The sequence below is a fragment of the Aeromonas sp. s12 genome, from assembly GCF_040907925.1.
GTDB lineage: Bacteria > Pseudomonadota > Gammaproteobacteria > Enterobacterales > Aeromonadaceae > Aeromonas > Aeromonas veronii.
Genome location: NZ_JBFOCT010000014.1, coordinates 115,344 through 170,990 on the forward strand (window position 1 = coordinate 115,344; position 55,647 = coordinate 170,990).

Here is a 55,647-nt window from a genome sequence, read left to right on the forward strand (position 1 = left end):
GGGTCATTCATATTAACCAAGAAATCATAAACAACCTTAGTTCGTTCAGTCTCAACATGAATATCTGGTTTAATACCTACTTTATGCAATGCAGAAATAGCACTACCACATGAAATTAAAATTGCTTTTTCTTTATTCCTTTCAATAACAGGAAGAGATGCATCCAAAGATGGACCATTCGCAATCACAAAAACTGGGGTTCTATTATATTCCGATGGAATTTTCTTCCCCTGCACCAGGAACGGAACAGTTCGTTCAAGATTATCAACCGTATGAGAAAGAGCTATCAGATTATCATCAAAAAAACCCCACCCCATCACCAGAAGATAATACTCCCGCTGGATTCTCTCAATTAAATATTTAATTTTATCATTTTGGTAACCCCACATGATAAAGGCATTAGCGATAAGAAAAGAACCACGGCTATGAATAGCAGATGCAAAATCATTAAAAATAGTATCTTCATCCTGGCCTAACAGGATATGGAGACCAAGGTTCTCTTTATATAAATAATCAAGCAGAGGTGCCCAATCAAAACAAAAAAGAGATGCATAAAAAAGATCTAGATCTGGTTCAAAAAGAAATAAGGTGCCAATTTTGCATTGTTCATAAAGATAACCAAGGTGGTAACCCAACCCAACCCCAAACACCAGTGCGGTCGGAACTTCAGTTGGTACTTTTTTTAATGGTTCTTCTCGAGCAGCAAGATCATCAAGATAAGCATTGAGTTTATTAAGATACTCAACGTGCATAAATCCGAGTGGGTTGGCTTCTTGACTAAATGAGAACTTGGATAATCCCCCTTTATCCATGAACTCTTTAACTAATGTCTCACAGATAAGATACGGCTCATCACCATATACCGCGACATCATCATCGATCCAAGCCATATTTGGCTGGCCATTTTCATTACAAAAAAAACGAAATGGTCGGCTTGGTTGATATGACTCATACATATCTGCAATATGGGGGATATATTTACGAAATGCAGCAATATTCTGTGAGAATCGAAGCGGCAAGGCCACCGACATGGCAGCCTCTTGCTCTGCACGTTCTTTTAGTCGTAAAGCAACACCTTCAGCTTTTTCCAAAATATCATCAATATTTTCCGACATCAGAACTCCTTGCTATTCACACTATAAATTTGCTTTGCTTTACTCGCCAACCCAATCACAGACAACTCATTGAAAATGATTTTACGGTGATCAGATGCCACTTTTTTCATGCTTTCTTCTTGTTGAAAAAGTAATGTAGCCAATAAAGTGGCATCTTGTTTTAGTGAAGGCTCACTTTCAACGAGATACAACAAACGGTCAATCAAAGAAATCCGATAATCCATACAGACCAGAGCATCATCATAGCTTTTTCTGGCTAATAGATATTGAAGTTGCTCGTAATTTTCTGTGAGAGCTTGTTGCAAAGAGGCTAAAGTGGTCATTACAACTCACCCAGTTGCTGTCTCATTTGATAGCCCTGTTGTTTAGCAGAATCTGGTAACTGATCCCAACCAGATTTTATAGTAACCATCAAAGCCATGACCTCTTCAATCGGGGCTACATCCAATGCAAGGCTTGCATCCCAAATTCGCTCGTCCATATAGGAATAGAGGCTATATAAATCTTCAGCAATAGCCCCTTGACTCATATCAAGTGCATCCTGCAAACCATGTAATAACCCCTGAGCTTTCGATACAGCGGTAGATTTTGCTTCCATATCACGACGTTCAATTGCACCTTTGGCTTGAGCCAAACGTTCAAGTACACCTTGCATCATGAGCTGAATAACACGATGAGGATCGGCAACAGCCAAGTCAGCAGCGACACTGGTTGCCTTATATGCTTTAAGATTACGCTGGTACATAGCCTGCTCCTCGTAATATAAATTTATTTCTTGTTATTAATCTGTAATGATTGCAGTGCTGCCGCTGAGTGATTCATTTTCACTAACAAGGCGTCTAGGCTACCATATTGAGCACGTAGTGAAGCTTCGTATTTAACCAATTGAGCGTTTGATGTGGCCTGCTTCTGGTTCAAGCTACGCAGATCGGCATTCAAAACATCTGTACGTTGATCCAGCATACCGCCAGACTTGGAATACTCTTTTAAACCTGTATTCAAGGTTGCAGCAATACCCTTTTCTCCACCGAAAAGCCCAACGACTTGGTCAAAGTTTTTATCAACAGCATCATCAAATTTTGTTTTGTCCAGAGACAACTTGCCTTTATTATCCATCTTAATGCCTACTTCAAAGATGGTTGAGTAAGTCGTACTGGTACCTGCTTTATTTGTTACAGTATTAGCCATAAAACTGCTAATGGTACGAGTGCTCGCATCACCAGCGAGCGCGCCACCATCATCTTGTCTAACTCCACCAACGATACTATTACGCTTGCCCAACGCGTCCATTTTATCTTGCAGCGCGTTATAACCATCAATAAACTTCTTGACCATATCCTGAATCGCAGTTTTATCAGTTGTTATGGCAACTTTATTGGATTTCAGAGTTGTGCCATCACTCTCTTTATCGGATACACGTAAAACCGTTAATTTTAAGTCCTGAATAGAGTCGTCAAACACATTGGTATCACTTTTAAGTGTATTACCATCAACAGTAATTTCAGCACTACTAGCGGCTTGCTTTTGGCTCATCGCAGAACCAGTAGCACCAGTTGCAAAGATATCCAGCTCAGAATTATTACCAGTGATCAGCAAATCTTTGCCATCTCCAGATATCCCAGAGTCAATAACAAATTTTGCCTTACCATCGGCAGTATTGACAATATTTGCACTAAGACCGAAGTTATCTCCGTTGCTATTAATACTTTTACGAATGTCTTGCAGAGTATCCCCTGCCTTGACATCAACCTTGAATTCCTTGTCACCGGCTTTGAAGGTCAACTGACCATCCTGAGTCACAAGTGGAGTTGTCGAACTGGCAAATTCACCTTCAACACGGCTAGTGGTTGCCAATTTATTGACGGTAATATTGTACTGACCATTGGAGCCACCACTTTTACTCTCCACCTTCATCACCGGGTTATCTTTATCTTGGGTGATGGTGACGGCTCGCTTGTTGAAGGCCCCTGGTTTGCTCAAGGTATCGAGAATATCGGTGAATGCGGTGAGGGATGACTTCAGCTGGCCTATACCAGATATGCTGATCTGGGTGCTGTTTTGCTTGGTCAAAATCGGTTTCTGTAGCTGGGCCTTCTTGGCCGCTACGCTAGCAGCGATGACGCTCTCAAGATCAAGCCCAGAGCCCGCCCCGGCAGAAGTAATGGCCATGTTATCTTCTCCTCATCAATTCGGTTCAAATCTCGCTATCAAACAACAGTCCGCGTTTAGGGTTCGCCCCTGCTTCACCTTGCTGCAACGCCTGGATCCGCTTGTGGATAGCAATCAACTCTTCTGTAGGGATCTGGCGGATCACCGAGCGGGTATCAGAGTCCATTACCTTTATTACCACCTGGCCAGACTCCTGCTCCATGCTGAAATTAACGGTCCACCCTTGCAATTTGCCAAATTCCTGCAAGTTTTGTACCTGTTTTTCAAAATCTGCCTGGCTCTGCACTTGTTGAAGCTCAGTTTCCTTTGCCTGCTCCTGACTTTTTTGCTGTACAGTCCCGGCATCCTCTACCGTGCCAGAAAGCAGTTGAGCGGCCACCTGGCCGCTCTTGTCACTTAGCTGTAAGGAAGCGCCATTGGCAGATGACAGATTGCCTATTTCGGTTGCCATCTTATCTCTCCCATCTTAGTCAGCCTAGTCAACCCATTACCCAAGCAGGGAAAGAGCAGACTGCGGTCTCTGGTTAGCCTGAGCCAAGACACTGGATGCGGCCTGTTGCAGAATATTCTGCTTGGTCATGTTAGCAGTCTCGGTCGCAAAATCCGCATCACGGATACGAGAGCGAGCGGCACTAACGTTTTCCGCGATATTAGCTTGGTTACGAATAGTCGAATCTAATCGGTTTTGTACCGCACCAAGCTCGGCTCGTTTGCTATCAACCACTCCCAACATTGAGTCCACTGCCGCCAATACGTTTTGAGCGTTACTCTGACTACTAATGCTGATACCACCAGCACTTCCACCAACAAAAATGGTCGTGACACCAACAGCAGCTGCCGTTGTAGCAATAGTTGTCGCTGCGGCGGCAGCAATACCGGAGATGCTAAAACCAGCGGATTGATCAAGTGCAAAGCCGATCGTCTGATTGGCGTCAGCACCGACCTGGAAAGTACCTGTATAAGAACCATCAAGTAACTTGGTTCCCGCAAAAGTCGTATCTTTGGAAATGCGATTGATCTCTGACCCCAGCTGGTCAACCTCTTTCTGCAATGCTTCACGATCTTTGGCTGAGTTGGAACCGTTAGCAGATTGCTGTGCCAACGTACGCATGCGCTGCAACATACCGGTCACTTCATCCATCGCGCCTTCAGCCGTTTGAGCCAGAGAGATACCGTCGTTGGCGTTACGGTTACCCTGATCCAAACCGTTGATCTGGGAGGTCAGACGGTTGGAAATCTGCAGACCCGCTGCATCATCTTTCGCGCTGTTGATGCGCAGACCGGATGCCAGACGCGTGTACGAGGTATCCAGAGATTTGGTGGTATTCATCAAATTACGCTGGGCGTTCAATGATGACGTATTGGTATTAATAAACATGGCCATAATAAATTCTCCCGAAGAACATGCGACTGCGGGTTGCGCTGTCAAAGCTGACAACGGCCCACCGTAGAAGAGGAGGTTGAACGAGCCTCTCTCTTCTGGCGGGTATCTGTTTGAACGGACAGGCTACCCGCAGCTATGCAAACGTTGGATTCCGAACACCCCTCGATTGCCTCATCTTGGTTAACGGCGGCCAAGTCGCAATCTTTAGGACATTATTGACAAAAACAGAACGCTTTCTCTCATCACTTTTTCAACCAGCCTTGCAGACATAACGCAAGCATTACCCGACTTTTCCCAGGTTGTATTCAGAAAGCCCAATAAAACTCAAGCGGCCTTAAGTTGGCCGCTTGAGTTCAAGACTGCTACACAAAAATGAGGAACTATTAACCAAGCAGAGATAGTGCTGATTGAGGACGTTGATTAGCCTGAGCTAAAACGCTTGAGGCCGCCTGCTGCAGAATATTCTGCTTCGTCATATTGGCTGTCTCAGTCGCAAAGTCGGCATCACGGATGCGCGAACGTGCAGCACTGACGTTTTCAGAGATGTTTGCCTGGTTGCGAATGGTTGAGTCCAAGCGGTTTTGTACGGCACCAAGCTCAGCTCGTTTGCTATCCACAACTCCCAGCATGACGTCTGCAGCAGCGAGGACTTGCTGTGCTCCGCTCTGAGTACTGATGCTGATGGAGCTACCTGCAGCAAAAATAGCAGTAACGTTAATCGCGGTACCAATCACGGTGCCTACGTCAACGGTAGTATTCGCCGCAGCAGCAATTCCAGAGATACTGAAGCCATCAGCTTGAGACAAGCTAAAACCGATGGTCTGGTTGGCGTCAGCACCGACTTGGAAAGTTCCACCGTAAGTGCCGTCCAGTAATTTAGTACCTGCAAACGTAGTGTCTTTAGAGATACGGTTGATCTCGGACCCAAGCTGGTTAACCTCTTTCTGCAGAGCCTCACGGTCCTTTGCTGAGTTTGAGCCGTTGGCAGATTGTTGCGCCAAGGTGCGCATGCGCTGGAGCATGCCGGTCACTTCATCCATTGCGCCTTCAGCCGTTTGTGCCAGAGAGATGCCGTCGTTAGCGTTACGGTTACCCTGATCCAGACCATTGATCTGAGAAGTTAAACGGTTGGAGATCTGCAAACCCGCAGCATCATCTTTTGCGCTGTTGATACGCAAACCGGATGCCAAACGGGTATACGAGGTATCCAGAGATTTGGTGGTATTCATCAAATTACGCTGGGCGTTCAATGATGACGTATTAGTGTTAATGAACATGGCCATAATAAATTCTCCCGAAGAACATGCGACTGCGGGTTGCGTCACCATAACTGAGTGACGACCCACCGTAGAAGAGGAGGTTGAACTGGCCTCTCTCTTCTGGCGGGTACCTGTTTGAACAGACAGACTACCCGCAGCTATGCAAACGTTGGATTCCGAACACCCCTCGATTGCGTCATCTTTTTAGCGGCAGAATTTAGCCAAGCTTTAGGAAAATTGTTGCCGATAGCGGCAAGTCTTCTCCTGTGAGGGGTAACATACTCAATCACCCCACCCTCTATGGGAGAGCCTTCCAGCCATGCCCATAGATGAGCCTGAGGAAATATAATTTTGGCATGATGTATGCACACACTGGGAGGAGTGACGCTAATTTGGCGACACAATAAAAAATGGCCGGAGAACCGGCCTAAAAATGAGCATATGCTCAGGAGAATATGACCAAGCGTGACAGAACTGAACAGCTGGACAACACTTGGCATTACTAGTAGAGAATTATATCTCTCCCGATAGAACAGAGTGCGAACCCGAACACCCCTTTGTTCCATCTCTTGACCAGGGCGGCCTGAACAACCGCCCTGTTTTCTTTTGTTAGCCTTGCAGCAGCTGAAGTGCTGACTGAGGTCTCTGGTTGGCCTGTGACAGGATACTGGAAGCTGCCTGCTGCAGGATATTCTGTTTGGTCATATTGGCAGTTTCGATCGCGAAGTCAGCATCACGGATACGCGAACGAGCTGCACTAACGTTTTCCGAAATGTTGGCTTGGTTGCGAATAGTCGAATCCATCCGGTTCTGTACTGCACCAAGTTCAGCGCGTTTACCATCCACAACCGCTAACATCGCATCAGTTGCTGCAAGAACGTTCTGTGCATTACTTTGACTACTGATGCTAATCCCACCAGCACTACCGCCAACAAAGATAGCTGATACCAGAACGGTCCCACCGGTAGCTGTCGTGATAGAAGTTGCAGCCGCCTCAGCAATACCCGAAATGCTAAAGCCCGCATTTTGACTCAAACTGAAACTAATGGTTTGGTTGGCATCAGCCCCAACCTGGAAGCTCCCAGTGAAAGAACCATCGAGCAACTTGGTCCCCGCAAATGTGGTAGAGGTAGAGATACGGTTGATCTCTGCTCCCAGTTGATCCACCTCTTTTTGCAGTGCTTCACGATCCTTGGCAGAGTTGGAACCGTTAGCCGACTGTTGTGCCAAAGTACGCATACGCTGCAGCATGCCGGTCACTTCATCCATGGCCCCTTCCGCAGTTTGTGCCAGAGAGATACCATCATTAGCGTTACGGTTACCTTGATCCAGACCGTTGATCTGAGAGGTCAAGCGGTTGGAAATTTGCAGACCCGCGGCATCATCTTTGGCGCTGTTGATACGCAAACCAGATGCCAGTCGAGTGTAGGAAGTATCCAGTGATTTGGTCGCATTCATCATATTACGCTGAGCGTTGAGTGATGAAACGTTAGTGTTGATAAAAAGGCCCATGACTATTCTCCTAAGCTATTAAATTTACTCTTCTATTTGCTCGAGCTTTATTATTTTCTGTGCCCGATGCGTCTTATTTAACGGCTCGTTTTTGGATGTCTTTAGCATTTTTTTCAACGCTTCATCGCATTAACGCCGCTTACCTTATATATCGGCGGGTCGGGGGGATACTTAAGGAAAAAATCGGACCTAAACCTGTGATGGGCTCAACCTTCTGAAGCCCGCCAACGGCGGAGAGCTAAGGGCACGCACGAGCCTCGCCCGGTTCATGCCGCGAGAAAAAATCCGTCCCGACTCTCAATTTTGTCGAGCACTGTTGGCGATTGGGCTCACCAGCCCCTAAAATCGCGGCCCCATCAACAATTTGGCGTGAGTTGTTCTCCATGCAGACACTGGTTGAGCAGATTGTTTACATCAGCGACATGTTTGGTACTGCGGTATTCGCGTTTTCAGGGGTATTGGTGGCTGGCCGACTCAGAATGGACGGGTTTGGCGTCATGGTTTTGGCGGCGGTCACTGCCATCGGCGGCGGCACCATCCGTGACATGATCCTGGGAGCCACCCCTGTATTCTGGGTGCGCGATCCCCTCTATATCTGGGTCGTCATTGCGACGGCGCTGATCGGTATGTGGATGGTCAAACTGCCCCGCAGGATGCCCTGGTATGTACTGCCGGTGGCGGATGCCTTCGGACTGGCCCTCTTTACCGTGATCGGTGCACAGAAGGCCCTCAACTTCGGCACCCCGGGGCTGATTGCCGTGATCATGGGCACCATGACCGGGGTAGCCGGTGGCATGATCCGCGATGTACTGGCGCGGGAGGTCCCCATGGTGCTGCAAAAAGAGATCTATGCCACCGCCTGTATCCTTGGCGGCATTCTCTATACCCTGGCGCTGGAGGCAAACATGGACAGGGTAACGGCCATGCTCATCTGCATGACGGCCGTGTTTGGCCTGCGGGTCGCGGCTATCTACTGGCATCTTTCGCTACCGACCTTCTCCCTGCAACGCAATTGAGAGCAGGCCCACAGCGTCATCATGTCGCTGTGGGCCACGCGTTGAACCAAATAGGCTTTTCTGTTGTCATAGAAGCAGTCGTTGTTAGCCGGAACTTCTCATGCGCAAAATCGGTATGCTTACCACCCTTCTCCTGGCGAACGTGACGGCAGCCCACGCCGAAGCACAAGTGGTATTTGGACGACTGGCCTCGGCGCCGGTGCAGCAGTTCAACCAGCAGATACGCCAGGCAAGCCATCAACAGCAAAACTGGGTTAATGACTACCGTGAGGTAGCTCTGCGATTCGTCGGTCATGGTGACACGCCCAGCCGCATCCATGCCCAGCAGCTGGACAATGATCTGGTGCTCTCGGTCGCCCTCGACGGCAGCAAGAGCGACATGATCTACATCCTGACCCTCTATCGCAGCAACAACCTGTGGCAGATGCGGGAGGCGGAAATGGGGTGGCGTTGTCAGGGGCAAGACTCCTTCACTCCGGTTCCCTGTCCCTGATAGTCATTACTCACTCTGTGAAATAAAAAAATCCGGCACATTGGCCGGATTTTTTATTGAAAGTGAAAAACACGCTTACGGGCGGTACACCTTGACGTTGTCAAAGCCCTTCTCTTTCAGATAGAGCGCCTGCAGCTTGCTCATCACACCGCGATCGCAGTAGAGCAGGTAGGTCTTCTCTTTGGGCAGATCGCCAAAGGCGGTGGCCAGCTTGAAGAAGGGGATATGCAGTACTTCACGACCTTCCACCACCAGCGGCTTCTCGTCGTGTTCGTCGGCAGAGCGGATATCCAGGATCACCTCATCAGCGCCCAGCACCTGGGTGGTTTCCACCTCTTGCACTTCAGCGGCAGTCTCTTCACCGATACGACGGATATCGAGGTAACGGGCCTCAGAGACCACCTTGTCCAGAATGGAGAAGTCAAAATTGGCCTCTTCCTCTTCAATGCGGGAGAGCTCGGCCTTCACGGTCGGCTTCTTGGAGATGACCCCACAATACTCCGGCATGGTCTCGGCAAACTCCAAAGTGCCAATGCGGCGGGCTTCACTGATGATATCCGGCTTGTCCCAAGTAATGAGCGGGCGCAGGATCACCTTGTCGGTCACCCGGTCGATCACGTTCAGGTTGGTGAGAGTCTGGCTGGATACCTGACCCACACACTCACCGGTCACCAGCGCCGGGATCTGGAATTCATCGGCCACCTTGGCGGCAGCACGCATCATCATCCGCTTGAGCACCACGCCCATCTGACCGTTGTCGATCTTCTCGAGGATCTCGGCAACCACCGGCTCGAAGTCCACAGCGGTGAAACGTACCCGGTGGGAGGAGCCGAAACGGTTCCACAGGTGATAGGCCACCTGCTTGACGCCGATCTCGTGGGCCGCACCGCCCAGATTGAAGAAGCAGTAGTGCACACGGCAGCCGCGCTTGATGAACTGGAACGACGCCACGCCGGAGTCAAAACCGCCGGAGAGCAGGCTCAGCACATCTTCCTGGGTCGCGATGGGCATGCCGCTCAGGCCCTGATGGATGGCGCTGACGATAAAGAGCTCCTCACCGTCGATCTCGAGGTTGATCTTCACATCCGGGTTCTTGAGGCGCACACCATTGCTTTCGCAGTGCTGATTCAATCCACCGCCCACGTAACGCTCAACCTCGAGGGAGGAGAACTCATGCTTGCCGTGGCGCTTGGCGCGCACGCAGAAGGTTTTGCCCTTGAGCTGGTCGCCCCATACGGCTTTCACCTGCTCGAAGATGTCGTGCAGATCGGTAAACTTGCTGGCCTGAACCTCGAGGAAAGCCTGAATGCCCGGAATACAGGCCAGGGCTTCGATAGCCTGCTCGCGGAACTGGTCGTTGCGGGAGCTCACAATCAGCTTGTCCCAATCCATCCGTACGCGGGCATCGTCGTCGAAGCGGCGCAGGACATTGCGGATATTGCCCTGCAGGATCTTGATAAAGCGCTGGCGAACCGACTTGCTCTTGATGGTGATTTCCGGGAACAGCTTGATAATGAACTTCATGGGGGCTCTTTAAATTTTGAGGTAAATCAACGACTTACAGGCAGATGTGGGAACAAATGTTAGAATGGGAGTTCCCGTGAACAGCTACACATTATCTCACAGCGACCAGCTTGTTGCCACCCTTGCCAAGCAGCCGGTGTCCACCTTCGGGACCCACTACACCAAAGAAGTCGCCCTCTTCATCGCGCGACACCTGAACAAGGCCCAAGGCTGGGCTGCGAGTCTCTACCTGCGGACCATCGCTGAGGGTATCGGCTGCACCACCCGCACAGTCCGCAACTCTCTGCGTCGTCTGGAGGCCATCGGCTTCTTTAAGACCGAGTTCCGGAAACACGCCCAGATAGCCAACTGGAATCTGGCCTCTGTGTACCGCATCGGGTCAGCACTCCTAGCCCTTTTCCGTACCCCCAGCACCAAGCGTCCGGCTAAGTCTTTGACTTCTTCTAAACAGAAACAAAGTAACAAGGATCACGCTCCCGTTTCTTCGTCTGTGGGTAAGTTCACCATGTTCGACCGCAAGCGAGTCACCAAGACACCGGAAGAGTGGGAAGCCAGCCAGAAGGCCAGCCAAGAGCACAACAGGAGCGCCCTACAGAAGCTCATAGCGATGATGAAGGGATGACCCTATGGATGCTTGGGGGATAGGACCAGCGATCAAGCAGGAGTGGCTACAGGAGATCCTGCTGCCCTTCCTGTGGGATGAACTGGAAGAGTTCGAGGAAGATGGAGAGGACGCCCCTCTGTCGCCCTGTGGCATCCCCTTTGACTGTCTGGACTGTCGATTGTGTGAATACCTTGAGAGGACGTAATGATGACCGAGCGTAAAACTCTGGTGTGCGTGGAGGCTGGGCTAGGGGTAGCTGAAGGCCAGGAATTTCCTGTGCTGGGAGAGAACGGGAGTGTGTGGGAGATCCTGCTGGGCGGTGAGTACCGGAAGGTGAACAAGCGGTCTGGCCGTGTGCAGGGCTGGAAGACAGGCCCGAGGTTTGATGTAAAAATTTCCTAAGGAAATGAATGCGATTCTGGCGTATGTCCCTGAGCAGCCAGTTGAAATAAATTCAAGATAGGGACACTGTGACGAGAATGGATAAATGTGGAGACATCAGAAATGTATCAGCTCAAAGTAGTCAAAATACCCGATGTAGACAACGAGACCTTCGAGAATGCCCTTGCCTTCTCGTGTCGTCGTATTGAGAACGAAATCGAGGGCTTGCATCTACAAACCGTTATAAATGGTGACGTAGTCACAATTACAAGTCTTGATCCACAAGAGCTAAAGACGGCAAATCAAGATGAACTAATGCGCAAGATAGTCACCTGCTTCTGCTATCGCGACCAATCACTCTATGAAGATTTTGGAAGTGTCGCATGGCTTTCATACTGGCCATGATGAGGTGTAGGTAGGGAGAAGAAAAAAGGAGGAGCTAATGCCCTCCTTCCGAAAGATCTGTCACGCAGGGTTATTACTCGGTTTTTCCACCGAAACGATACGCCCTTCTAAGAATTTGTTATCACAGGTGACATAGTCATAAGCGAAGAGAAGCGGACAGTCGTCCTTCAGCCCCTCGTAAATAAGATCCATTTGATCATCAAGCAAGAAATTGTCGGCTCTGAGAGTAAATGTCCCAACCGATTGAGTTTCGATTGTGACCACTGCGTAGTCATTTTCGACTTTCTTTTTTACAGCCTCAACATAACCGATTGATTTTGCGCTTATCTTTTGTTTGTCACGCTTCTTACGACGATTGAATTCCGCCAGTTCTTCACGGTTGAATGCCTGCTGACCGATTCTTGCATAATCTGCATCTGTCACATGCTTGGCTACAGATTCGTAACCTTGCTCAATTGTCTTAGTGAATTGCCGTATCTCTGGAGGCAGTTTCTCCTGGTAGGATGGCTGCCCAAGTACTTCCACAACTTTTACCAGAGAATCGGCGTGAGTTGCGCTCGCTTGAGCCATCACTCCGAGTTGCCGCGTCAGCTCTTCACTTTGGCTACGTGCTGTTTTTTGCTCTTGCCACGTTTTGAAGAGCCAGAAACCCGCTACAGAGAAAACGAGCGATAGAAGCACTACCATCGATTGTTCACCTGTCATGTTTTCCATTAGGGGGTTCACACCTGTAATCAGTTGATTTATAAAGTCGTCGGCAGGCGCGGATGTATCTGAAGAGCCTTCTTTGATAAAGAATACTAGCTCAAGATTTTGCTTAAATGGTCGTAGTGACCGGCAGTCTCTAGTGCCATGCGCTATCTCGGAGTATCCCTGCAACATAGCTTGATTCAGTTCCAAGAATCCTTCCATCGCAGTGGCGGGGAGACTGCCTTTATACCGTTCGCCTTTCAAGTAAATTTCGACGTTAGGCCAACCTTTAAACTCAATGTCCTCAACCGAGACTGTACATTGACCAGAGAAAAACTCGTTCGCTAAATTGAGGAATGCGTCCTCTGAATCAATAATTCTTTTGTCCATCAATCAGGTCTCGGTGAAATTTCGGATGATTCTCACACGAGTTCGCTTTGAATTGAATCTCTGATCTCACAAGTTTGGATTCTGGCCTGGTAAATTCAGGAAAAAATCTGAACGCCCTCTTCAGTGATTAAGTTCCCACGATTTCCCCCCGTACCCCCTCAGAACCTGCCAGCTGGTCGCCCTGCCGTCCTCTTTCTGCAATCACCTGAGCACCTGCCTACACCTCTCCTTGTCCCTGCCCCAAGCCATCCCATTACTAGCACGTAGGCGCTCCCCTGCGTTTGCCTGTGGCCTCCTGCCGTGCACATCTGTCGTTCCATGCGTCCCATTGAGGTATACCCTAATGAACTTCTTTCACACGGGGGTATTGACTGTCTCATTTATGTTTCATAATCCAAGTCTCATAGAATTTAGACGTTAATGTGACAGCGTGACACCGACAAGACTCACGTTGAAGCAATAGGAAGAAGATGAAGGAGATTTCCGCATGAATGACTTGGTTATCAGGCTTCGCCGATTCAAGGACAGGAAGTCACTGGATAGAGTCGCCCCAAGGATGCTTGATAAGGCTGCTGCTACGGGCTTCCAAGAGGAACTGAAGGTCATCGCAGCGATTGACCACCGGCAAGCAGAGATAGCTGCTGGAAAGCATTACGACGCGGGGAAAGTCCCTATGACAGCTTGGGCATTGGTGGATTGAGTAGGAGAGAGTGATGGGACAGGTTATCGGTTATGCACGTGTGTCGTCTGTCGGTCAATCGTTGGATGTTCAACTGGATAAGCTGACAAAGGCCGGTTGTGAGCGTGTGTACCAAGAGAAGGTATCAGGGACCAGCACAGATGGCCGTGAGCAACTAGCCGAACTCCTGCGGTATGTCCGAGAGGGGGACGATGTGGTGATCACCAAGCTGGACCGTCTGGGCCGTTCTCTCGCTGACCTGCTGGACATTACGGAACAACTGGAAGCCAAGGGCGTGACCCTGCGTGTACTGGACCAGAACCTAGAGACGACGACAGCCCAAGGGAAGCTGATGTTCACCATGCTGGGTGCCTTTGCTGAGTTCGAGACGGCTTTACGCAAGGAGCGTCAGATGGAAGGTATCGCCAAGGCTAAGGCTGCGGGGAAGTACACTGGCAGGCCCAAGAGTATCGACGAGGATGCAATCAAGGCGACCCTGCTGGAAGGCGGTAAGTCCCTGCGGGAAATCGCTACGCTTCATGGAGTCAGCCGAGCGACTGTCCATCGCCTATCAACAAGGATGCGAGAGGATGGGGTATTGAGTTGATCGAGTGTTTCTATCGATTGAGCCTGGGATCATTGAAAAGACAGATCACTGGGGCTGTCCCGACATACATTAGAGAAAGCTAATTTACCCTGACCAATAGAAAGAACTGATCGAGTGACCCACTTTGATCAAATCTTTCAATCGACCCCCGAGGCTGTTCACTGCGACACCTTGGGGGTTTGTCGTTTAGGAGGACTCGACGATGGCCCGTGTGTCTCTTGCCGTCTCCCTCTGGTCCCTTCTCCTTGCCTCCCTTCTCCCTTCCATCCTTGTCCCTGCTGTCTTCAGGCTTTCTCTGTGGATCTCTGAGATCGTGCAGGGGTGAGCCTGTGGGGTTGCATAGGGGAAGGCGTAAGGTGAGCACAGAGATCGTCTGAGGGGCTATCTAGAGGGGAGCAGAGGGGGACTGTGGGGCTGACTCTGGGCTTGTTCGTCTGAGTGCCCCTGTTTGTTGTCCCGAGGTCCATCCCGAGGCCAGCATTCCCGACGACCATCCCAACGATAACCAACGGAACACATACCGATTACATCCGGCATACAGCTTGCAGTTAAAAACTCTGAGACACCAAAATAAAACAGAGGATTGTCTCACAAAGAGACCACCTTTCAGCAGACAATAAACCCTGACCATTGAATGAAATGAAAGACCGGTCCCCTCTCTCTCCTTCCCTCCGCCCGTCCCTAAGACTATCTATAAGACATCTATTAGATACCCTAGATACTATCTCTCTATACTCTACTTACTATAGGTATCTTTAAGACTACCCAAGGTCTACCCAAGGACGCCTCAATGGCTGTCCTGTTGTCGCTTCTTCAGGTCTCCCTTGCTTGCTTCTCCCTAGCTACTCAATACCTCCAGACTACCCAAGGTCTACCAATCGACTCCTTCAGGATGGCCTACGGGCTGTCCTGTTGTCGCTTCCTCAAGACTTCCCCCTGACCATCCCTAGGACAACCGAGTGACAACTTCAGGACAGATAGCTAGTAAGGATGATCAAGCGACAGTATCCGTTGGTTGAACATAGCGAGTTCCTTATGAGGCTCTAAGGGATGACCTTATGCAAAATGTCCCAAGGGCAAATTGCATAACCCAACGGCTGACCTTGGGGCTGGAGAAAAATGCCCTTGAGGCAAATCTGGGAACACCCTGCGACTGACCTTGGGACTGGTCGAAATAGCGGAATCCGCCAAACAGACCACCTCCCAGCGTCTGACCTTGGGACTGTCCAGAAATCCCAAATTGGGGAATCCGGACACCTCCCAGCGACTGACCCGAGGACTAGCTCAAAAATGCCCTTGAGGCAAATCTGCGCTATCCCAGCGTCTGACTTTGGGACTACTCCAAAAATGCCCCAAGGGCAAAAATGGAGTACCCAGCGATGGACCTTGGGACTGTCCAAAAATGCCTCAAGGGCAAATCTGGACACCTCCCCAGCGATGGACCTTGGGACTGGCCGAAAATGCTCCCAGCCCAAATCCGGCCACAACCAAGCGTCTGACCTTGGGACTGGTAAATAATCCGGATTCCGGAAAACTTACCACCTCCCAGCGTCTGACCTTGGGACTGGAGAAAAATGGCCTAGGGGCAAAAATCTCCACCCAGCGTCTGCCCCGAGGACCGCCTGCTGCAAAATGGCTCAAGGACAAAATGCAGCACCCAGCGACTGACCTTGGGACTGTACGAAAATGGCCCGAGGGCAAATCCGTACACCTCCCAGCGTCTCCCTCCGCTCTGCCCTTTATCGCCTATCAACATTGTCCATCCAAGCAAGGGAAGGAGAGGGAGTTATCTATAGGTAATCTGTAGGTACTTATCCTGTGGCCCCTATGCACAGGGAAATCCGGAAGGGGGTCTGGAGGGGTACAAAACTGCGGAATCCGTGAATTTGTACCCCCCGAGGTCTGTCTTGAGGTGGTGCGAAACGGGATGTCCCCTTTTAGCACCGCCACAAGGTCTGTCTGGAGGGGTAGCCAAAAGACAAACTCTCTTTTAGCAACCCCCGAGGTCCATCCTTGCGATACGCCGAAAATGGGACTGACCCAAATCCGGCGTATTCCCGAGGTCCGTCCTTGCGTTTCCGGAAATAGCGGAATCCGTCAAAACCGGAAGAGGTCCCGAGGACGACCTGAAGCCGCTCTGGGTGAAAATCCCGAATCGGGGAAATCACCCACCCCCGAGGATGACCTGAAGCCGTGCTGTTAGAAAATCCGGATTCCGGAAAATGCAACACCCCCGAGGACAGCCTGAAGATGCACTGGGAAAACAGCGGATTCCGCCAAGACCCCAACCCCGAGATCTCCCCCAGCCCTCTCCGTGCAACTGAAGGAAAAGCGCGACAGACGGACGCTAGTGCGTCTATCGCTGCGATTCTGGAGAAGCACAAGGAAGGCATGAGCAACAACGCGATTGCCAAGCTGTTCAACATGAACCGCCGCACAGTTGATGGGATCGTGGAGGCACTGTTCCAAAATCCTGAATCAGGAAAATGGAACACCCCCGAGGTCTCCACCCCCGCCGTCCCGATGGCATCCACGGAAGACCGCTCCGAGACCCGCGAGGACTCCCGCTCCTTTATTGACGAACAGCTCGACGCTCTGCTTACAAATTGATGATCCACTCTAAAGGTTTGACATCAATCAATGAAATGACTTTGCAGGCTTGATCAAATAGAAGCCGATTGATGCAACCGCCTAATGGAGGAACATTAAATGATGAAAAAGCATCCAACTCTTTTACCCGAGGGAACGGTGCTGACAACAGAAGGCCGCGACAAGATTCTCACGGGCAAGCTACAGCGAGCCGTGGTGCATGCTCTGGCTGATGGGGACTTTCATTTTCTCCCAACCCCCGAGCAGACCGTCGCCAACCTAATTAAAGAAATGAGCCGCTTTGACAAGGTAGCCCCCCAGAATGTCCACCGGACGCTGAAAGTGCTCGAAGAGAAAGGAGTGCTGAGGCTCACCAAGCTGTCTTCGGGAAGCGCCGTTATTAAGCACGCGATCAGCAGCAGGCAGACCGGCGAAATGACAGCCGATGGATACCCCCGATGGGAATACTTCATCAATGGCGACGTTACGAAAGAGCTACGTGAACACGACGTGCGTTATGCAGCCGATGTCGTTGGGCATGTGGATTTCGTCGCAGCGATTAAGGGGGCGTTTCAGGAGAAGAAGAACGCATCTGTGTTCAAGACCGTGAAGCTGGCGAAGGAGGGATCAACCCGCTGGTTTATCACTGAGTTCAACAAGCCATCCTTATTTGCGCTCGCTGCCCGTGCCTACTCTATCCGCGTGAATGACAACTACGGTGAGATCCCGAACCAGCTTGTCGAGCAGGCAGCCCGTGGAGCATGGCAGCCATTCTTCGACACCCTGAAGAAGAACAAGGTGATCAGCTATCACGACTTACCAGAAGGCCGTGTGATGGTCTGGGACGCCCGTCGCTGGGCAGTCTATAGCGCCCGTGTGATGCAGCAGCGGGAAGCGATCATTCATTCCTGGAAGACCGAGTGATTAACAGGGGGTCCTGAAAAGAGAGTCTGTCTTTTGGGGACCCCCGCGTCAGACCCGAGGACGACCTGAAGACGCACTGGGTAAAAATGGGGAATCCCCAAAATTACCCCCCGAAGTCAGTCCCTCTGTTGTCCAGAGGATGACCCTGCGTCTGCCTGAGCGAATTAGCGGAATCCGCCACACCGCTCACCCCCTGCGTCTGCCTGCGGAGAAATGAAGAATCCCGAAAATTCCGCACCTCCCCTTTCTCCCTGCCCATAGCGATACACCTATCAACTCACAAGGAGCCGCTATGACCGCAGTCTCTATCACCACCGTACATCCTGAAGTCGTCAAGGAGCGCCTGCGGGTGATCTCCCACCTTGTCACCACTGAGCCGGAGAAGTACCTGAAGAACCGCTGGGAGCTGAATCGTGAAGCTGTCAGGGGATTTATGGGTCTGACACCTGCCGAGTTCGACGCAACGATGGAAGAAGTGGACCACGAGGTCGAGGCCAAGCGTAACGCTGAGTAAAAAGCCTGAATCAGGAGAATTGCTCACCCCAGCGTCAGACCCGAGGACGTCCTTGCGCTGAGTAAAATTGCGGATTCCGCCAAATTACTCACTCGACGCCAGACCCGAGGACGGCCTTGCGCACTGGGTATAAATCCGGAATCCGGAAAAATACCCACCCAGCGTCCACCTGCCCGAAAATGGGGATTCCCCAAAATCGGGCACCCTTTCGATCCCCCTGTCCGGAAATGCGGAATCCGCAGAATCGGACACCCCCAGCGTCCCCCTGCCCGAACTAGCGGAATCCGCCAAAGCGGGCACCATCTCGATCCCCCTGCCCAAAACTGCGGAATCCGCAAAATTAGGCACCCTCTCGCCTCCCTCCGGATTTCCCTGACCTAAGAACGTATGAAGACGCGCGGAAACGCACGTAACTCAAGGACCAGCCCGTGGGGAAACCTGCGGGCTCCCTTTTTCTACGTCCTGACTCCCTTTCCCTCTTTCTCTTTGGCCGAAGGGCCATCCACCTATCAACAAGGAAAAACAACTATGTCTGCTTACGGCACTTTCCCGACTTTTCAAAACGTAACCCATGTAGGTCAGAACAACGGTCAAGGCGATACCCGAGCCCTATTCATGAAGCTGTTCGCTGGTGAAGTCCTGACGATGTTCCGCAATCAATGCGTCTCCTTGGGCACCACCCGAGTGATGACCCTGAAGGGTGGTAAAGCATTCGATTTCCCTGTACTTGGCATGAGCCACAATGCGAAGTACCACAAGCCCGGCGAGCTGATCCAAGCTGGCGGCATCAAGAACGTCCTGCGCACTGTCACCGTCGATGACGTCGCTGTGGCTGCTGTGTTCGTGGCAGAACAAGACGAAGACCTGAGCACCTTTGAGGTTCGCTCTCACTATGCCCGTGAGCTGGCCTATGAGCTGTCGAACATGATCGACAAGAACGTCTTCCGGACCATCGCCAAGGCTGCCTTCATTACCAACAAAGAGCTGGCTATTGCTCAATTCGGTGAGAACGGCGTACTGGATGACGAGACCTTCACCGAGAACATTACCCTGCGAGCAACCGATGCAGCAGGCCGTCCGATGGCCCGTGGTCAGCAAATCGTGGACGCCATCTACCGTGCCCGTACCGAGTTCCGTAAGGCAAGCGTCCCAGGTATCCCTGTGTGTGTCCTGAAGCCGGACGACTTCGAGGCCCTGACCAATGCGGCTGCGGGGATCGGCAACATGGCTTGGCTGGACAACCGTTTCTTGGGCCAGACTGGCGAGGACAAGTCCAACGGTAACGCTGACACTGGCCTGCGCATTGCCGGTATGAAGGTCTACGAGTCAAACAACCTGCCGGACCAAGACGAAAGCGAGGGACTGATCGGCTCACCGGAACCCCTAAGCGTGGAAGACGGTGGCTCTGGCCGTACCGCTGCGTACCGTGGGAACTTCTCCAAGCTGCTTGGCTTGGTCTACACGAAGGACTGCGCGGCTACCGTGAAGGTACGCGACATTGTGACCCAGTGGGTCCCTGAGCCTCTGCGTGTCGGTAACACCGCGCTGGCTAAGATGTTCGTCGGTCACAACATCCTGCGTCCGGCCTGTGCGGTCGCTCTGCTGGAAGCGTAACAGGGATTTCCCTGACCAAAGGATGAAGAGAGGTTTCCGGTCAGGGTCCTCTCGCCATCTGGTGGTTTGCATTGCTTCTGGTCATTCGGTGATTCCTTAGACCCCCATGCGTAGTTCCTGTGGTTAACACGGGGGCTGCCCTTGGGGGTTCTTCTTTGGAATACCGTATTGGACACCTCGACCTCTCCCTTTCATCCCCAATCTGATAACTCAAGGAAACATTATGACCCGCTCTTTCTCTCTGCCGGAAAGCGGCTACAAGGCCCCACGGCAACACACAACCGTGACCATTCGTCGCCCAATGATCCCCAAGGTAGACGCACTGGTTGAACTCTACCGCAAGAACACAGGGCAGCCATTGACCCGTACTGACGTCGTGAGCGCGATCCTGATGGACGCCTACAACGACTTCATCGAGACAGGACTTATGGTCCCCCAACAAGACAAGGAATAACCCAATGAACACCAATCAAATCACAATGACTTCCCGCCAGATTGCCGAGCTGACTGGTAAGCGCCACGACAACGTAATGCGTGACATCCGTGTGATGCTTGACGGATTAGGTCTCCTCAACTTTGAGGCGGGCTCTTACCTCGATGCAAACGGACAGAAGCGTCCCGAGTACCGCCTCGATAAAGACCTAGTGATGACCTTGATCACTGGCTATGACGTGAAGCTGCATCTCTCTGTAGTTAAGCGCCTGCGTGAACTGGAAGAAGCCGCAACGCCGTCCCTTGCGAGCATGACTCCAATGGAGTTTATCGAATACCAGTACCAGCGATTGAAGCAACTGGAAGCTGAGAACAAGCTGATGGCTCCCAAGGCTGAAGCCCATGATCGCTTCATGTTTACCGAAGGGTCCCGTTCCCTGCGTGACACTGCGAAGGCGCTGGGGTTTGGCCCTGTGAAATTCAACAAGCTGCTCGCTGCTGACGGCTACCTGTTCAAGCAAGGGAAGTCGTGGGAACCCTACGTCCAACACTTAGAAGCTGGCCTGTTCGTCCTGAATGTCAGCGAAGCAAACGGCGTAGTTACCAAGCAAACCCGAGTGACCCCGCTAGGTATCACCAAGCTGTCCCAGCGGTACACCACCAACAAGGAGGAATCTCAATGATGGACTACCAGACCACCGACTACGGCTTCAGCGTGGAGACCTGTGACCTACCCTCCTACTCCAGCGGCGTGAACGACCAAGGGGAAGCCCTCTATGAACTCGATGGGATCGAAATGACCAAGGCACAGGCCGAGGACTTCAAGGACTACTTCTTCGACGACGAGGACGATCACTCGCTTTCCCAAGGCAACGACACCGAGTCCCTACCGGACGCCATTCTTTCAGGCTTGAACGCTGTGAATGACGCGCTGGGAGGCGGTGGAGTCGCTGAGTTCTACGCTGACGAGCTGCTGGGTCTAGGCGAAAGCCGAATGGACTCTGTGGTCTCTTCTTCCGGCATGAGTCAGGAGGAAATCCAGTCCCATGCAACAGCGGTAATGATCGACATGGCCGCACAGGTAGGAATACCCAGCGACTACCTGATGAACGAACTTCAGAACGACATCAACCGCGTCCGCTCGTTTAACTCCCAGTCTGGCTTGAAGCTGCTGCGAGAGGCTATCGCTGACGGTATCGCTGGGGAATACGACTCCGCGATGACCAAATGGGATCGCCTGCGTCGCGCCCTGCAATCCATCAAATAACCCACTTTTTCTAACCCCTAATTACCCCATACCACAACCATCTGGAAAGCCTCTGCGGCCTTCTGGAGGGGCCACTGTGCCCGTCTCAACACACACATAAGGAAACCGACATGAACAAAATCACCATTGCTGACCTGTCCGAAGAACTGCTGGACGTAATCAACGGCCAACGCGCCCTTATCAACGAACTGGCCGAACGTGCAGGGCTGACCTCTGCGCAAGTCCAAACGATTCAGATGGACGCCTCCCAACGACACCAGCGAGCCAAAGTGGCAGCAGCAAAGGCCAAGGCCAACCGTGAAGCCTACGAAGAAGACTCCCGCCAGATGGCCTCTTGGGTCTACGCCACCCGCTTCGACTTCAACAATGCGAAGGAATGGGGCAAAGCAGCAGCGACCGAGTGGCTGGTTATCTGTGACCGTAGCGGCTCCGAGCATGGTCGTGATCACACCTTTAAGTACCACGAGCCGACCCAAGACGAACTGCTGGAAGCCCTGAAGGATCTGGAGCGGTGGAGTCGTGCGACTGAAGAACACAACAAGGACCGCCGCGAACATGCCCAGCGGACCCTTCCGAAGGTCAAGGCCAAGCTGGCCGCCCTGCTGACCGCCTAATGCAATCCACGGGGGAGGCCCTGCGTCTCCCCTGCTCTACCGAAGGAACCTATCAACATGACTGCTAATGAAACCTTTCTTGTCCATCCCAGCGACTTCGTGAAGCGCCTTCAAGCCTTCGCCACTCTGAGCCTTGGCCGCCGTCCGTCTACTGGTCAGGTACAGAACGCAATCAACCGATACGTCATGCAATCCCACGGGACAGACCGAGAGTCGATGCTTGCGCTTGCCCGTGAGCTGTTCCCGACAACCGAACAGGAGGCCGCCTGATGATCACCATTGAGGACTGGAGCCACATACACAAAGCCAAGATCCGCCATGCCCTCTTCTGCGTGGCCTATCGGAGACTCCAAGGGGACACCTTCAGGACTGCCTGCCGGACTACCGCAAAGCGTCTGAAGCTCCATGAACCGACCCTGCGTCTTCTCGCAAGGCACTACATCAAGACCACCGGAGACAACACCAAATGACCCAACAGTACACCTACACACTCGCCACTGATGGCGCTTGCAACACCAACCACACCAAAGCGTCAGTCCGTGTGGCTGGCTGGGGCTTCCTTGCTGTCCGTAGCGATGGCCGCAAAGTTGAACGCTGCGGCTACTGCGTGGGCGCTGGGGAGTCCAACCAGACCGGAGAACTGGAAGCAGTCATTCAAGGGCTGTCACTCCTTAAACCTGGCTCTGTGGTCGAGGTCCTGACGGACTCCGCCTATGTGATCAATGGGGCGACCCAGTGGTTAGCCGGATGGAAGGCGAAGGGCTGGAAGAGGGCCGACAACAAGCCAGTCCAGAACAGGGACCGCTGGGAACAGTTGGATGACCTACTGAGCACCCGCCAAGTGACCTTCAAGAAAGTGAAGGGACACAGCGGCCATCCGATGAACGAACGAGCGGATCAACTGGCTGTGGCCGGTATGAATCGCGCTGGAATGTAAAACCGATCAACACACTCAACTATTGGCGCTCCTACGTGAAATTTCAGGAAGAGTCTGGGGGATTGACCCTGAGATTTCACGCAGCGATGCCTCCCCAAGGTCACTTCTCCCTGACCTAAGCAATACATCCGGTCATTCCCCGACCGTCAATCAACCAATTGCGTCTTTATGTCGTGCTTCTTCTGCTGCTTCAGCTTGCCTATGGGTTAAGCGATTGGGGGCTTGCTGAAGGGGGAACGGCATGAGAGGCACAACATAAGGAACCCATTTATGAAGATCACTTTCAACGGTAACACCTATCCGATCCGCAAGAACGCCGAGGGCCTGTACTCACTGACCGACATTGAGAAAGCATGGCTGGCGGAAGGCAACACTGGCGGCCAACTTCGCCACTGGAAAGACAACCCTGAAGTTGTCGCTATGATTCAATGTTCCGAAATTCGGATAATTTCCAAACGAGGACGTAATGGTGAAACTTGGGGCTGTAAACGTGCGGCCATCCTCTACGCCACCTACTGCTCCCGAGAGTTCCAGCTTGCCGTCATTGACGCTTTCATTGCGCTGACCGAAGGCGACACCATGCAGGCCGCTGCTATCGCTGAGTCTGTCGCGGTGTCCCCTGAACTGCTGGAGAAGCACGACGTCACCCGCAAGGCCATGAACGATGCAATCAAGGCCAAGGGGATCGACATGTGCGGGAAAGCCTACGGCAACTTCTACCGGCTGGCCTGCAAGGCTGCCACTGGGTATGTCCCGTCTGTCCTGACAGGCAAGAATGGGTCAGCCAAGGACTACATCAAGCAGGTATCCAGCGCCCCCTGTATGAACGCTCTGATCGCTTGTATGGAGACGATCACAATGGGCCTGAAGGTAGGGCTGGATTATCACAAGGTCGCCGCCATGCTCAACGTGGGTACATCACAGAATAGTGAGCTGTTAGGAGCCTGAGCTAGTCATAGCTGCTGACCTCGCTATGAATTTCCAATCGGGTCAGATGCTGGTACGGTAAAGCTACCCCAAAATGCTCTGGAGTTTGTCATGAGAAATCCCTCTCTTCCTGATGATGATCCTTCTGTAACTACTCTCGTAATTGTCGCTAATTTGGTGGCGCGTGTTCGCTTAGGAGAAATCTCTGCGGAAGAGGCTGTTCACGAGCTTTTCGATCTTGGATTTAGAAATGCACCTCTTAGCGCATTCATGAAGCTCTTTGCATTTGATGATTCGGTCATGGAGACCATCTTCATGAGCTACGAGCCAACCTCTAGTTCTTGGTAATCGCTTACAGCAAAGCCCCCTTGGTGTACTTCGAGACTACCTGATGTTCACCAAGGGGGCTTTTTTTTCGATGCTACTAATCAAAAATTCATCACAGAAATGGGGATTAGACTGTGTTAGATTTTAGCTTTGTCACTGAAAACATGGAAGAATCCCAATGAAACACATCATGTTGACTGCACTGGCGTTAGGACTTGCTGGCTGTGCCACCCCCAAACCAGTCCTTCAGACTGCACCAGTATCAATCCCACCACTAGGTACCCAGTCCACTAAGCATCTAGGTGAGCAATTACTTATGCAAGCCGAAGGGGTTGTAACGAAAGCGATAGAACTCGGCGGAGCAGATGGGATGACAACGAATGTTCCTGCTGGGATCTACTGTAATACTGGCGGCGATACCTATGTGGCTACGGGTAACATTGAGGTCGGGGTAAAAAACTCGTTTGGAGACATAATTCTTCGTAAGACAGACCTGAATTATGACGGTAAACAAGTATGTGCAAACGGATCATTCTCCTGTTACACACCTCAAGAAATTTCGATCAAAGAGATTCCTAATAAACTCTGTGTGAAGAAAGACTCCTTCCAGCAAGTCATAGAGTTCAATGGTAAATCTGGTGACACGTTGAATTTCACTTATCGAGAGTTTACCGGCGGAATGGCTCGCTCTGCTTTCACCGCAAACTTCACTATGGACCTGAATGAAGGAGACGAGCTTGTCTACAAAGGGGCGGTGATCAAAGTTAATGCAGCTAACAACAAGCAGATCACTTACACCGTTCTCAAGAACTTCAATACGCTATAAAGGCTGAGACTTTAACCCTAGGAGCTCAACCATCTCCTAGGGCTTTTTCGAGGTGGTTACTTGTTGAACAACTTGAGGAACTGGGACATGTAGTCAGACGCAAGCATGGTCTCGACGGCTTCGAGCTGGCGTGAGTAGTCATGGCCGGATGAATAGAGGCCATAAGACATGGTTAGCCCTTTGGTCCCGTGCCCCACTATTGGCGCTGTAACATCCTCTGGGATGCCTGCACGTTGGTAGGCTGTGATAGCCATGCCACGCAAGCTGTGGAAGCCCTTGGTGCGATCTCTGACGCCTGTGGCAACCTCTTTCAGCTTGCCAAACTTGCTGGACCATCCGTGGGGGTTCTTGGACTTAGGGACAGGCCACAAGTTGCCCACTACGCAAAGTCTGAGTTCTTCCCATAGCGCGACCGGCAGGGGGAAGGCACGGATGGAGTTAGCTGTCTTACCTGCCTTGATGCGAACAAGTGGGACACCTTGGCTCACTTCAAAGGAATCAGCCTGAAGGCCGATGATCTCGCTTAGACGACATCCGGTGATAAGGCCGAACTTCGTCAACATGCGAAGCTCCGGTGTGGCCTTCTCGATAATCTGGGCCAACTCTTCAACCGTGAAAGGGGCGTATGACTGGGAGTCGCCTGTGCTTTTGATGCCTGCGCTCTTGAACGGGTTATCACCTTCCACGCTCCGAGTGAGGTAGCTGGTTTCCCACACAAGGGACAACGCCGACAAGTAACCGACCCGTGTGCTGTCACTCTTATTGCCAGCCAAGGACCCTAGCCACAATGTCACGTCACGTCGCTCAACATCCTTCAGGAGTACCGCTGGACGACCAAGGAAAGCGGCTAGACTGTCTGCTGCGTGTTTGGCACGACTCAAGGTTGCTGGTGCTGCGGCTTTGAGGCCCTTTGCAGCTTTGGCCTTCTCGCTCTTAATGAACGCTTTGGATGCTTCCTTCAGGGTGATGGCGTACTTGTCGCTTACCTTCAGATCCCCGTGGATAGCCTGCCTTATAGCGTCCGCCAGCTCTTCATTCCCACGCTCAATAGCAGATTCAAGGTCATAGGCGTGGTATAGGCTCTCGGATTCAACTTCAACCTCTTGTCCATCTGGCAGCAGGACCGTCTCAATACGCTGCTCTGCTTCCCTGACCGCCTGCTGGATTTCTTCGATGTAGGCGTTGAACTTCAGACGCTTGGGGGCTTCCTCCGCCTGGGCAACCAACCGGTCAAAATTGGCAACGATGAGATCACGCTTCCGCTGGGCTTCCTTGAGGTCGCCTGTCTGCAATGTCTTAGTGTAGAGCCGCCGGCCGCCAAACATTGGCAACCCACGGATAGCCTTGGGGACATTCCACACCAAGTACCAGACATTAGCCTTTTGCTGTAAAGCCCAAGTCTCGCGCCTTTTCATACACACCTCACTTATGCTAGCCTTACCATCAATGTTACCGCCGATGTTTCCATCTATAAGCTGTAAGTTGTTGATAATCTAATTATTCAATGAGTTGTCCATGTAGTCAAAAGACAATGAACTTCATGGTAATGACTCGGGTGACCTTGATTTAAGGGCGCGAATTATATCAGAACTTTGTGGCCAGCGCCTACTGGATGAGCGTTTGCTCACATTCCCCTAAGCAATGTTTGCCGCGCGGGCGCAATCTTGCGTATATTCCCGACCCTGCGCCTCGCCAGATTTTTGACAACAGACTGATCCGATGAAGACCTATATCTACTACCCCGGCATGGTAATCAACTGGAGATGGCCACACCGCAGCCAAACCCGCGCAAACCCTTGCATCCGTTGATATAGCAGCCTTTTGAGAAGAATACACCCCACCTCATAACGCCTCATTCCCCCGATATTTTTGCCCCAAAATTGCCCCAATCTGAAAAATCTTGCCCCAAAATTGCCCCAGAAAAACCCCAGCCTTTACCTGTCGAACGCGCATAGAAAAGCCCGCTCAATGGCGGGCCAATCCTAACCAGTTGCAAGAGCTATGAAGCAGCTTGCAGCTCATCGCGAAGTCGTTCAAGAATGCGCGCGATTTTCTCTTCCTCCACCTTTGTCAGATCCAAAGTCTCAATAACATGCTCTAGCTCAGTTAGTGAATCCATCCTTCCAGGTCCTCGCTCTTCCCCTCTCAGTCTCTCGACTGTGAAACACTGTATACCCATACAGTAACCAAGCGAATGTACCACTTTTTGCAGACTTAGTGGAGCAGTATCTTCTTGAGCCTCCTTTACCTTTTTCCTAGCCGTTGATAGATCCCATACTCTATGACTCGTCATAAAACCGCCACTTGTGTAAATGTTGATTTTTGCGGCGACTCTCCGTGTACTCAGCCATCTATTTTTTTGACTACAATCTACACGACCACGATGTGCCATTACTGAGCAATTGCACTATAGGTGTTCCAGATTTGGGACAAACATAAAAACATGATCTAGAGCACGGTTGGCCACCACGGATAAGGAATGCCTATGAAGCGGTATCTGACCAGCGCTAGCCTCGAGTATGTCCATCGCACCAAGAAGAAGGTGCGCTCTCTGATGGTCGAGCGAAAACTCAGCCAGTCCAAGATCAGCAAGCTGACCGATATCCCCCGCTCCAGCATATCTCGATGGCTATCGCCACATCACGACGACTTCATGGGGCTGGCCGAGGCGGTTATGGTCTCGACCGCAATGGGGATATCCGTCCAGGCCATCCTTGCAGACCCGGACTGGAGCGTTTCAGATGATGAGCATATGGGGCTGATCAACCGCGCAGCACGACTGCCGAAGCCGCACCTGGCGTCGATGCTGAATTGCTATGCGGAGATTCTGGGGGTTCGGGTTGGATGACAAAAATGGGGCCGAAGCCCCACCGTTATTACTCTGCCTGTTCAGGCATCATGCGCTCTATCCGCGCCGTGATCTTGGCCCGCTCTACTCGCGTCATATCGAGACCTTCCAGCTCGTCCAGTAAGGCGGCCAGCTCTACCATCAGTTGGGCTGCGCTCATGACAGTAGCCTCCCTTGGTCTACCGCCCACAACTGTTGCAGCTTTGATAGCCCCTTCCCAGTCACCAGCGCAACTGATCGCTTCTGCAAGCCAAACTCAGGGTGCTCCCAAGGACTGATCTTCACATCCATCAACCCCTGCTCGATCTTGGCTTGGTACGGCTCATTTTTGCGGCTTACCCAGCCAATCTGGCGCAAATAGGCAAACAGCCGGTTTTGGCCGGTGCCAATGATCTTGGCCGCCTTACCGACGCTGATTGAGTCAGGAGTGACCTCAACCTGCTTGGCGAAGCGAACCAGCGGCGCATCCGTCTCGATCTTCTGCTCCAGCTCTTGGTTTACGGTCAGCAAGCGCAGGCGCTCCTGCTCAGCCTGCATGGCGATCTGTAGGATCTCGATGGTGGTGAGTTGCTGAGTAACAGGTGCCAGCTTTCCGGTGCGGTAATCCAAGAACACCTGATTGACCTGGAGCTGGAATGCTGGACTGATCCAACCGGCGTAGGAGATTGCCAGCAGTTCGTGGGCGAAAGTGCCGCCATTGAGGCCTCTTTTAGAAAATACCGGGATCTCGGTATTAGTGGTTTTCGCCACCTCAGCAATCAACTCTCTGGTTGAATCCAGAGCCAACCAGTAGCTTGGGCCACGCTTCTTCTCACCGCCACTAGCCTGATGCAAAGCGTTCAGGTTGAACCGCCCCGCCTCGTCAGTGGTGATCTCCACTCCGGCAATCACCGGCATGGAATTCTGCGGCCCTGTCAAAACTTTGGTTTGCTGATACTGTTGTTGTATAGTCATACCGTAATCCTTACTTGGTCGTGGGGTTTACGTTCCTCGGCCCGAGCTGCGTCAACAGCTTGGGTCGAACTATTTGAGCTACTTGCTCTCAGCTTGCTCATCCTTCTCCATCTCCTTTCTCAGAATAAATAACACCTCCTTATTCATGCTTCGCTCGTTTCCAGCGGCTCTCTTGGTTAGCCAATCCTTGATCTCGTCTGGCATCCTAATGCCAGTTGGTGCGATTACCTGCTTCACAAGCCCTCCTCAAGAGACTTCACCATGAAGTCATGCCTTGCAGCTTAGTATTGACTCCAAAGTGAAGTCAAGGTGTTTTGTGGTGAAGTCAGAGTGAATTGTTAGGATGTTTTTGCTAACGTACCCACATATAAGCAAACCAGAGTTCGTGACATCATGAGCAAAGACATACAAAAAACAGCTCTACGCCTACCAAGGGCGCTTCACTCAGCAATCCATGAGTCTGCGGCAGCGGCAGGAAGAACCATGAATGCTGAAATTGTTCACCGACTTCAAAAGTCTTTTGATGACGATAAAGAGAGTGTCGCCAGATCGCTGCCAGATGGAGTGATTCTCATTGATGACGAAGCTCACAGAGCTCACTCCAGATTCAATTACCATGAGTTTGATGAGCATATCAAAGAAGTTATTGAGTTCGTCAGAAGCGAAATGAAGAAAAAAGAAGGCAATAGTGGGTGAGCTTTTATGATATTACTTAGGTTTATTTTTGTTTTTTTATTTATTGGAATGTCTCACTGCGCCACTGGCGCATCCGTAAGTTCACATGGGGTGCATGATGAGAAGTTCTGGAGTGACTTTGATAAAAACCTAGAAGAATATGAAAGACTTCAAGCTCAGAGAGAGCTTGGTGACGCGCAAGGACGTCAGGTGATGCCGGTTAACACCAATGAGAAGCAATCGAAAGACAACAGCGGAACATTCATTCTTGTAGTTGTGGTGTTGGTTATAGGATGGCTTGCTGCCAATAAAAGTATGGTGCCACTCATGTCTAATGAAAAGAAAATCTATAGCGCTCTAATATCGTTATTCATATTAATGAGCATCGTCCCGCCTTGGAAGTTTGTTGTGAATACAAATATGACAAGAAAGGAAATTCCTGCTGGATACTCAATTATTTCATCACCGCCATCACTTGTCGGTCAATCAAACAACACCGGTGTAACTATAGATATAGAAAGGCTTGTCATTCAGTTCGGAGTTCTAGGCGGTATCGCTGCCATTGTTTTTATAAACAGAAATGTGAAACAACATCAAAACAGCTGATCAAGCGCCGCAATAGCAAATCCAACCAGGACAAAGAAGAAGCTGAATGCCATAAAGTCATCCAGGTCGCTCCGGCTGGATTTGCTAAAGCACCAACACCCGGCAGCAAAGGGGATCAGGGCCAGCGTAAAGCTGAAGCTGAACGCCTTGAGCGCCACCACCATCATTATCAACGCAAACAGTATCCACATGGTCAGGGTCCTCACATATTAAGGCCCTAGCTTACCCCCTTCGCATGGGCTCAGCCAGGGCCGCTATTCTCCCTTACTCCCAGTTCTCCCTGTTCTTGTTTACCGCCTGATACACCAGGTCGTTGCGGCGGGCCAGTAGCTCATCAATGCGCTTGCGCTTCTCCTCTGCGTTCATGGTGCGGTCACGCTGGATCAGCTCAATCTTGTTGCGCACCACCCGTACCTGCTGCTGAGTGCGGCTCAGGCTGCGGCGTGACTTCAAGATGCCACCCTGCTCATCGAGCAATTCATTCGCCTTATCGTCCAGCCCTTCACTGCGGTACTGGTCAACGGTGCGCTTGAGCTGGTTCACCTCGCTCAGCATCCGGTAGAACTCCTCCATATGCTGGGTGGACTTGGCCGGACCGGTGCCACGGTACACGGCTTTCACCAGCGGGATCTCGTCAGCGCGCCAGCTGGCCGACTCACCCGGGCGAGATGCCCTGATCAGGCCATCAGCAGTGGCCATCACATAACCGCCGATGGTGCCGGTATAGCCAATCACCAAGTGCTCAAGCTGCTTGGGTGAGAAGCCAGACAGCTCGCCGAGCTCGCGCATCAGCAAGCTGGTCTGCTCGTTGTAGCGGGCCTCCGCCTTGACAGCCAGATCCTGCGGGCTGTCGATGGGACCGCCGCGGAAGGTGTCATAGTTGAAGGCGGCCTCTACCAGCGGCTTGATGATCTGCGGGGTGGGATTAAGGGCAAAGGTATCGCCAATTGCCCGGGCCACGGCCTTGCCGAACTGGGCGCCGGTGTCCTTGTCACCCATGGCGCGCACCATGCGCTCCGGGATGGTGCCGAACATCACACCAATCTCGAACGGCTTGGGGATCCGGAAGTGCTGATCGCCAACAAAGAAGTGCCAGTTGGCGTCCTTGTCCCAATCCGGCAGCTCTTCGTATCGCTCATCGTCCCAGTTGGCGGCCAGCAGGCCGAGCGACATGGCGGTGATCATGCCAGCCCGCTTGGCGATTTCGCGGGGGTTGTCGCGCAGCTCCCGGCTCAGTTTGCCCAGACCCTGCAGGCGAGCATTGAAGAACGGCAGCACCAGGGACGCACCTTGAATGGCTCTGGCCGCCCCGAGCATGGAGAAGTCCATCAGGTCTTTTGACTCGAACGCCGCCTGTGCGTGGCTCTTGCCCGCCTTGATGGCCGCGGCATAGACCGCCTCGCGGTTGGCGTTCTCAAGCGCCTCGCCATAGCGGCTGTACTTCTCCCATGCGTCAGCCACCACACCTTTAGCGTGTGCCGCATTGCGGATGATGCTCTTTTCGTAGCGGGCAATCTGCTCCGGCGTCATCCCCTTGCGGCGCAGTGACTTACGCACGGTGTCGGCCATGGCGCCGGGGTCGTTACCGTTGACATAGCCACCCAGGAAGCTGGCGCCGCTGAACATCACATCAATGGTACTGCCGTCCATCGCCAGGGTCTTTTTCACCCCCTTGATTGAGTCGATCACCGGCTTGAAGCCGTCCTTGCTGATCGCCCAACTGGAGAGTGAGTCACGCAGGAAGTTGCGCAGCATAAACTCAGGTGAGGCGGTTACCCCTGCCGTCAGGATACGCTTGGCGCTTGACGCCATCATGGTCATCTTGCCAAAGGGTTTGCGGTCGAAGAAGGTCATGGCCCGATACAGATCAGGATCCTCCACCCGCAACATGTACTCCTCACCCTCAAGCTTGAGCATTATCCGGTCCTTGCCGTTGGCAAGCGCCTGATAGTCCATCTTGTTAGGCTTGGGTATCACCTCGATGAGCCCGGTATCCGCCAGATTCCAGACGGTCTTTTGCGCCGCCATGTTCTTCATGGAAGCGTCGATAAGCTTGGAGGTAGAGGTGAAGATGTTCTCGAGCAGATCGTTGGTGTTGGCCTCCCCGCCCTTGAGTTTCTTGATCCCGGCGTTCTGGTTGGCAATGCCCTTAGGCTTGAAGGGGGCGATCACATCACCATCCTCGGATTCACGGAAGAACGGGATGTACCATTCGCTTTCAAACTCGGCCCGCGCCTCCTTGGTGAACAGGCCAGCCTCCTGCGCCAGATCCAGGGTTGCGGCATTGAGGCGGTTCCAGCGGGTTTTTGCCTCCTTGAACTTGGCCTCCTTGCCATTGCCAAGCCCTTTCAGGGCGGCAATGTCCTGCTCGCTCAGCAGGTTCTCACGCCCCTGCTCCATCAGAAGTTCCGCCCGGTGACCGGCCATCCAGCCCAGCCAGTTGTGCAGATCAGCCCCCAGATCGGAGAAGATGCCAAGCAGCGCGTCTTTCTCGCCGGTACCCGCCTTGCGCTGGATCACCCCGTCCTTCCACTCCGGCAGACCATAGAGCATGGTCGCCTGCATGGTGGAGGCTGCCCCGGTCGCCATCCGCGCCGCAACATAGCCGGAGTCGGCTGCATCGGTAATGCCTGCCGCATCCTCTGCGTACTTGATGGGGGCCAGCGCATCGAGCACTTCGGTGTTGGCTTTCTTGATAAAGCGGTCCACCCATGACTCAACCACACCACGATCAACCTTGCGTAGCTTGTCCAGATTGGCCTTGGTTTTGTCGATGATGTCAGGCTTGGGGCCGAGATTGAGCTTTTCCATGGCCTTGTCGGCGGCTGTGTTGGCTTGGCTAAATCTTACCGATGGCTTCTCATTTGCTGGGAGATACATGGATTCTGATATTGAAAAGTCCTTGTTTTTACCCTTGTTTTCAATAAACCCAAGACCCTTGTAGAAGGTTTCAAGTCTAGACTTATTGCCGCCGAAGTCGGCTGATGGTGATAGGGCAATCATCTGGCTTGTGCGATCTGCGTACCGCATTATTTCTCGCATAGCCGACGTGCCCTTGCCGTTACCTCTCTCACTTTCATTAACCGCGATCTTGGCAATATTAATAACCCCACCATTCTCGGTGGCTAATATCGTCACGCCTGACCCGCGAATCGATTTGATTACATCTCTCAGGCTACCTTTATCAGCACCAGCACCAATCTCCTGGCTCATTCTTGTTGGCTGTTCAGACTCCTGACTGAACTTATGACCACCATCCGGGCCACCATTGTCAGGGCCGCCGCGCTTCATCTTCTTGCCCAGCCCCTCAATCAGCACTCTGGTTTCAGCTGCGGTAATGCCACCAGGCACAAAGCCGACAGTGCGCAGCGCCTTGGTAACCCATGCCACCACCTGATCCCAGCCGCGGCGCCAGGCACTCTGCTCCAGTTCGGCCAGGTGGGCGATCACCTCCTCGGCCTGCACCCCGACATCCTCGCCAGCGTAATGGGTATCAACCCAATCCCAAACCGCCTTCATGCTGGGGGCGTTCTTCGATTTGATGATGCGGCTGATCAGCTTGGTGTACTCGCCATCGCCCAGCACGTTGGCTAGGCCATAGTGGGCCAGCACCTCATGGCGCAGGATCTCGCGCATCCGCTTGGGGTTGGCGATGGTATCCGCGGCCACATGCAGGGTGCCGTTGTCATCATCGAACGCGGCGCGGCGGATCAGGCCGTCTTTGGCTGCCAGCCCCAGCGCCTTCTCCAGCTCGGCCTGGGTCGCGTGGATCTGCACATTAATGCCACTGGCGCCACGGTACTGCTTGAACCACTCCTTGGTGACCAGCTCCGCCTCCTTGCGGGTCAGGTGCTTGGCTGGCTTTTCACCCTGCGCCATGGCCTGCTTGGAGAATGAGACGGCTCGTTGCTCGGTCGAATCCGAGTTCGCAGTGCTATCAACCGGCTTTTCAATGGTGATGATCTTGGTGCGCACGCTGGTTGGGTTGAGCGAATCCTTGAATGCCCCCTCCGGCATCATCTCCTCGCTGGCGCCAAGGTCGTCAAGCCACTCGCGGAACGCTTTGTTTTTCTTGTTGCTGCGCTGGCCAGCCATGCTGGATACGATGGCAGCCAACCGCCCGCCCGGTTTGAGGTGGGCAAAGGCATGGCGCACATGGTCAATATCCATGTCGTTGGAGAATGGCGGGTTCATGATCACAGCGTCATAGCGCTGGGATGGTGTTGTCTCCATAAAGTCATTACCGACAAGAGAGAACCCCTTTTCCTGCAGGATGTCGCGCAGGTCGCTAGCCAGCTCCACGGCCTCCACCGTTGCCCCGGCATCCCGGGCGGCCTCTGCCAGCATACCGTGACCGGCAGATGGCTCGAGCACCACCATGCCAGGCTCAATACCAAGGCGGTCCACCAGGTCGGCGGCGTACTCTTCCGGAGTGGGGAAGAAGTCGATAAAGGCGTTGCGGTTGTTCAGCAACCGGCGCTTCAATGCGTTGGTTTTTTCTGTCACCGGATCCCGCTGCGGTGCCGCCTCATTCAGCCCGCGCTGCAGTCTGACCAGCTCACGCAATGCCGCGCGCAGTTCGGTGTGATTGGTAATGCCCATGCGCTCCAGGCGACCATACCCGGCGATCTGATCCTTGATGGTGCTGGTGCTGTAGTCATCACTACCAGTGACATACGCCTTGAGCTTGGCAATCAGCTCCGGATCGCTCAGGGTTGTGGTCTTGTTATCCCTGTTTGCCGCAGCCTTGACCAGGCTCATTACCTTGGCACCAGCCTGCTTAAAACCGCTCGCCCCCTGCATCTTTAGGGCCACCTCACGAATCCGATCGGTGTGGTAATCCATGCCCGGCATTGATACCCCCTCCACCATCTGCTCAGGGGTTGCCTTGTCGCTCCAGGAATAACGGCTGCTGTCATCACGATTGATCACCCCATCGCTCACCAGGGCATCAATCTTGGTGGCAGGCAGCGACCACAGCCCCCGATTGAGCGCCGACTGCAACTCTTCAAGTTGCGCGCCGTTGGCAAGGTTGCGCAGGTAGGTGATCTCCCCGCTCTCGATGCCGGTGGCGATAGCCTCGAGCAAGCCAGCAAAACGCAGGTCTCGCTCGGCGTTGGCTCTAGCGTTGGCCGCCATGCTTGCGCGGCGTGCGGTATTCTCCTTGCGATCGGCATTAAACACCGCCTCCGCTTTGGCTCTCGCTGACGCAGCGCGATTGCGCAGCGCCTCCACCTGCTTGGACTTGCCAGCCGGCTGCGCCTCGCTATCAGTAGACTGATCAGGTGCAACCTCTGGGCTAGCCCCGCCAACCTCACCACCCAGCCAGGCGCGGAACTCGGTCGCTTTCTCTTCGCTCTTGAACTGGAAACCAGGCACGGCACCCTTGCCGCGGAATGACGAATACCAGCCACCCATGGTCTTGGCGTGAGCATTGATGCGATTGTAAGCATCTCGCTCAACCCGATCCCCCATCTGCACAACAAACAGATCATCGCCGGTCTTGGTGTGCTTGGTCTTGATGATGTCGCTGGAAGTGGTAGAGGGGGCAGTCTCATTTCCCTTGGCGCTGCGCTCCTGCTCCCTGCGATCTAGGTTGCGAGCAGCAACCATATCCTCATAGCGGGCACGCTGCTCCTGGGTCAGCTTGTCAATCCCTCGCCGCTCTATGAATGCCTTGAAGTCATCCAAGGTTTGAGGGTCGGTGAGAGATTGCTTGAGTTCTTCCCGGCGCCGCTGCATCTCGGCAACGTCGGACAACTGCTTATCACGAAACAGCTGATACCGCTCCGGGGTCAAACCATCCAGCGCCTTGGCGACTCGCTCTTCGATACTCTGTCTGGCGCCGCCGATGGCATAGGTCTCGCTGATGGTATTGCCATCACCGTTGGCAGCCCAACGCAGATCACCGATCAGCTGGTTGTATGCGGCCTCAACCACGACGGCCTTTTTGTCATTTTTGTAGCGGGCAGCATTGAAGCGGCTCAGCTGATCAAGCAAATCCTGCTTGGTTTTCTTTTCCAGCTCAGCCCGCAGGGAGGGGGCATTATCCAGGGCGGAACGGCTCATCGCCTGAAATTCAGAAAACTCCATCTCGCCAGAGAACAGGCGACGCTTCGCGGCGTGGTAATCCGCTGCGCTCTTGGCGCCGCTCCAGTCGTTGGCTGGCTCGATCTGCTGCGACTTGGCTCCCGACTCCACGGTATCGCGGTCGCGGCGCATCTTCATGTAAACGCCAAGGCGCAAGCGTTCCTCACCAACCTGACGAGCACCTTCATTGGATACAGCAGCCCCAGTGCGGCGGCCGCCATTGCCGTTGAACTCGCCAGAGCCTGATTTTTGCAGATCGCCAACCTCGCCACCAAGTCGCTGGTACTCTGCTTCAAGCTCGGGAGTTGACATCTTTCCGTAGCGGCGATCCATTTCACTAAACAGCTCTGCGTCTGCCTGTGCGAACCGCTCATCCCTGGTGGGGACTGGCTCTCCTTTGGATACTGCCTTGCGGTATGCCTCCTCGGCACGCTCAATGGCGGCCTCCTTGGTGTTGGCAGTAAACCAACCTGCGCCTACTGCAGAACGATACTTCCAGTGCCCGCCATGCTCTTTTAGCAGGTCGCGATCTCGCAGCTCGTCCTCGCCAATACGGCCAGAAACAGCAGCCCCGGCATCTGTGGCCGGGGCTGTCAGTGTTTGGTCATCTTGCTGCTGTCCATCAGGTACAGGTGAAGCAGGAGTGTTGTCTGCCGGATTTCCGGATCCAGCTCGGTCGGTGAGTCTGGCAATGGCTGGTCCAGCGCCTGCTGCAGCCGGTTCGCCTGCGCCAGGCTGAGCGCCTTGTCCTTCACTGCTGATTGCAGGTGCTGGGGTAACTGGCTCATTGCTCACCTCTGCTTGCGGTTGGTTATTGCCCTGCGGGCCATTGATTGCATTGGAGTTGTTGGCGGCCTGCACCTGCTCAACTTCGGCGATCTCGGCCACCCCGAATCCTCCGCCATTGAGCTGCACCGGCATCTCCTTGCCCTTGCGGCTGGCCATGGCAGCCTCTTTCTCGGTTGCGAACGGCTTGCCTTTGCGGGTGATGCGGAGTGTCTGGAGCGGGCCAACTGCCGATTCGGTGGCACTGCCGCGCATCGGTTTGGCGTCAGGCTGTCGCTGATCTGCGCCATAGACCACATCGCGGTGCGGCAACTCGGTACCGACCTCGCGAGCCTCCCCTTCAATCACCGCGCCAGGCAGCTCGCCAGCGGGCTTGGTGGAAGATGCCTCTGGCGGCAACACATCCCCCTCCTGTCCACTCTGCCAGCGAGTGCGCTCTGCGCCGCGGAACTGGGGACCGGTGCCAGCCTGCTTGTCGTCAAAGTGGCCTTCCTTGGTCATCCCCCGGGCGGCATTGGCGTCACCGGCAAAGATCACATCCTTGAGCGGCAGGGCTGGGCGCTGGTTCTCCATGGCCACCTGCTGGGCGCTCTTGTTTCCTGCGAACGGGTCAAGCCCAAGCTCGCCAGCCTGAGCTCGCTCATAAAGGCTCTTGCCCTGATCGCCAGCCTGCATCTGGGAGGCAACCAGCTCCTGCACTGACTGGCCAAACTCACCAGCCAGGGCGCGCTGCACCTCGCTATCGGCAGCCATGCCCTTGAACCGCTCTGCGGTATCGTCGCGGCGCAGGTAGGCCGGCACATCACGCAGCTCGTCAAACTGGCTGGCGCTGGGGCCGAGCGGTGATTGCTCGCCAGATGGTGCAACCACCGGATCGGCCATGGCGTCGGCGGCAGGTTCCAAGTCAGGATCTGCCGGTGCGGCAGCGGGGTTTGCTTGCATCGGATCACCCTGCTCAACAGGTGCGACATCCTCCACAGTGGCGGGGTCTACCTGTGCGCCCCCTTCGCTTTCTGGCTGTGACTTGCTGCCACGCAGCCCGCCAGCTCCACCCAGGGCGCCACCGGTACCCATGCCGATCAGGCCGCCTTCCAGCGCACTGGACACCACTCCTTTCATCGGGTCGATATCGGCAGCGGCCACCTCGTTAAGGGATTCGTTGATGGTGTATTGCTGCACCCCCTCCTCGAGGGTCTCGCCGATCCCCTCACCTACCGCCCCCTTGGCTGCCCCCTTGAGCACGCCACCGGTCGCCGCCTTGCCTGCCAGCATCTTGAACAGCATGGCATCGCCCATCACAGAGCCCATGGCGGCTGCGCCCCACACCTTGGCGTCGCTCATGGTGGCTCGACTGGCAACGTTGGCAGTCTCCTCCCGGGCCAGCGACAGCTTTTCCTCATCAGAGAGGTGTTGCGTCTGCTGATCCTGGTCGATGCGAGTGAATGCCTGGCGGAAGGTATCGCTCCGGGACAGCTCATCAAAGCTCATGCCCAGCACTGACTCGCGGGTATTCACCCCCGCGCTACCCACCGAACCGGTCGCGCCAGTGGTGACGGCTGCGCCGGTCGCCAGCTTGGCCACCGTCTTGGCGGCGACAGCCTCGGCCACCTCCTGAGTAGCCCCCCGCTTGAGCATGGAGGTGGTAACGGCGCGCCCGATACTGGCCTTGGCGGCGGCACCGGTCACACCGCCAGCCAGCAGGGTCGGCACCATGGAGCCCACGCCCTGCGCCATCTTCATGGCCCATACGTCGAGATCCCCAGCGCCATCCCCCATGGTGAGGCGCCCCTCTGGCGTCTCATCAATCAGGCTGCGGCCGATCGCCTCTTTGGCATCGCCGCTCATCCCCTCGGTCAGCGACTCGGCGCCTGACTTTGCCAAGTCGCCAGCGCCAGCCACCACATCAAGCACCGGGCTCAGCTTGCTGGCCATATTGGCGCGAGCCTGCTCCAGGTAATCGCCTCCCTGCTTGCCAGCATTCTCCTTGCCAAACTGGCTTGCCTGCCGGGCCAACTCACCAATCCCGCCAACCAGTTCCAGTGCGCCAGCGCCCACGCCGCGCGCCACATCCCCCAGGCCAACATCAAGGTCGCGCTGTGGGGTTTGGGCGGCGGATGGGGCAGCAGCCGCGGATAGGCTGCTATCGAGATTGCTCCAGAACGGGTCTGTGCGGGTGTCTGATAGTTTCGGTTGTGGCAAGGCGTCGCGCAGTCCAGGCTTGTCCATGGTGTCCTCGGCTTTTTGTGCAAAAGAAAAGCCCCGACCGGCGAACCGATCAGGGCTTGATATGGGGAGTGCTGGCCAATAAGCAGACTGGCCGACTATGGAGAGATGCTAACGCTGGGGGGTTGGAAAGGCAACTAGCGGCGCGCTTGCGCCAGACTGATGGCCTGATAGGCGCCAGCCTCCGCATCACGCAGCCTGCCGGCTGTCACGGTGGCTTGCTCCTCTTTCTTCTGCTTGGCCGCCTGCTGACGCCACAGTTCGAACGCCGTGTTCATCCGTGCTGGGTTATCCATCAAGCTGCTCAGCTTGCCGTGCTGGTTGGCCTCCTTGATAAACTGCAGGCGCTCGGGATCGCCCCCAGTCCACGCCTTGAGTGGCGCCTCCTGCTTTGGCTCATCCGTTTTGGTGGTTAGGCCGTAGGTATCAGCCAGCGCCGCCTTGCTCTGTTCAAGCTGGGCATCCAGTGCATCGAGCTGCAGGTCTTTATCCTCTGCATTGCTGGAGGAGATCTTGGCGCGGTTCTGGCCGTGCTGCTTCTCAAGGTCAGCAACCGCCTTCTTGTAGCCTGCCTGGTCAGGCCCAGCCGTCAGGCCAAGGGAGGTGCGCAGCTGGTCGGCGTTACCGATCATGTGCTTGGCCAGCGCCGCCCGCTGATAGGCCGGTTTCAGGAAGTCATTGATGGGGATCACCTTGGGGGTGTCATCCGGCGCAGAGGTCCGGTTATTGGTGACCGGGCGGACTGCCTTGCTGCCGTCGTCGTAGGTCACCTCCACCCCCAGCACCACGCCTCGCCCGTCGGGGGTGATCATGATGTTGTTCAGCTGCTTTCCGGTGATGGTCTTGCCGCTATCCGGGTCGATATCGCCAACCCCCTTGCCGATCTCGTCCTGATAGAGTGTGCCGGCAGCCTTGATAAACTGCGGGTTGTTCACGGCTGCATGCCCTTCCGGTGTGGTCGGGTCTAGTTTTCCTTCCTGAGCCTGGCGCATCAGATTGCCAGCATGGGTGACAAAGGTCTTGCCCGCCTCTGCATAATCCGGCTGCAGGTAGCGCTCCGGGTTGAAGGTGCCAGCCCGCGGATCCCGCACCACGTTCCAGAACTGCTGGCCAGGGTCTTTGCCCTCCGCCACAGCTTGCCAGCCGGACTGGATGATGGGCAGGTTCTCCTGTTGGTACGCCTGCTTATCCCGCTCCTTCACCTGCCACTCATATTCCTGTTGCTGGCGCGACTCCTGAGCCGTGGCGCGGCGCTCAGCTGCATTGGCTCTCGCCTCGGCAGATTTCACCTGGCGCTCGGTGAGCGCGAACTGGCGATCAGCCCGCTCATCGGCAACCTTGTCACGGCCACGACTGTAACCCAGCTCATCCTGATAGCGAGCATCCGCCACCTTTTGCCGCTCCTGCTCGCTCTGCCACATGGCGTCACGCAGGCTCATGGCCTTTTCCATTCGCTCATCTTCTTTCTGGCCGCGCTGATAGCGATCCATGGTGTTGAAGCCAGCCAGAAAGCCCTCTGCCAATCCTGATACACCCATCACTCACCCCCTTTAAAACAAACTGTCCGCCAGAAATCCGACGCCAGCACCAACAAGCCCGCCTAGTGGTCCGCCTAACGATCCAGCCATTCCGAGCATGGCACCCATCGATGCACCAGTGCCGATAGTGCTCATGGTCTGCTGTTTGCGCGCCGCCTTGAGGCTCTTGTTGGCAGATTCAATCTCCTGCTCCCGATTGGCCGCATCACGCAACCCTGCCATACCCTGCTGGCGCGTCTGGGCGCCAATATCAAGCAGTCCGTACCCCATCACATACCTCCACCGGTTTTGATTGCCTCACGCAGGCCGGCATCAGCGCCGGTCAAGATCCCCATCTGGCGTGCCTGCTCCTGCTCGCGCAGGCCGTTTTCAGTGCCCGCCGTCATCAGGGCAGCCCGCAATCCCTGGCTGTTGTCGTTGGCGTTGTTGCTCACCCCCATGCGGGCATTGCGGTTTGCCGTAGCCTGCTGGGCAGAACGCAGGGCGTTGGCGTTGTTCTCATCCACCCGGCCGAGCTGCTCCTGCAGCAACTTGCCGTTGGTGGCCAGCTCCATAAGCTCCTTCTGCTTCGGGTAGAAGCGGTCTTTCCAGTCCTGGTAGCTCTCGCGAGTGATCTGTGCAAATGTATCTGCGGCGTATCCCATCGTTTACCCCTTAATAGCCCTTGCCTTGCAGCACGCTGGCTGTCGGACTGATCTTCTTGCTCACGGTTGTTGTTGCTGGCGCCTTAAGCTCCTTGAGCCCATACGCCGTGCCAGCTCCCGCCAACGTACCAACCAGACCAGCGGTTGCCTGTTGGCTCTGGAATGAGCTCTGGGCGTCACTGGTGGCCTTGCGCAGGCTGGTAGTTGCCATATCTCCCATGGCAGCCAGCGATTCGGCCTTCTGCCCGGCGCCAATGCTCACCACATCCTTGAGGCCAGCCACATACTTATCTTGCTGGCTGGACTGGGCGCGATTGGTGGTGTCGGTCTGGCTCAGTGCCTGATCAGTCTCCAGATTGGACATGGCAGCCTGATACTTGCCGCTGGTCGGATCCACACCGCCAGCCGCCATAGAGTCGGCCAGCCCAGCGCGTGCCTCGCCAAAGGATTGAGCGGTACCCAGCGCGGCCGTGCCAGCCAGTTTGTCGTGCTCGCTATCGCTGTTGAGGTCATCCACCTTGTCCATAAAGATGTCCTCATACTGTTTCAGGCTGGAGTTGTAGAGGTTCCACTGCTCCATGGCCACATCTGCAGCCGCCCTCTGGGCTTCCGTCTCCTGAATTTCGTTAGAGCCACCCTTGCCCATCGCTCACCTCACAAGTTGATCTGAAACACAAAGAGCCCGTCAGCATCATCTGGCTGACGCACCCACCCCATTCTTGGCGCTACCCTGAGCCACCCTCTGCGAGCAGAGTGGAAGCGCAACCAGCGGGCGCCTATCATGCGGGCCAGCCGCTTAACCTCCGGTAGGTGGCGCTCTGGCGCCCCACCATCACCCCAACCGACCCATACCAGCACGCCGGTAGTTCCCTGCTCGCTGACCGGCTTCAACACGAAGCCGTCATCACCACGCACAAACAAAAACGCCACCCTGTTACGGATGGCGTCTTGCAGTTCGGCTGGTAGCCTTGGGTTGCCTGTGTCGCTGGCGATGCGGTTCAAGTGGCCACTAATCATGCGAATGTCCCGCTGTCAGCCTTGAACACCTGCACATAAGCCCCTTCCAGAGAGATTGTGCCGGCAGCCGAGCCCTTATCGAAACCAACGGTAACAGTACCGTAAACACCAGCTGGCAGGCGGTAAGACCCGCTAACAAGCGTGCTATCTATAGAGCCAAGCACTGTCGCCGCCACTCTGAAAGTGCCAACCCTCACCCCATTAACATCAATGTATGCCGTGATGGACCGCTCAGACCCTCCCGGTCCGGTAACCTTGATGAAAATCCCATTGATAACGATATCCCTGACCATATTCTGGGCATGGATCCCGACTGAGAATGAAAATCCACTGGCAGGGATAGCGCGTGCCAACGATTTTGTTGCAGTCACATCGCCAACAATCCGCTCTGCATAGATTGTCCCATGCACAATGCAGTTCTGATCTATCGTGCAGTTACCGATAGTCATATTGCGAACATAGCCGCCCTCGGCTCGCATCATGTTGGTGAAGATTTGCCCATCAGAATAGATGATCGTACTCCAACCAAAACCCCAACCGGCATATGGCCCGCCCTTGCCAAAGCCAGCCGAACCGCCAGCCATAAAGGCGTTGCCCATATCGAACTGGCCACCGGTGATCAGCGGGGCGCTGATGCTCACCCCCGCCTTGATATAGTCGGCGGTGATCTTCTCGGAGTGGATGATCTGGATAGTCGCCTTGCGGATGATGGCTTCGGCGATCACCGTCTGGCCGTTATCGATGGCAAACAGAGGGGCGGTGGCGTTTGGGCTGTTTGGGTTGAACACAAAGAACTGGCTGGCAGACACCATCACCTGGCTGGTGCCATCACTCTTGGCTACCAAGCCGATCCCGGCCTTGATATCGCCAGCTTGGGCCTTGATTGACCACATAGCCTGAGCGCCATTTTGCAAGTCGGCGATGGCTTGGCTTTGGGACTGCACTGCTGCAGCGTTAGCTGCAATCCGCGGGTCATCTGTGGCCACCCATGCGGTGCCACTGTACCGATATGGACGGTTGTTGTTGGAGGTGTCAAACCACAGGTCGCCAGTTCCCATGTCATTGCTTGGAGCAGTGGCCTGAAAGAACGTCTTGTTCTTGCTGCCGGCCACAGCGGAAACCGTGTTGATCTGACTGGCAAGAGACTGCACAGCGTTTGCTCGCGCCTCTGACTCCGCAGTGATCTGGCCCTCTAACCGATTATCACCATCCTGGTAATTAGCCGTAACCTGCTGGATCTGGCTGGCCAGCGACTCCACGGCATCAGCCCGGGTTGTCGCCTCCTCGTTGATGCGCCCGGATAGCTCGGCGTCAGCCGTCTCCATGGCAGACTGCTGCTGACTCAACTTCTCGGTCATGGCTGAGTCTGCATCAGCGCTAGCCTTGGCCACCTCGGCAATAGAGGCAGACAGTGACTGGTCAACCCCTTCTATCTGCGCCTCAAGCACCGATGTCTTTTGTGCCAGCGCCTCGTCCGCCGTACTGCGCGCCAGCCGTTCCTCGGTGATCTGGCTGTGCAGGTCGGCGCTATCCGCCTCGTAATCTGCGGTGAGCTGCGTCACATCTCTTGCCAGCGCCTCATGGGCATTGGCCAGCGTTTGCTGCTGAGTAATGATCTTGCCGCGCGCCTTGCGGTTCTCCCGGTCGCGCTCATCGCCTGCCAGCGCGCCCTCGACATCCGTTTTACCGCCAAGGTCGATGGATGACTCCATGTCATCCTGACGCTGTGCCAGCGCCTGAGTGGTATCAACAACCACCTTTTCCAGGCTGGAGATACTGGCCGCGTTAGTGGCGTCCCCCTCCTTTACGCTGGCGTCCAGCGTGGTGATCCGCTCTGCCAGTGCGCCGTCACCATCTGCCCGCGCCTGCTCCTCCTGGGCCACCCTGGCGTTCAGGTCGCCAAGTTCGCCATCCACGTTGGCAGTCAACTCGTCAACTCGCCGAGACATAGCCTCATCAGCTGTCGCTCTTGCCTCTGATTCGCTGGCAATCCCGGCGCTCAGGGCGTTGTCTGCATCGGTAAGCTCGGCATGCATCTGGTCTTGGCGCAGTGCCAGTGCGCTGTCAGCGTCGGTCGATACCTTCTCCAGTGCCTTGATGGCCGCTGCGGTTTCACCAAACGACCCGCTCGTCGAAGCGCTCAGATCATCAATGCGCTGGGCCAGCGCACTATCGGCGTCGGCAAAGGCCTCCTCCACGCCGGTGATGCGAGCCTGGGTGTCTGCATCCTTACCCTCAAACTTGACGTCTATGTCGGTGATGCGCTTGGCTTGGGCAGCCTGCTCATTCACGATGACCTGCTGTTGGGTGCGAATGGCGCCAAAAGCGGTGCGGTTATCCCTGTCTCGCTCATCCCCTGCCAGTGCGGCATCAATGGCAGCCTGGCCAGCATCGCCAGCACCATCAGCCTTGTCCTTTGCCAGCTCAATCTCAGCCTGGATTTCATCGAACCGACCAGCAGTAATACCGCCCTCGTACTCGATAATCTCCTCCAGGGCGCTGATCTTGCCCTCTGCCTCACCAGTACGCACCTCCAGCCCGCTGACTCGCTGGGCTGTTACGCCGTCGGCGTCAGCGGTGACGCGCGCCAGCTCGGTGATCCTTGCATCCAGCCCTTCATCACCCCGGTTCACGGTGGCCTGCAGCCCGTCGATTCGCTGCGCCTGGCTAGATAGCTCATCGGTGTGGACCGTCAGCTTGCTTTCAGCGTTGGCCAGCCGCTCGCCCTGCTCATCAACCTCTTGCTGCGTAGCCTTCTGGGCCAACTCCCCCTTGGTGGCGTTCAGCTCCTGCCCAATCTGGGTAACCTTCTTCTGCTCCTCGGTGAACTCACCCTTGGTAACCGTCTGGCTCAGGCTGGCATCGAGCCCGTTGATACGCTGCTCGGCCTCTGTGATTCGCTGCCCTTGGCTATCAACTGTGACGTTATCCGCCTTGCTTGTGATCTGCCCTGATACGGCATCCAGCGACTGGTGCACCTCTGTGATGGAGGTGCGCAGCTCTTCTCGGACGGCGTTAACCGCATCCATGGTGATGTTGCCATTCTCTGGATCAACCTCGAACACCGCATCCCGGAAGCTGTCAAAGTCGCCCTTATACTTGTCGATCTTGTCGTTCAGGCGGTCCTGAACCAACCCGATATCGATACTGGCATTGCCAAGCTGGTCCTGTGCGTCCTTGAGCAGCGCCTCGCTTTCCTGCTGCTTCTGGTTAAGCGACGCCAGCTCCCCCTCTAGGCTGGGGATCTTGTTCTGGATTGAGCCGATGGAGACATCCACCTCCTCCAGCTTTGGCTTGATTGCCTCCACATCCATGGAGAGTTGTGGCACCTTCTTGATGGGGTCCAGCAGCTCCTTGGCCAGATGGCTCTCATCAATCTGCCCCTGCAGCTCATCAAGGATGTCCTGCACGTCGCGGCTGGTCTCAGCCTTCACGCCGTTGGCGTTAAAGGGGCCTGCATCATCCTTGCCATTAACGAAACGAACCCAGTAGTAAAACGTGGCCCCTTTGCCGATAGCGTCAGAGAACACATTGGCCGATGTGGTACCGACCAGCGTGGCAGCCGGCAGGCTATCAGTCTCGGCTCGCCATACCTCGGCATGGGCATGGCCCCGGTAGTTAGGCCCATCCCAGTCGATAACCACGGTATGAAACGCACCATTAGCCTGCACATTGACCGGTGCGTGAGGCTTGTCATAGGTACCGGTAGGGAATAGGTCCGGGTTCTTGCCGGGAGTGAACGAGCCGCCAGCACCAGGGCGCAGCGTCGCCAGGCCCAGCGCGGTCAGTTCGCGCAGCGTGACAGCCTTGTCCAGCTTATTGCCGCGCTGCCCTGTCAGCAGCTCGACGTTTTCGGCGGTGGCGGCCTGATCTCGTCCGGCCCGGTATGCTGCTTTTGCCATTACATCAACTCCGCCATTGAGCCAGCCAGGGTAATACGCCGCACCGTAGCGGTACCGAACACCTCGATTTGCCACCATCGGCCACGCACCGGTGGCAGCCTGAACGCGCTCACAGTCAGATTGCCGGGTGATAGCTCCATTACCTGCTGGTTATCCACGAACAGCCTGATCCCGATCTGAGCGATGTCTGACGACAGGATCCGGCAGCAGCCATAAGCCGTGCCGCTGACATTCATAAACACCTTCGAGCGCCAGACGAACTGACCATTACCGGTCTCTCCGCCGCGCCAGATATGCAGATCCCGCCCCTTGGCTACAAACAGGCTATCGCTCTCCATGTCCGAAACAGCCGCATCCCAGCGATTGGTCAGCTCACGCAGGTCGCCAGACTTGGGGTCGAAGATAAATGCGTGGGTATCGGTCAGACCGACGTACTTGCCTTCGTGATGCCAGGCGCGCAGGGTTTCAGGCTTCATGGCCCGCCACTGCTTGCTGGTGATCACCTGTTCGGTCACCACCTGCCCACCGCTGGCGCCAATACCAACCAGGCCGTCAGGGGACGCATAGAGTACGACTCCATCCATCGCCACCATTGAGCGAGCACTGATACAGGCTTGAGGCAGGTGGCTGAGCTTCTGGTTTGTTACCGAGGAAGAGCTCACGCCTTGAGCCAGATAGGGGTAACCCTTGGTGCCGATCACCAATGCAGTATCAATGGCGGCGATCGCCACGATGTCGTGCTCTGTGGTGAGCCGGTACTTCTCCGGCCAGGCATAGGGCAGATAGGGCTCGCACAGATAGAGCGAGTTGCCAGCAAAGCCAGCACACATACCGTTGGCCATCTGGCACAGGCCGCGCAGGGCAGCAGGTGGCGGAGCGTAATCGTAGGTCTCCAGCACAGGGCCTAGCTCACCATCGGCAAGGCCATCCACAAACGAGGCTTGCGCAATGGGCAGCTCTGCGACCAGCAGGTAATCAGCCAAGCCGCCACCAGATACAGACCGGTAGATCCGGCGCTTGGTGATGTTGTTGTCCTGCGACTGCGGAGGAGATAGCGCCAGCGTCACCGTTGATTCAGGAATAGGGATTGCCACCTTGCCGCTGGCTGGCCCTGGCGGCCCCTCCTCGCCCATAGCGGTGACATAGGTGTCAACGTAGTAGCGGGTTTCGTCATCGGTGATGTCGTCATCCTTGCCGCCCTCTGGCGGCGTGATGGCGCTGATGCCAACAGGAACGCCGGGCGCAGGCACCCCGAGCCGATACCAGGCGGTAGGCTTGGCACTGCCACCGGTCGCTATCTGGGCGTGGGTCACCTTGGGGTATTCGCCATCTGTGTAGTAGACCCGCTGATACTCATCCTGAGCGATAGGTGAGCGCATGGCCTCAACCACCTTGTTCCATGCAAACCAGTGCTCGCCATAGCGGAACAGGGTCGTTGGCGTGATGGGCAGCACCACACCGGCGCTCGCATCCTCCTCAATGGGAGAGATAACGCCGTGATCAAAATGGCAGTCGCGGGCCACCACGGCCACTTCATCAGACAACAGGTGAGGCTCCACGCGCGGCGTTACTCCTCGCATGGTGACGATATCAATGGCTGACATGGGATTCTCGGCGGGCAGGAAACAAAAAGGCCCACTCAGAATAGAGCGGGCCATGATGGGTAAATCCTAACGCTGACAGCGCCAGGAGGCAAGGCTCACTTGGCTGGCTGCAGCACCTCGGCGCAGGGGCGCGGCACCAGGATGGTTTTGCCCTGGTGAACATCCTGCACCTGGCAGACCGGCCCGGGGGCTGTGGCGGTATTCCATGCCCAGCCAAGCAGCACGGCGACCACGATCGCCGTGATAGGTTCGAGACGAACGATCATGATGCCTCCTATGCCCAGACGTATTGCGGGGTTTCAACGGTAACGGCCACCGGTGCCAGCGCGGCGGCCATTGCCGGGTCTTGGGTTCTGACGTTGGCGTGATAGCCAGGGACGGGTTCGCGCACCTCCAGCTCGATACCATCGACAACCTGCACCTCGCCAGTCGGTCGCGTCACCATGCCGGGCGGCAGAAGCTGCAAGCTGGCAGCGGGGTGATAGATAGTTCCTGTCTCGCCATCTTTGATAAAGCCGGCGGCCAGTAGCGCTTTGGTCATGGCGGCCTGAGTGACCGCTTTTAAGTTGAGGTCGATAAAGTCGGTCATGCAGCCGTCCTCAGTTGATCGTTACTGATGGGGTGCTTGCTCCACATTCTGAGATTTCGGATATGGCCATACGATGGCAGATTGAACTGGTTGCTGTTCATCAGCACGATGCGGTTATTGAGCGAGGAGTTAACTCCCGACGCCGTAACTGACGACCCCGCCACCCCGTCCATCATTACGTTCAGTGAAAAGTTGTTCATCCGCATCGCTGCGCGGCCTGCCAATTTTCCGGCAACGCCTGCAACTTGGCCTGTCCCCATCACGCACTGCAACTGGCCGCCTTCATTCAGCGAAATGTGCTGCCTGTCTGCGCCACCTGAGTTATCAAAGTCAACCAGCCGCGAGAAACCAGCCCCAGCAACGCGACCCAGCAGGTCAAACTCAAAGGCCGCGGCGTACAGTCCACCAATAAACCGGTTTCCTGCGGCAGGCAGCCAAGCCTGATCGGCGGCGCGAGTAACAGCTGCGCCATTTGTCTGGATGTAAGAGCTGGCAAATGGCAAAAGTTCAGCTTGCAGATTACCAATCAACATACCATCCCCGATCGCGTTAGCTACAAATGTCCCGTTGACCTTTAATCGCAGGGAGGGAGTAACATCCCGAGTTGTGGTGGTTGTTAATGTTACCCTGTAGAACCCGTCGCCAATTGGCGTGATTGTGGCAGATGATCCTGATGGGACACCGCCGACACTGACTGATGTCAGATTGAATAGGGCAGAAAACATCCCATCAAAACCAACGGCCACGGTGTCAATCTCGGCCTTTTTTGCAATAAAACTGAGCGTTACAAGCTGCCCAGCTGTTAGCGGGGCAAATCTCACATCTTTCATGGAGTTATTTGTCGTGGCCGCCGCGAACTTAAAAACATCTCCATAGGGCGATGCGACTGGCGTCACGCTGGTCTCGCTTGTTGTTGGTGGCGGGTTTTTGCTGTTAGGAACAAGATTCGTACTCTGCCCCTCAAGCAGCAGTCCCTCTTTCTCGAACCTCGGTTCGTTCACGGCGGCCGTTTTCAGGAGGCCATCCTTGCCAATGTAGGTCGCGGTTGAGTTGCGGGAAAAGTTGACCATCCGCGCCACCACGTCAGACCCAACCAGCACATCCCGCCCATAGCCGGTGATCATGCGCAGGCTGTCAGAGAGCGGCGCCCACACATCCGGCATGGGAAGCGCTGCCTGCGCCACAATCCCCGCCGCCCGGTCAGCCTCTGTGCCAGAGCGATCTGCTTCGGTCTTGGAACGATCTGCCTCGACCTTGGCGCGGGCCGCCTGGCCTTCACCATCGCTGGTTACCCGCTTCCAAGGGATCAGCTTGTGAGTCGTACCATCCGGGGCGGTTACCGTGATCTCTGCCGCATCGCTGGTAAACAACTGCTGAACCATATCCGACTGGCTCTGGTAGTAGGACAGAGAGGCGTTCAGCTTGCGGGCAAACTCCGGAATGGAGTCAGAGAAGGTGGTGATGATCTCGTAAGCCTTGCCGGTGCCGGTGGTGCCACGGAAAGCTTGCACGAGATGTAGCTCGGTGTTTGACACCACGTAATCGACCTCATAGAGATCAACCGTGGTGCCAGTGGTCATACAAAAAAGGTGGCCCTTGGCCACCCCGTTCTTGGCATCTGCAAAGGTGGTTCCGGTACCGGTTACCTTCTTGCTGCCGTTGGTGACGGCTACAGTGCCGTCACGCTTCCACACTCCAGCCATCTATGCGCCCCTTACTGCCTTGTTACCCGGTTAAAGCCAGCCTGCTGACGGGCTTCCATGTTGGCGTCAGCCTGGGTTTTCTCCCCAAGCTGCTGCAGGAATGCGTTGTAGTGACCTGCCGCGCGGTTGCTGTTGGCGGCGTACTCGGCATCCTTGGAGAAGCAGCGGTAGAGCATGAAGTCGATGATGGGGTTGATGTAGATATCATCCAGATCCGCCATGGCTGGGGTGCTGGCGTTCTCTACATCAGCCAACTGCTTGGATTGCGGGGCGACCGAGTAGATCACATCCACCTTGACGGCAGCGGCCGGGCCAGGGTGCAGATAGAAGGTCTTGGGGTCGCGATCTTCGTAGCAGTAGTTATCAACGGATGTCGCCGTCTTGCCGGAGTGCCAATCTGGATAGCTGTCATCCAGCGCCTTGCGCGGCACAAAGCGGATCACCTTGCCGTTGGCGTTGCGCAGCACCTCAATCAGCCGCAGGGCGTCGGCAGGCAGCGCCTGCTTGGTGCCTGCCACACAGATAAACTCAACGTTCTTGGTGTGAGCGTCAGGGCGAACCAGCACGATCGCTTTGGTGGCGTCGTTGTAGTAGTCCAGCAGCTCCTGCTTGGGCCAGCGGGTAAAGGTCGGATCGACCAGCAGGGTATTAACCCGCTTGATGATGGTTGAAATAGGCACGGTAGCCATGGCGACTCCTTAGAAAAAGCTGTGTTTGCGGGGCGGGTTGTAGTATTCGACTTGGGTCGGGGCGCTATGCTGTTTGCGGAACCGGCCAGCACGACGCCACCCCTCGACAAACTCGGCGCGATGGAAGTTGGCCCGCTTGGGGTCAGACCAAGGGCGATCCGGTTGGGCATAGAGCAGCGCAGCCACACCATGGGCGATAGCCTCGGCATGGTCGGTGTAGAGCTGTGCTGGCAACTCCTTGGCGCCTTTTACTGGGGCTGCCACGTACCAGATCCGCACATTGCTTAGATCGGTCAGGATGCTCAGTTCATTGGCCGACATGGCGAAGTAGTCGCGACCAGAGTCCAGCGGCACGCCGTCGGCCCCGGTGAGGTGCAACACATTGCAGGAGGTAACCCCGTCCACATTGCACACCACCTCAAGGCTGCCAGCCGCCGCACTTGGCAGCAGGCGATCGAGGGTGATCAGCTCGGATTCACGGCAGAAGGTGATTGCCGCCTCGGTCACGGCCTCTTCCAGCAGCATCTCGAGCGGACCTGTGATGTGCAGCCTGACGGTAGGCAGGAACTGCTCGCGGGGTACCATTTGCATGCTTAGCCCCCCGCCTTGGCGGCCTTGGCTTTCATGGCGTCACGCACGCGAACGCGGAAGTCGTCCACCTTCTCCTGCGGCCCCTTCTGCTCGATACCCAGATCTTCACCTTCGATCAGGGTCGCCAGCTGGGCAGAGGTGAGCTTGGCCAGATCGATATCACCGACCACCATGCTCTGCTCTTCGGCCAGGCGGGCAGCTTCGGCAGCAAGGCGCTCCTGCTCTTCCGCTTCCATTCGTGCGATGGTCTCCTGCCGCTCCAGCGTGCCGGCCAGCGCTTCTTTGCTGACCCAGACGGTGGGGAACTCCAGCAGCTGCATGGCGATGTGGCTCTCCACATCAACTGGCGTGTGGCGCGGGAACACCAGGCGGGATCCGGTCACGGTGTCTTTCTTGCTCGGCTTGTCGCCGATATAAACCACGGCAATTTTGTCGCTCACGGCAATATCTCCAATCCAGAAATGAAAAAGCCCGGCACCGGGCCGGGCATGGCGTGACGGGCAGCCTTACAGGTTGCCGATCACCTCATAGTGCAGCTTGAGCTTGACTGTGCCCGTTGCTGCGCCGCCGCCGACGGTGAGGGTGATCTCCTGGTCGGGCAGCGTCTTCAGATCGTCCACCGGGAAATACTTGGATACCGCCGTTGCCGTGCCTTCGGCGTTGATGATGACTGTCGATCCGACGGTGACGGTCAGCGTGGTGCTGGCACCAAGCGCGCCGCTGATGAGGGTGGCGCCAACCACTTTCAGGTTGGGCTCCACCTTGTCACCAAAGGCGATGACGTCGCCGGACGGCACTGCCGCCAGCTTGGCCACCAGAGTCGGGGAGATAGAGAGGTTGCCGAACGAACCAACAAACCAGCGGTACGCTCGGGCGAGCAGGGTAGTTTTGGCCATGATATGGCTCCTTATCAGATCAGATATCAACAGGAGGGGGCATCAACCCCCTCGCTCGGGTGGTGGGTTAGCGCGCGACGGCGCTGACGGCGGTATCCAGCACCATGCAGCCATGGTCCTGAATGTTGCCGTTGCGCTGCTTGAAGCGGATCTTCTGCAGGCCGGATACCCAGCTGATGGAGATCTCGGTGTTGTTGCCGTGGTTGGTTTTCTCTTCGTGCATGCCGAATTGAGAACCCTGCTCGCCGGAGCCGAAGGCGTTGGCCAGCGCCTGACCGCCCAGCAGCACGGCGCGGTCGATGGTGGTGCCGGCAACCTTGTCCACTTCCGAGCCGGTCGCGGAGTTGGCGGCGCACACCTTGACGGTGCTGCCCTGGTTGAAACGGATCGGCATGCCCTTGTAGGGCTTGACCAGGATGCCACGCCACATCGCACCTTCACCGCGGAAGATGGGGTGACTCCAGCCCTTGCTGCGCTCCATCGCGGACGCCAGCATTGCTTGCCAGTCCTTGCCGGAGCTGGAGGTGTAGAAGTCGTGCCACTGGCGCGGGGTGACATAGAGCACGTAGAGCGGCTCGCCACCGGACGGATCCGCCACCATGCGGATCGGTTGGATGGGGTTGGCCATCTCGGACAGGAACAGCGACATGTTGTCCACACAGGCAAGATTGAAGCGGTCAGCCGCGTCGATGGCTTCGAAGCTGGTCGCATCACCGCCGAAGAAGTGGCGCTCGTAGGTGGGCGCAGTCAGCGGGTTGATCATGATGTCGGCAAATTCCGGGTCATCCGCCAGCGGCAGAATGATATCGGTCGCGTAGTAATCGCCGCGGGCGCCGGCCAGCTGGGCAAAGCCGCGCTGATCAACCAGTCGGCCGTAGTAACCATCACCAAGCAGCGCTCGAGCGGTCTTGATCAGGTCGTGCCGGGTGCGAGACTGGCTCATTTTGCCGCCAGCATCAACACCGTGACGGGTCTGGTTGACCTTGAGCGAGAAGTCTGCAAAAGAGAGGCTTTCCAGGCGACCATCAATATTCTGGTCACCCATGGTCGGGCGGCCAGAGAGCTGATGAAACAGCTGCATATCAACGGAGTCGCCAGCTTGCTTGGACAGATCGGTGATGCGAACCACCGGTGCGCCTGCACTGGTCTGCTTGCCGCCGTTGACTTTGACGCCATTGGGGGCCTCATCGGTCAGCATGTTCACCAGCGAGTGGGAACGGTTGGCCGCGGTAAACAGGGCGGCCTGCAAAATCTTGTTGGCTTGCGCCGAGGTGACTTGGGTCATGATCCTCTCCTACATGAAAACAAAAACCCCGACACAGTGGCCGGGGTTGGTTGATGTAAACGGGGTTGTTGGTTAGAACCCGGACTGCGCCAGCAGCGCCTCGATCTGGGCCTCTGTCATGTTGCCCATCTCGCCGATTAGATCGGCTTGAGACATGGCGCCATAGCGCTCGACACCCGTTGCCGGTGCGTGATGGGTTTGGCCGAGTTCTGATGGACTGGACGGGATGTGATCAGCGGGTTTCTCTGCCGCCTTGCCGGGTGCCTTGGCGGGAGGCGCTTCAACCTCGTCGCCAAAGGCCAGCTTGGTGCGGCGAGCCACTTCTGCGAATCGCTCTGCCAGCGGCTTGTTGCTCCACGCGGGGTCGGCCTGCAACTTATCATCGATAGTGAGGGCCATATCGAAGCGGTCTTGGTCGCCGTCACGCCATGCGGCCAGGTCAGGTACCGCCTGCAGTGCGGCCTCTACCGGGTTGGCGACTGGCTGAACCTGTTGCGGCGCGGCTTGCGGCTCCAGCTTTTGGAGTTTGCGGGCAATGGCAGCGATGGACTTGCCGAGATCCGGGTAGTCCTGCGCCAGTTGCTCCAGCTCTTCCTGGCTGATGTCGTCCGGGTCAACCGATGGGTCAATCCCGTTCTTCTCCAGCAGCGCCTGCAACTTATCCCGCTCTGCCTTGGCCTGCTGCGCCTGAGCCAGCTGCTCACGCAGTTGCTTGGTCTCGTTGCGCGCCTGTTCCAGCACTTCATACGGGATGGTGTGTTGACCGTTCTTGGCCATAACGACCTTTTCAGGTGCGCTGGCCTGTTCCTCAACCTGATTGGCTGCAGCTTGTTCGTTACCGGCTGCCACCTCGCCCGCCGACGGCGCGGGTTCTACGTCCGTTTGCTTGGTGCCAGTGCCATTGTCCAGCTCGACATCGGGCGCTTGCTCAATCTCGGCCAGCATGGCTTCCAGTTCGTCCAGGCTTTCAGTTCCGGTCAGGTTATCGATGGTTTTGCTCATGGTCGTCCTCGTGGGTTTTCAGTGGGTGGTATCGCTGCCCAAGCGGGGGAAGGCTCTCGGTGAAAGCGCTCCCCGGCTGGGGCTGGGCATAAAAAAGCCCGCACAAGGCGGGCAAGGGCTGCTGTCGTCTATCGCTAGGGATTCGTTGGGCCACCGACTCGCGGCCCGCTCACTTCGTCAAGGTGGCACTTGAGCCGCCAGCCTTCCAGCTTCCACAGCTCTTGGCGGGCCTTGGCTTCGGCATCCTTGATGGCGTACTTGGCGCCAAGCTCTGCATTGAAGTTGGCCGGGTCGGCGCAGGCGGTCATGCCAATGGCAAGGGTGAAGCCGTTGGCAGCAATGGCGGTGGCCAGCGTGGTTGTGGTACCGGGAACAACCTGCACCTCATAGCGAACACCACGCATCAGCGCCTCGATCTGGTCAGGGGTCACGCGCGGCGCTGTCAGCCCGAGAGTCTGGATCTCGCGCTCCATTTCTGCATCAACCTGCTGGCGGTCGGTCATGTCCTGCTCCAAATAAAAAACCCGGCGCTATGGCCGGGTGTTAGTGAATAGGTTGGCAACCATCAGAGCGTCTTTTAGGTTGCCTGTCGCGGTCTACGTAGTGCTGCGGTCGATGCTGCCGCCCTGCTCACGCAACATAGCGCTTATCTCCGCGAAGATTCCAGCTATCCAGCTGGATGGAGCCCTTCTTCCCCATTGTCATCTGGGGTTCTCATCGGGTCGGGCCACTCTCCCTAGCCGCTGACAAACGGCTCGTTCGGTGGTGCTGGTTGCAGGAGTCGAACCCGCGACCCGCTGCTTACA

58 protein-coding genes and 1 tRNA gene (2 of these 59 running past the window's edge) are annotated in these 55,647 nt (G+C 55.3%); 25 read left to right on the top strand and 34 right to left on the bottom strand.

The window, feature by feature from the left end; translation table 11 throughout:
* From AB5Y67_RS07165 to AB5Y67_RS07200, 8 genes are all read right to left on the bottom strand, one after another.
* Positions 1-1,115, bottom strand: the 5' portion of a protein-coding gene (locus AB5Y67_RS07165) for a 6-hydroxymethylpterin diphosphokinase MptE-like protein (RefSeq protein ID WP_064342020.1). Its footprint begins 973 nt before the window's first position; the window shows 1,115 of its 2,088 coding nt (coding positions 1-1,115); its start codon is at positions 1,113-1,115; its stop codon lies beyond the left edge, outside the window.
* Positions 1,115-1,438 (bottom strand): hypothetical protein, encoded by a 324-nt coding sequence (locus tag AB5Y67_RS07170; protein ID WP_042083788.1) that lies wholly within the window; start codon positions 1,436-1,438, stop codon positions 1,115-1,117. The genes AB5Y67_RS07165 and AB5Y67_RS07170 overlap by 1 nt, the downstream gene beginning before the upstream one ends.
* On the bottom strand, positions 1,438-1,860 hold the full coding sequence (gene fliS / locus AB5Y67_RS07175) for a flagellar export chaperone FliS (RefSeq protein WP_042083790.1): 423 nt from the start codon (positions 1,858-1,860) through the stop codon (positions 1,438-1,440). The genes AB5Y67_RS07170 and fliS overlap by 1 nt, the downstream gene beginning before the upstream one ends.
* Positions 1,861-1,883: 23 nt before the next feature.
* The gene (gene fliD / locus AB5Y67_RS07180; RefSeq protein WP_368207595.1) at positions 1,884-3,284 is read right to left on the bottom strand and encodes a flagellar filament capping protein FliD; all 1,401 of its coding nucleotides are present in this window, start codon (positions 3,282-3,284) and stop codon (positions 1,884-1,886) included.
* A 25-nt stretch (positions 3,285-3,309) separates the two neighbouring features.
* Entirely contained in the window at positions 3,310-3,735 is a 426-nt protein-coding gene (locus AB5Y67_RS07185; protein ID WP_064336734.1) for a flagellar protein FlaG, read from the bottom strand.
* A 36-nt stretch (positions 3,736-3,771) separates the two neighbouring features.
* Entirely contained in the window at positions 3,772-4,668 is an 897-nt protein-coding gene (locus AB5Y67_RS07190) for a flagellin (RefSeq protein WP_064336735.1), read from the bottom strand.
* Between the two features lie 383 nt (positions 4,669-5,051).
* The gene (locus AB5Y67_RS07195; RefSeq protein ID WP_064336736.1) at positions 5,052-5,951 is read right to left on the bottom strand and encodes a flagellin; all 900 of its coding nucleotides are present in this window, start codon (positions 5,949-5,951) and stop codon (positions 5,052-5,054) included.
* 585 nt (positions 5,952-6,536) lie between these two features.
* Positions 6,537-7,439, bottom strand: coding sequence for a flagellin (locus tag AB5Y67_RS07200; RefSeq protein WP_064336737.1), 903 nt, complete (start codon positions 7,437-7,439; stop codon positions 6,537-6,539).
* Positions 7,440-7,822: 383 nt separating this feature from the next.
* Here AB5Y67_RS07200 and AB5Y67_RS07205 point away from each other — a divergent pair, with 383 nt between their 5' ends.
* On the top strand, positions 7,823-8,455 hold the full coding sequence (locus tag AB5Y67_RS07205; protein ID WP_005333975.1) for a trimeric intracellular cation channel family protein: 633 nt from the start codon (positions 7,823-7,825) through the stop codon (positions 8,453-8,455).
* 100 nt (positions 8,456-8,555) lie between these two features.
* Positions 8,556-8,948, top strand: a complete 393-nt coding sequence (locus AB5Y67_RS07210) for a hypothetical protein (protein WP_005333978.1) — start codon at positions 8,556-8,558, stop codon at positions 8,946-8,948.
* 75 nt (positions 8,949-9,023) lie between these two features.
* Here AB5Y67_RS07210 and thiI read toward each other — a convergent pair whose 3' ends face one another.
* Complete coding sequence (gene thiI / locus AB5Y67_RS07215) at positions 9,024-10,472, bottom strand: tRNA uracil 4-sulfurtransferase ThiI (protein WP_019446044.1); 1,449 nt, start codon at positions 10,470-10,472, stop codon at positions 9,024-9,026.
* 64 nt (positions 10,473-10,536) lie between these two features.
* On the opposite strand from thiI, the gene AB5Y67_RS07220 reads away from it, so the two are divergent.
* The 4 genes from AB5Y67_RS07220 to AB5Y67_RS07235 all read left to right on the top strand — a co-directional run bounded on the left by AB5Y67_RS07220 (position 10,537) and on the right by AB5Y67_RS07235 (position 11,862).
* Positions 10,537-11,094, top strand: coding sequence for a hypothetical protein (locus tag AB5Y67_RS07220; protein WP_325793627.1), 558 nt, complete (start codon positions 10,537-10,539; stop codon positions 11,092-11,094).
* Between the two features lie 4 nt (positions 11,095-11,098).
* Positions 11,099-11,281 carry a hypothetical protein gene (locus tag AB5Y67_RS07225; protein WP_040318810.1) on the top strand — a complete coding sequence of 61 codons (183 nt, stop codon included), beginning with the start codon at positions 11,099-11,101 and terminating at the stop codon, positions 11,279-11,281.
* Between the two features lie 2 nt (positions 11,282-11,283).
* Positions 11,284-11,478, top strand: coding sequence for a hypothetical protein (locus tag AB5Y67_RS07230; RefSeq protein ID WP_368207667.1), 195 nt, complete (start codon positions 11,284-11,286; stop codon positions 11,476-11,478).
* 102 nt (positions 11,479-11,580) lie between these two features.
* Positions 11,581-11,862, top strand: a complete 282-nt coding sequence (locus AB5Y67_RS07235; RefSeq protein WP_325793626.1) for a hypothetical protein — start codon at positions 11,581-11,583, stop codon at positions 11,860-11,862.
* A gap of 60 nt (positions 11,863-11,922) precedes the next feature.
* Here the strand turns inward: AB5Y67_RS07235 and AB5Y67_RS07240 are convergent, their stop codons facing one another.
* Positions 11,923-12,942 carry a hypothetical protein gene (locus AB5Y67_RS07240; protein WP_325793625.1) on the bottom strand — a complete coding sequence of 340 codons (1,020 nt, stop codon included), beginning with the start codon at positions 12,940-12,942 and terminating at the stop codon, positions 11,923-11,925.
* A 487-nt stretch (positions 12,943-13,429) separates the two neighbouring features.
* On the opposite strand from AB5Y67_RS07240, the gene AB5Y67_RS07245 reads away from it, so the two are divergent.
* The 16 genes from AB5Y67_RS07245 to AB5Y67_RS07320 all read left to right on the top strand — a co-directional run bounded on the left by AB5Y67_RS07245 (position 13,430) and on the right by AB5Y67_RS07320 (position 25,199).
* Entirely contained in the window at positions 13,430-13,642 is a 213-nt protein-coding gene (locus AB5Y67_RS07245) for an Hha/YmoA family nucleoid-associated regulatory protein (protein WP_024941646.1), read from the top strand.
* Positions 13,643-13,655: 13 nt separating this feature from the next.
* Positions 13,656-14,228: a recombinase family protein gene (locus tag AB5Y67_RS07250; RefSeq protein WP_199427191.1), complete on the top strand. Its 573-nt coding sequence runs from the start codon at positions 13,656-13,658 to the stop codon at positions 14,226-14,228.
* A gap of 2,193 nt (positions 14,229-16,421) precedes the next feature.
* Positions 16,422-16,838 (top strand): helix-turn-helix domain-containing protein, encoded by a 417-nt coding sequence (locus AB5Y67_RS07255; RefSeq protein WP_234915127.1) that lies wholly within the window; start codon positions 16,422-16,424, stop codon positions 16,836-16,838.
* A gap of 99 nt (positions 16,839-16,937) precedes the next feature.
* A complete protein-coding gene (locus tag AB5Y67_RS07260) occupies positions 16,938-17,741 on the top strand; it encodes a hypothetical protein (protein WP_199427193.1) in 804 nt (267 codons plus the stop codon).
* Between the two features lie 292 nt (positions 17,742-18,033).
* Positions 18,034-18,255, top strand: a complete 222-nt coding sequence (locus tag AB5Y67_RS07265; protein WP_199427194.1) for a hypothetical protein — start codon at positions 18,034-18,036, stop codon at positions 18,253-18,255.
* 528 nt (positions 18,256-18,783) lie between these two features.
* Positions 18,784-19,869: a capsid protein gene (locus tag AB5Y67_RS07270; RefSeq protein WP_199427195.1), complete on the top strand. Its 1,086-nt coding sequence runs from the start codon at positions 18,784-18,786 to the stop codon at positions 19,867-19,869.
* A gap of 223 nt (positions 19,870-20,092) precedes the next feature.
* Positions 20,093-20,323, top strand: coding sequence for a hypothetical protein (locus AB5Y67_RS07275; protein ID WP_109422082.1), 231 nt, complete (start codon positions 20,093-20,095; stop codon positions 20,321-20,323).
* A gap of 4 nt (positions 20,324-20,327) precedes the next feature.
* Entirely contained in the window at positions 20,328-20,984 is a 657-nt protein-coding gene (locus tag AB5Y67_RS07280; RefSeq protein WP_199427196.1) for a Rha family transcriptional regulator, read from the top strand.
* Complete coding sequence (locus tag AB5Y67_RS07285) at positions 20,981-21,568, top strand: hypothetical protein (RefSeq protein ID WP_234915128.1); 588 nt, start codon at positions 20,981-20,983, stop codon at positions 21,566-21,568. Before AB5Y67_RS07280 ends, AB5Y67_RS07285 begins: the two co-directional genes overlap by 4 nt.
* 110 nt (positions 21,569-21,678) lie before the next feature.
* Positions 21,679-22,182 carry a hypothetical protein gene (locus tag AB5Y67_RS07290; protein WP_199427197.1) on the top strand — a complete coding sequence of 168 codons (504 nt, stop codon included), beginning with the start codon at positions 21,679-21,681 and terminating at the stop codon, positions 22,180-22,182.
* Positions 22,183-22,239: 57 nt separating this feature from the next.
* Positions 22,240-22,452 (top strand): hypothetical protein, encoded by a 213-nt coding sequence (locus AB5Y67_RS07295; protein WP_199427198.1) that lies wholly within the window; start codon positions 22,240-22,242, stop codon positions 22,450-22,452.
* Complete coding sequence (locus AB5Y67_RS07300) at positions 22,452-22,652, top strand: hypothetical protein (protein ID WP_139435643.1); 201 nt, start codon at positions 22,452-22,454, stop codon at positions 22,650-22,652. The genes AB5Y67_RS07295 and AB5Y67_RS07300 overlap by 1 nt, the downstream gene beginning before the upstream one ends.
* The gene (locus AB5Y67_RS07305; RefSeq protein ID WP_199427199.1) at positions 22,649-23,119 is read left to right on the top strand and encodes a ribonuclease H; all 471 of its coding nucleotides are present in this window, start codon (positions 22,649-22,651) and stop codon (positions 23,117-23,119) included. Before AB5Y67_RS07300 ends, AB5Y67_RS07305 begins: the two co-directional genes overlap by 4 nt.
* A gap of 270 nt (positions 23,120-23,389) precedes the next feature.
* On the top strand, positions 23,390-24,067 hold the full coding sequence (locus AB5Y67_RS07310; RefSeq protein WP_109422087.1) for a KilA-N domain-containing protein: 678 nt from the start codon (positions 23,390-23,392) through the stop codon (positions 24,065-24,067).
* 90 nt (positions 24,068-24,157) lie between these two features.
* Complete coding sequence (locus tag AB5Y67_RS07315; protein WP_109422088.1) at positions 24,158-24,394, top strand: hypothetical protein; 237 nt, start codon at positions 24,158-24,160, stop codon at positions 24,392-24,394.
* Positions 24,395-24,551: 157 nt separating this feature from the next.
* Positions 24,552-25,199 carry a hypothetical protein gene (locus AB5Y67_RS07320; protein ID WP_109422089.1) on the top strand — a complete coding sequence of 216 codons (648 nt, stop codon included), beginning with the start codon at positions 24,552-24,554 and terminating at the stop codon, positions 25,197-25,199.
* A gap of 56 nt (positions 25,200-25,255) precedes the next feature.
* Here the strand turns inward: AB5Y67_RS07320 and AB5Y67_RS07325 are convergent, their stop codons facing one another.
* Complete coding sequence (locus AB5Y67_RS07325) at positions 25,256-26,614, bottom strand: tyrosine-type recombinase/integrase (protein WP_199427200.1); 1,359 nt, start codon at positions 26,612-26,614, stop codon at positions 25,256-25,258.
* A 1,070-nt stretch (positions 26,615-27,684) separates the two neighbouring features.
* Here AB5Y67_RS07325 and AB5Y67_RS07330 point away from each other — a divergent pair.
* Positions 27,685-28,047 carry a transcriptional regulator gene (locus AB5Y67_RS07330; protein ID WP_368207596.1) on the top strand — a complete coding sequence of 121 codons (363 nt, stop codon included), beginning with the start codon at positions 27,685-27,687 and terminating at the stop codon, positions 28,045-28,047.
* A 28-nt stretch (positions 28,048-28,075) separates the two neighbouring features.
* Here AB5Y67_RS07330 and AB5Y67_RS07335 read toward each other — a convergent pair whose 3' ends face one another.
* The 3 genes from AB5Y67_RS07335 to AB5Y67_RS07345 form a co-directional block, all read right to left on the bottom strand.
* Positions 28,076-28,207, bottom strand: coding sequence for a hypothetical protein (locus tag AB5Y67_RS07335; RefSeq protein ID WP_256689441.1), 132 nt, complete (start codon positions 28,205-28,207; stop codon positions 28,076-28,078).
* Positions 28,204-29,001 carry a phage antirepressor KilAC domain-containing protein gene (locus AB5Y67_RS07340; protein ID WP_368207597.1) on the bottom strand — a complete coding sequence of 266 codons (798 nt, stop codon included), beginning with the start codon at positions 28,999-29,001 and terminating at the stop codon, positions 28,204-28,206. Before AB5Y67_RS07340 ends, AB5Y67_RS07335 begins: the two co-directional genes overlap by 4 nt.
* Positions 29,002-29,079: 78 nt before the next feature.
* Positions 29,080-29,238: an Arc family DNA-binding protein gene (locus AB5Y67_RS07345; RefSeq protein ID WP_201296089.1), complete on the bottom strand. Its 159-nt coding sequence runs from the start codon at positions 29,236-29,238 to the stop codon at positions 29,080-29,082.
* A 156-nt stretch (positions 29,239-29,394) separates the two neighbouring features.
* Here AB5Y67_RS07345 and AB5Y67_RS07350 point away from each other — a divergent pair, with 156 nt between their 5' ends.
* Both AB5Y67_RS07350 and AB5Y67_RS07355 read left to right on the top strand, forming a co-directional pair.
* Complete coding sequence (locus tag AB5Y67_RS07350) at positions 29,395-29,697, top strand: Arc family DNA-binding protein (RefSeq protein ID WP_159144026.1); 303 nt, start codon at positions 29,395-29,397, stop codon at positions 29,695-29,697.
* A 6-nt stretch (positions 29,698-29,703) separates the two neighbouring features.
* Positions 29,704-30,282, top strand: coding sequence for a hypothetical protein (locus AB5Y67_RS07355; protein WP_335873462.1), 579 nt, complete (start codon positions 29,704-29,706; stop codon positions 30,280-30,282).
* On the opposite strand, the gene AB5Y67_RS07360 is transcribed toward AB5Y67_RS07355, so the two are convergent.
* The 20 genes from AB5Y67_RS07360 to AB5Y67_RS07455 form a co-directional block, all read right to left on the bottom strand.
* Positions 30,270-30,473 carry a hypothetical protein gene (locus tag AB5Y67_RS07360; RefSeq protein ID WP_069556139.1) on the bottom strand — a complete coding sequence of 68 codons (204 nt, stop codon included), beginning with the start codon at positions 30,471-30,473 and terminating at the stop codon, positions 30,270-30,272. The genes AB5Y67_RS07355 and AB5Y67_RS07360 overlap by 13 nt on opposite strands.
* Before the next feature lie 73 nt (positions 30,474-30,546).
* Complete coding sequence (locus AB5Y67_RS07365; RefSeq protein ID WP_368207598.1) at positions 30,547-39,384, bottom strand: LPD38 domain-containing protein; 8,838 nt, start codon at positions 39,382-39,384, stop codon at positions 30,547-30,549.
* 134 nt (positions 39,385-39,518) lie between these two features.
* Positions 39,519-40,919 (bottom strand): hypothetical protein, encoded by a 1,401-nt coding sequence (locus tag AB5Y67_RS07370; RefSeq protein ID WP_368207599.1) that lies wholly within the window; start codon positions 40,917-40,919, stop codon positions 39,519-39,521.
* A gap of 12 nt (positions 40,920-40,931) precedes the next feature.
* Positions 40,932-41,189 (bottom strand): bacteriocin, encoded by a 258-nt coding sequence (locus tag AB5Y67_RS07375; RefSeq protein ID WP_368207600.1) that lies wholly within the window; start codon positions 41,187-41,189, stop codon positions 40,932-40,934.
* Positions 41,189-41,563 (bottom strand): hypothetical protein, encoded by a 375-nt coding sequence (locus AB5Y67_RS07380; protein WP_252655467.1) that lies wholly within the window; start codon positions 41,561-41,563, stop codon positions 41,189-41,191. The genes AB5Y67_RS07375 and AB5Y67_RS07380 overlap by 1 nt, the downstream gene beginning before the upstream one ends.
* Positions 41,564-41,573: 10 nt before the next feature.
* Positions 41,574-42,209 (bottom strand): hypothetical protein, encoded by a 636-nt coding sequence (locus tag AB5Y67_RS07385; protein WP_368207601.1) that lies wholly within the window; start codon positions 42,207-42,209, stop codon positions 41,574-41,576.
* Positions 42,210-42,217: 8 nt separating this feature from the next.
* Complete coding sequence (locus tag AB5Y67_RS07390) at positions 42,218-42,580, bottom strand: hypothetical protein (protein ID WP_368207602.1); 363 nt, start codon at positions 42,578-42,580, stop codon at positions 42,218-42,220.
* Positions 42,577-46,560 carry a DUF1983 domain-containing protein gene (locus AB5Y67_RS07395; RefSeq protein WP_368207603.1) on the bottom strand — a complete coding sequence of 1,328 codons (3,984 nt, stop codon included), beginning with the start codon at positions 46,558-46,560 and terminating at the stop codon, positions 42,577-42,579. Before AB5Y67_RS07395 ends, AB5Y67_RS07390 begins: the two co-directional genes overlap by 4 nt.
* Positions 46,482-48,086 (bottom strand): hypothetical protein, encoded by a 1,605-nt coding sequence (locus AB5Y67_RS07400; RefSeq protein ID WP_368207604.1) that lies wholly within the window; start codon positions 48,084-48,086, stop codon positions 46,482-46,484. The genes AB5Y67_RS07395 and AB5Y67_RS07400 overlap by 79 nt, the downstream gene beginning before the upstream one ends.
* A 95-nt stretch (positions 48,087-48,181) precedes the next feature.
* Positions 48,182-48,352, bottom strand: coding sequence for a hypothetical protein (locus tag AB5Y67_RS07405; RefSeq protein ID WP_368207605.1), 171 nt, complete (start codon positions 48,350-48,352; stop codon positions 48,182-48,184).
* Positions 48,353-48,360: 8 nt separating this feature from the next.
* Complete coding sequence (locus AB5Y67_RS07410; protein WP_368207606.1) at positions 48,361-48,675, bottom strand: hypothetical protein; 315 nt, start codon at positions 48,673-48,675, stop codon at positions 48,361-48,363.
* Positions 48,672-50,378 carry a hypothetical protein gene (locus AB5Y67_RS07415; RefSeq protein ID WP_368207607.1) on the bottom strand — a complete coding sequence of 569 codons (1,707 nt, stop codon included), beginning with the start codon at positions 50,376-50,378 and terminating at the stop codon, positions 48,672-48,674. Before AB5Y67_RS07415 ends, AB5Y67_RS07410 begins: the two co-directional genes overlap by 4 nt.
* 11 nt (positions 50,379-50,389) lie before the next feature.
* Positions 50,390-51,067, bottom strand: coding sequence for a DUF6682 family protein (locus AB5Y67_RS07420; RefSeq protein ID WP_368207608.1), 678 nt, complete (start codon positions 51,065-51,067; stop codon positions 50,390-50,392).
* A 9-nt stretch (positions 51,068-51,076) separates the two neighbouring features.
* Entirely contained in the window at positions 51,077-51,658 is a 582-nt protein-coding gene (locus AB5Y67_RS07425; RefSeq protein WP_159163997.1) for a hypothetical protein, read from the bottom strand.
* Between the two features lie 2 nt (positions 51,659-51,660).
* Positions 51,661-52,098 (bottom strand): hypothetical protein, encoded by a 438-nt coding sequence (locus AB5Y67_RS07430; protein ID WP_368207609.1) that lies wholly within the window; start codon positions 52,096-52,098, stop codon positions 51,661-51,663.
* Positions 52,099-52,164: 66 nt separating this feature from the next.
* Positions 52,165-52,554 (bottom strand): hypothetical protein, encoded by a 390-nt coding sequence (locus AB5Y67_RS07435; RefSeq protein ID WP_368207610.1) that lies wholly within the window; start codon positions 52,552-52,554, stop codon positions 52,165-52,167.
* 67 nt (positions 52,555-52,621) lie between these two features.
* The gene (locus AB5Y67_RS07440) at positions 52,622-53,839 is read right to left on the bottom strand and encodes a N4-gp56 family major capsid protein (RefSeq protein ID WP_368207611.1); all 1,218 of its coding nucleotides are present in this window, start codon (positions 53,837-53,839) and stop codon (positions 52,622-52,624) included.
* Between the two features lie 72 nt (positions 53,840-53,911).
* Complete coding sequence (locus AB5Y67_RS07445) at positions 53,912-54,841, bottom strand: hypothetical protein (protein ID WP_368207612.1); 930 nt, start codon at positions 54,839-54,841, stop codon at positions 53,912-53,914.
* A 134-nt stretch (positions 54,842-54,975) separates the two neighbouring features.
* Positions 54,976-55,344 carry a Gp49 family protein gene (locus AB5Y67_RS07450; RefSeq protein ID WP_368207613.1) on the bottom strand — a complete coding sequence of 123 codons (369 nt, stop codon included), beginning with the start codon at positions 55,342-55,344 and terminating at the stop codon, positions 54,976-54,978.
* A gap of 260 nt (positions 55,345-55,604) precedes the next feature.
* Positions 55,605-55,647: transfer RNA gene (locus AB5Y67_RS07455), tRNA-Thr, on the bottom strand; it runs 33 nt beyond the window's last position.

What these genes read in the sequence shown, in the direction of transcription:
- fliD (WP_368207595.1), bottom strand. Translation starts at nt 3,284, where the DNA reads ATGGCCATTACTTCTGCCGGGGCGGGCTCTGGGCTTGATCTTGAGAGC.
- AB5Y67_RS07360 (WP_069556139.1), bottom strand. Translation starts at nt 30,473, where the DNA reads ATGTGGATACTGTTTGCGTTGATAATGATGGTGGTGGCGCTCAAGGCG.
- AB5Y67_RS07440 (WP_368207611.1), bottom strand. Translation starts at nt 53,839, where the DNA reads ATGACCCAAGTCACCTCGGCGCAAGCCAACAAGATTTTGCAGGCCGCC.
- AB5Y67_RS07310 (WP_109422087.1), top strand. Translation starts at nt 23,390, where the DNA reads ATGAAGATCACTTTCAACGGTAACACCTATCCGATCCGCAAGAACGCC.
- AB5Y67_RS07325 (WP_199427200.1), bottom strand. Translation starts at nt 26,614, where the DNA reads ATGAAAAGGCGCGAGACTTGGGCTTTACAGCAAAAGGCTAATGTCTGG.
- AB5Y67_RS07350 (WP_159144026.1), top strand. Translation starts at nt 29,395, where the DNA reads ATGAGCAAAGACATACAAAAAACAGCTCTACGCCTACCAAGGGCGCTT.
- AB5Y67_RS07330 (WP_368207596.1), top strand. Translation starts at nt 27,685, where the DNA reads ATGAAGCGGTATCTGACCAGCGCTAGCCTCGAGTATGTCCATCGCACC.
- AB5Y67_RS07290 (WP_199427197.1), top strand. Translation starts at nt 21,679, where the DNA reads ATGAACAAAATCACCATTGCTGACCTGTCCGAAGAACTGCTGGACGTA.
- AB5Y67_RS07355 (WP_335873462.1), top strand. Translation starts at nt 29,704, where the DNA reads ATGATATTACTTAGGTTTATTTTTGTTTTTTTATTTATTGGAATGTCT.
- AB5Y67_RS07390 (WP_368207602.1), bottom strand. Translation starts at nt 42,580, where the DNA reads ATGATTAGTGGCCACTTGAACCGCATCGCCAGCGACACAGGCAACCCA.
- AB5Y67_RS07400 (WP_368207604.1), bottom strand. Translation starts at nt 48,086, where the DNA reads ATGTCAGCCATTGATATCGTCACCATGCGAGGAGTAACGCCGCGCGTG.
- fliS (WP_042083790.1), bottom strand. Translation starts at nt 1,860, where the DNA reads ATGTACCAGCGTAATCTTAAAGCATATAAGGCAACCAGTGTCGCTGCT.
- AB5Y67_RS07185 (WP_064336734.1), bottom strand. Translation starts at nt 3,735, where the DNA reads ATGGCAACCGAAATAGGCAATCTGTCATCTGCCAATGGCGCTTCCTTA.
- AB5Y67_RS07405 (WP_368207605.1), bottom strand. Translation starts at nt 48,352, where the DNA reads ATGATCGTTCGTCTCGAACCTATCACGGCGATCGTGGTCGCCGTGCTG.
- AB5Y67_RS07275 (WP_109422082.1), top strand. Translation starts at nt 20,093, where the DNA reads ATGACCCGCTCTTTCTCTCTGCCGGAAAGCGGCTACAAGGCCCCACGG.
- AB5Y67_RS07425 (WP_159163997.1), bottom strand. Translation starts at nt 51,658, where the DNA reads ATGCAAATGGTACCCCGCGAGCAGTTCCTGCCTACCGTCAGGCTGCAC.
- AB5Y67_RS07220 (WP_325793627.1), top strand. Translation starts at nt 10,537, where the DNA reads ATGGGAGTTCCCGTGAACAGCTACACATTATCTCACAGCGACCAGCTT.
- AB5Y67_RS07300 (WP_139435643.1), top strand. Translation starts at nt 22,452, where the DNA reads ATGATCACCATTGAGGACTGGAGCCACATACACAAAGCCAAGATCCGC.
- AB5Y67_RS07260 (WP_199427193.1), top strand. Translation starts at nt 16,938, where the DNA reads ATGATGAAAAAGCATCCAACTCTTTTACCCGAGGGAACGGTGCTGACA.
- AB5Y67_RS07395 (WP_368207603.1), bottom strand. Translation starts at nt 46,560, where the DNA reads ATGGTGGCAAATCGAGGTGTTCGGTACCGCTACGGTGCGGCGTATTAC.
- AB5Y67_RS07210 (WP_005333978.1), top strand. Translation starts at nt 8,556, where the DNA reads ATGCGCAAAATCGGTATGCTTACCACCCTTCTCCTGGCGAACGTGACG.
- thiI (WP_019446044.1), bottom strand. Translation starts at nt 10,472, where the DNA reads ATGAAGTTCATTATCAAGCTGTTCCCGGAAATCACCATCAAGAGCAAG.
- AB5Y67_RS07335 (WP_256689441.1), bottom strand. Translation starts at nt 28,207, where the DNA reads ATGAGCGCAGCCCAACTGATGGTAGAGCTGGCCGCCTTACTGGACGAG.
- AB5Y67_RS07230 (WP_368207667.1), top strand. Translation starts at nt 11,284, where the DNA reads ATGACCGAGCGTAAAACTCTGGTGTGCGTGGAGGCTGGGCTAGGGGTA.
- AB5Y67_RS07420 (WP_368207608.1), bottom strand. Translation starts at nt 51,067, where the DNA reads ATGGCTACCGTGCCTATTTCAACCATCATCAAGCGGGTTAATACCCTG.
- AB5Y67_RS07190 (WP_064336735.1), bottom strand. Translation starts at nt 4,668, where the DNA reads ATGGCCATGTTTATTAATACCAATACGTCATCATTGAACGCCCAGCGT.
- AB5Y67_RS07370 (WP_368207599.1), bottom strand. Translation starts at nt 40,919, where the DNA reads ATGGGTGTATCAGGATTGGCAGAGGGCTTTCTGGCTGGCTTCAACACC.
- AB5Y67_RS07365 (WP_368207598.1), bottom strand. Translation starts at nt 39,384, where the DNA reads ATGGACAAGCCTGGACTGCGCGACGCCTTGCCACAACCGAAACTATCA.
- AB5Y67_RS07450 (WP_368207613.1), bottom strand. Translation starts at nt 55,344, where the DNA reads ATGACCGACCGCCAGCAGGTTGATGCAGAAATGGAGCGCGAGATCCAG.
- AB5Y67_RS07435 (WP_368207610.1), bottom strand. Translation starts at nt 52,554, where the DNA reads ATGGCCAAAACTACCCTGCTCGCCCGAGCGTACCGCTGGTTTGTTGGT.
- AB5Y67_RS07280 (WP_199427196.1), top strand. Translation starts at nt 20,328, where the DNA reads ATGAACACCAATCAAATCACAATGACTTCCCGCCAGATTGCCGAGCTG.
- AB5Y67_RS07270 (WP_199427195.1), top strand. Translation starts at nt 18,784, where the DNA reads ATGTCTGCTTACGGCACTTTCCCGACTTTTCAAAACGTAACCCATGTA.
- AB5Y67_RS07375 (WP_368207600.1), bottom strand. Translation starts at nt 41,189, where the DNA reads ATGGGGTACGGACTGCTTGATATTGGCGCCCAGACGCGCCAGCAGGGT.
- AB5Y67_RS07245 (WP_024941646.1), top strand. Translation starts at nt 13,430, where the DNA reads ATGAATGACTTGGTTATCAGGCTTCGCCGATTCAAGGACAGGAAGTCA.
- AB5Y67_RS07205 (WP_005333975.1), top strand. Translation starts at nt 7,823, where the DNA reads ATGCAGACACTGGTTGAGCAGATTGTTTACATCAGCGACATGTTTGGT.
- AB5Y67_RS07305 (WP_199427199.1), top strand. Translation starts at nt 22,649, where the DNA reads ATGACCCAACAGTACACCTACACACTCGCCACTGATGGCGCTTGCAAC.
- AB5Y67_RS07320 (WP_109422089.1), top strand. Translation starts at nt 24,552, where the DNA reads ATGAAACACATCATGTTGACTGCACTGGCGTTAGGACTTGCTGGCTGT.
- AB5Y67_RS07410 (WP_368207606.1), bottom strand. Translation starts at nt 48,675, where the DNA reads ATGACCGACTTTATCGACCTCAACTTAAAAGCGGTCACTCAGGCCGCC.
- AB5Y67_RS07340 (WP_368207597.1), bottom strand. Translation starts at nt 29,001, where the DNA reads ATGACTATACAACAACAGTATCAGCAAACCAAAGTTTTGACAGGGCCG.
- AB5Y67_RS07380 (WP_252655467.1), bottom strand. Translation starts at nt 41,563, where the DNA reads ATGGGATACGCCGCAGATACATTTGCACAGATCACTCGCGAGAGCTAC.
- AB5Y67_RS07240 (WP_325793625.1), bottom strand. Translation starts at nt 12,942, where the DNA reads ATGGACAAAAGAATTATTGATTCAGAGGACGCATTCCTCAATTTAGCG.
- AB5Y67_RS07295 (WP_199427198.1), top strand. Translation starts at nt 22,240, where the DNA reads ATGACTGCTAATGAAACCTTTCTTGTCCATCCCAGCGACTTCGTGAAG.
- AB5Y67_RS07225 (WP_040318810.1), top strand. Translation starts at nt 11,099, where the DNA reads ATGGATGCTTGGGGGATAGGACCAGCGATCAAGCAGGAGTGGCTACAG.
- AB5Y67_RS07285 (WP_234915128.1), top strand. Translation starts at nt 20,981, where the DNA reads ATGATGGACTACCAGACCACCGACTACGGCTTCAGCGTGGAGACCTGT.
- AB5Y67_RS07265 (WP_199427194.1), top strand. Translation starts at nt 18,034, where the DNA reads ATGACCGCAGTCTCTATCACCACCGTACATCCTGAAGTCGTCAAGGAG.
- AB5Y67_RS07235 (WP_325793626.1), top strand. Translation starts at nt 11,581, where the DNA reads ATGTATCAGCTCAAAGTAGTCAAAATACCCGATGTAGACAACGAGACC.
- AB5Y67_RS07170 (WP_042083788.1), bottom strand. Translation starts at nt 1,438, where the DNA reads ATGACCACTTTAGCCTCTTTGCAACAAGCTCTCACAGAAAATTACGAG.
- AB5Y67_RS07250 (WP_199427191.1), top strand. Translation starts at nt 13,656, where the DNA reads ATGGGACAGGTTATCGGTTATGCACGTGTGTCGTCTGTCGGTCAATCG.
- AB5Y67_RS07200 (WP_064336737.1), bottom strand. Translation starts at nt 7,439, where the DNA reads ATGGGCCTTTTTATCAACACTAACGTTTCATCACTCAACGCTCAGCGT.
- AB5Y67_RS07315 (WP_109422088.1), top strand. Translation starts at nt 24,158, where the DNA reads ATGAGAAATCCCTCTCTTCCTGATGATGATCCTTCTGTAACTACTCTC.
- AB5Y67_RS07415 (WP_368207607.1), bottom strand. Translation starts at nt 50,378, where the DNA reads ATGGCTGGAGTGTGGAAGCGTGACGGCACTGTAGCCGTCACCAACGGC.
- AB5Y67_RS07385 (WP_368207601.1), bottom strand. Translation starts at nt 42,209, where the DNA reads ATGGGCAAGGGTGGCTCTAACGAAATTCAGGAGACGGAAGCCCAGAGG.
- AB5Y67_RS07445 (WP_368207612.1), bottom strand. Translation starts at nt 54,841, where the DNA reads ATGAGCAAAACCATCGATAACCTGACCGGAACTGAAAGCCTGGACGAA.
- AB5Y67_RS07195 (WP_064336736.1), bottom strand. Translation starts at nt 5,951, where the DNA reads ATGGCCATGTTCATTAACACTAATACGTCATCATTGAACGCCCAGCGT.